Annotated in this window: 45 protein-coding genes and 1 pseudogene (1 of these 46 only partly in view); 26 read left to right on the top strand and 20 right to left on the bottom strand. The window is 58.8% G+C overall.

Annotated features, from left to right (window positions below; genetic code table 11):
* A protein-coding gene (locus tag BMZ10_RS13355; RefSeq protein ID WP_093462786.1) for an MFS transporter crosses the window boundary here: on the bottom strand, positions 1–1,246 show its 5' portion. Its footprint begins 128 nt before the window's first position; the window shows 1,246 of its 1,374 coding nt (coding positions 1–1,246); the start codon lies at positions 1,244–1,246; the stop codon falls past the left edge of the window.
* Between the two features lie 242 nt (positions 1,247–1,488).
* Positions 1,489–2,400 (bottom strand): 5-dehydro-4-deoxyglucarate dehydratase, encoded by a 912-nt coding sequence (kdgD, locus tag BMZ10_RS13350; RefSeq protein WP_093462783.1) that lies wholly within the window; start codon positions 2,398–2,400, stop codon positions 1,489–1,491.
* Positions 2,401–2,843: 443 nt separating this feature from the next.
* Here kdgD and BMZ10_RS13345 point away from each other — a divergent pair, with 443 nt between their 5' ends.
* Both BMZ10_RS13345 and BMZ10_RS13340 read left to right on the top strand, forming a co-directional pair.
* Entirely contained in the window at positions 2,844–3,344 is a 501-nt protein-coding gene (locus tag BMZ10_RS13345) for an Hcp family type VI secretion system effector (RefSeq protein ID WP_093462780.1), read from the top strand.
* Between the two features lie 15 nt (positions 3,345–3,359).
* The gene (locus tag BMZ10_RS13340) at positions 3,360–3,890 is read left to right on the top strand and encodes a DUF2778 domain-containing protein (RefSeq protein ID WP_093462777.1); all 531 of its coding nucleotides are present in this window, start codon (positions 3,360–3,362) and stop codon (positions 3,888–3,890) included.
* Between the two features lie 940 nt (positions 3,891–4,830).
* On the opposite strand, the gene BMZ10_RS13320 is transcribed toward BMZ10_RS13340, so the two are convergent.
* The 5 genes from BMZ10_RS13320 to BMZ10_RS13300 all read right to left on the bottom strand — a co-directional run bounded on the left by BMZ10_RS13320 (position 4,831) and on the right by BMZ10_RS13300 (position 11,734).
* Positions 4,831–5,580 carry a FadR/GntR family transcriptional regulator gene (locus BMZ10_RS13320; RefSeq protein WP_093462762.1) on the bottom strand — a complete coding sequence of 250 codons (750 nt, stop codon included), beginning with the start codon at positions 5,578–5,580 and terminating at the stop codon, positions 4,831–4,833.
* A 115-nt stretch (positions 5,581–5,695) separates the two neighbouring features.
* Entirely contained in the window at positions 5,696–7,432 is a 1,737-nt protein-coding gene (locus BMZ10_RS13315) for an ABC transporter ATP-binding protein/permease (RefSeq protein ID WP_093464141.1), read from the bottom strand.
* 99 nt (positions 7,433–7,531) lie between these two features.
* Positions 7,532–8,092, bottom strand: a complete 561-nt coding sequence (locus tag BMZ10_RS13310; protein WP_074756039.1) for a response regulator transcription factor — start codon at positions 8,090–8,092, stop codon at positions 7,532–7,534.
* Positions 8,089–9,348, bottom strand: coding sequence for an ATP-binding protein (locus BMZ10_RS13305; protein WP_093462759.1), 1,260 nt, complete (start codon positions 9,346–9,348; stop codon positions 8,089–8,091). The genes BMZ10_RS13310 and BMZ10_RS13305 overlap by 4 nt, the downstream gene beginning before the upstream one ends.
* Positions 9,349–9,574: 226 nt before the next feature.
* Complete coding sequence (locus tag BMZ10_RS13300) at positions 9,575–11,734, bottom strand: HET-C-related protein (RefSeq protein ID WP_093462756.1); 2,160 nt, start codon at positions 11,732–11,734, stop codon at positions 9,575–9,577.
* 373 nt (positions 11,735–12,107) lie between these two features.
* Here BMZ10_RS13300 and BMZ10_RS13295 point away from each other — a divergent pair, with 373 nt between their 5' ends.
* The 10 genes from BMZ10_RS13295 to BMZ10_RS13250 all read left to right on the top strand — a co-directional run bounded on the left by BMZ10_RS13295 (position 12,108) and on the right by BMZ10_RS13250 (position 25,790).
* The gene (locus BMZ10_RS13295; RefSeq protein ID WP_093462754.1) at positions 12,108–12,824 is read left to right on the top strand and encodes an SIMPL domain-containing protein; all 717 of its coding nucleotides are present in this window, start codon (positions 12,108–12,110) and stop codon (positions 12,822–12,824) included.
* A gap of 255 nt (positions 12,825–13,079) precedes the next feature.
* A complete protein-coding gene (locus tag BMZ10_RS13290) occupies positions 13,080–14,678 on the top strand; it encodes an ABC transporter substrate-binding protein (RefSeq protein WP_093464138.1) in 1,599 nt (532 codons plus the stop codon).
* Positions 14,679–14,962: 284 nt separating this feature from the next.
* A complete protein-coding gene (locus BMZ10_RS13285; RefSeq protein ID WP_093462751.1) occupies positions 14,963–16,591 on the top strand; it encodes an ABC transporter substrate-binding protein in 1,629 nt (542 codons plus the stop codon).
* Positions 16,592–16,917: 326 nt separating this feature from the next.
* Positions 16,918–18,519: an ABC transporter substrate-binding protein gene (locus BMZ10_RS13280; protein ID WP_093462748.1), complete on the top strand. Its 1,602-nt coding sequence runs from the start codon at positions 16,918–16,920 to the stop codon at positions 18,517–18,519.
* A 155-nt stretch (positions 18,520–18,674) separates the two neighbouring features.
* The gene (locus tag BMZ10_RS13275; RefSeq protein WP_093462746.1) at positions 18,675–20,051 is read left to right on the top strand and encodes an OprD family porin; all 1,377 of its coding nucleotides are present in this window, start codon (positions 18,675–18,677) and stop codon (positions 20,049–20,051) included.
* 57 nt (positions 20,052–20,108) lie between these two features.
* Positions 20,109–21,746 (top strand): ABC transporter substrate-binding protein, encoded by a 1,638-nt coding sequence (locus BMZ10_RS13270; RefSeq protein WP_093462743.1) that lies wholly within the window; start codon positions 20,109–20,111, stop codon positions 21,744–21,746.
* 156 nt (positions 21,747–21,902) lie between these two features.
* A complete protein-coding gene (locus BMZ10_RS13265; protein ID WP_093462740.1) occupies positions 21,903–22,913 on the top strand; it encodes an ABC transporter permease subunit in 1,011 nt (336 codons plus the stop codon).
* A 12-nt stretch (positions 22,914–22,925) separates the two neighbouring features.
* Positions 22,926–23,837 (top strand): ABC transporter permease subunit, encoded by a 912-nt coding sequence (locus BMZ10_RS13260; RefSeq protein ID WP_093462737.1) that lies wholly within the window; start codon positions 22,926–22,928, stop codon positions 23,835–23,837.
* A 10-nt stretch (positions 23,838–23,847) separates the two neighbouring features.
* Positions 23,848–24,816, top strand: coding sequence for an ABC transporter ATP-binding protein (locus BMZ10_RS13255; RefSeq protein ID WP_093462734.1), 969 nt, complete (start codon positions 23,848–23,850; stop codon positions 24,814–24,816).
* A complete protein-coding gene (locus BMZ10_RS13250) occupies positions 24,816–25,790 on the top strand; it encodes a peptide ABC transporter ATP-binding protein (RefSeq protein ID WP_093462732.1) in 975 nt (324 codons plus the stop codon). Before BMZ10_RS13255 ends, BMZ10_RS13250 begins: the two co-directional genes overlap by 1 nt.
* 399 nt (positions 25,791–26,189) lie before the next feature.
* Here BMZ10_RS13250 and BMZ10_RS13245 read toward each other — a convergent pair whose 3' ends face one another.
* Entirely contained in the window at positions 26,190–28,751 is a 2,562-nt protein-coding gene (locus BMZ10_RS13245) for a PepSY domain-containing protein (RefSeq protein WP_177182136.1), read from the bottom strand.
* A gap of 438 nt (positions 28,752–29,189) precedes the next feature.
* Positions 29,190–31,442, bottom strand: a complete 2,253-nt coding sequence (locus BMZ10_RS13240) for a TonB-dependent receptor (protein ID WP_093462726.1) — start codon at positions 31,440–31,442, stop codon at positions 29,190–29,192.
* A 193-nt stretch (positions 31,443–31,635) separates the two neighbouring features.
* Between BMZ10_RS13240 and BMZ10_RS13235 the strand changes: the two genes are divergently transcribed.
* The 6 genes from BMZ10_RS13235 (at position 31,636) to BMZ10_RS13210 (ending at position 37,644) form a co-directional block, all read left to right on the top strand.
* On the top strand, positions 31,636–32,316 hold the full coding sequence (locus BMZ10_RS13235; RefSeq protein WP_093462724.1) for a Fe2+-dependent dioxygenase: 681 nt from the start codon (positions 31,636–31,638) through the stop codon (positions 32,314–32,316).
* A gap of 2 nt (positions 32,317–32,318) precedes the next feature.
* Complete coding sequence (locus tag BMZ10_RS13230) at positions 32,319–33,113, top strand: tetratricopeptide repeat protein (protein ID WP_093462721.1); 795 nt, start codon at positions 32,319–32,321, stop codon at positions 33,111–33,113.
* 259 nt (positions 33,114–33,372) lie between these two features.
* On the top strand, positions 33,373–34,560 hold the full coding sequence (locus BMZ10_RS13225) for an alpha-xenorhabdolysin family binary toxin subunit A (RefSeq protein WP_093462719.1): 1,188 nt from the start codon (positions 33,373–33,375) through the stop codon (positions 34,558–34,560).
* A 1-nt stretch (position 34,561) separates the two neighbouring features.
* Positions 34,562–35,560 carry an alpha-xenorhabdolysin family binary toxin subunit B gene (locus tag BMZ10_RS13220; RefSeq protein ID WP_093462717.1) on the top strand — a complete coding sequence of 333 codons (999 nt, stop codon included), beginning with the start codon at positions 34,562–34,564 and terminating at the stop codon, positions 35,558–35,560.
* Between the two features lie 124 nt (positions 35,561–35,684).
* Positions 35,685–36,830 carry an alpha-xenorhabdolysin family binary toxin subunit A gene (locus BMZ10_RS13215; RefSeq protein ID WP_093462715.1) on the top strand — a complete coding sequence of 382 codons (1,146 nt, stop codon included), beginning with the start codon at positions 35,685–35,687 and terminating at the stop codon, positions 36,828–36,830.
* Between the two features lie 40 nt (positions 36,831–36,870).
* Positions 36,871–37,644 (top strand): hypothetical protein, encoded by a 774-nt coding sequence (locus BMZ10_RS13210; protein ID WP_093462713.1) that lies wholly within the window; start codon positions 36,871–36,873, stop codon positions 37,642–37,644.
* A 53-nt stretch (positions 37,645–37,697) separates the two neighbouring features.
* Here the strand turns inward: BMZ10_RS13210 and BMZ10_RS13205 are convergent, their stop codons facing one another.
* Positions 37,698–38,861: a type III PLP-dependent enzyme gene (locus BMZ10_RS13205; protein ID WP_093462711.1), complete on the bottom strand. Its 1,164-nt coding sequence runs from the start codon at positions 38,859–38,861 to the stop codon at positions 37,698–37,700.
* A 691-nt stretch (positions 38,862–39,552) separates the two neighbouring features.
* Here BMZ10_RS13205 and BMZ10_RS28000 point away from each other — a divergent pair.
* Positions 39,553–40,015, top strand: a pseudogene (locus BMZ10_RS28000) (hypothetical protein).
* 217 nt (positions 40,016–40,232) lie between these two features.
* Here the strand turns inward: BMZ10_RS28000 and BMZ10_RS13195 are convergent.
* The 4 genes from BMZ10_RS13195 to BMZ10_RS13180 are packed head-to-tail and all read right to left on the bottom strand — an operon-like array spanning position 40,233 to position 43,763.
* Positions 40,233–41,402, bottom strand: a complete 1,170-nt coding sequence (locus BMZ10_RS13195; protein ID WP_093464135.1) for an osmoprotectant ABC transporter ATP-binding protein OsmV — start codon at positions 41,400–41,402, stop codon at positions 40,233–40,235.
* Between the two features lie 11 nt (positions 41,403–41,413).
* Entirely contained in the window at positions 41,414–42,067 is a 654-nt protein-coding gene (locus BMZ10_RS13190; protein WP_093462709.1) for an ABC transporter permease, read from the bottom strand.
* Positions 42,064–43,023: a glycine betaine ABC transporter substrate-binding protein gene (locus BMZ10_RS13185; protein WP_093462706.1), complete on the bottom strand. Its 960-nt coding sequence runs from the start codon at positions 43,021–43,023 to the stop codon at positions 42,064–42,066. Before BMZ10_RS13185 ends, BMZ10_RS13190 begins: the two co-directional genes overlap by 4 nt.
* 26 nt (positions 43,024–43,049) lie before the next feature.
* On the bottom strand, positions 43,050–43,763 hold the full coding sequence (locus BMZ10_RS13180; protein ID WP_093462702.1) for an ABC transporter permease: 714 nt from the start codon (positions 43,761–43,763) through the stop codon (positions 43,050–43,052).
* 334 nt (positions 43,764–44,097) lie between these two features.
* Between BMZ10_RS13180 and BMZ10_RS13170 the strand changes: the two genes are divergently transcribed.
* A complete protein-coding gene (locus BMZ10_RS13170) occupies positions 44,098–45,681 on the top strand; it encodes a peptide chain release factor 3 (RefSeq protein ID WP_093462699.1) in 1,584 nt (527 codons plus the stop codon).
* Positions 45,682–45,855: 174 nt separating this feature from the next.
* On the opposite strand, the gene ggt is transcribed toward BMZ10_RS13170, so the two are convergent.
* The 3 genes from ggt to BMZ10_RS13155 all read right to left on the bottom strand — a co-directional run bounded on the left by ggt (position 45,856) and on the right by BMZ10_RS13155 (position 49,624).
* Positions 45,856–47,523: a gamma-glutamyltransferase gene (gene ggt, locus BMZ10_RS13165; protein ID WP_093462696.1), complete on the bottom strand. Its 1,668-nt coding sequence runs from the start codon at positions 47,521–47,523 to the stop codon at positions 45,856–45,858.
* Positions 47,524–47,699: 176 nt separating this feature from the next.
* Positions 47,700–48,599, bottom strand: a complete 900-nt coding sequence (locus BMZ10_RS13160; protein ID WP_093462693.1) for an NAD-dependent epimerase/dehydratase family protein — start codon at positions 48,597–48,599, stop codon at positions 47,700–47,702.
* Between the two features lie 116 nt (positions 48,600–48,715).
* A complete protein-coding gene (locus tag BMZ10_RS13155; protein ID WP_093464132.1) occupies positions 48,716–49,624 on the bottom strand; it encodes a DMT family transporter in 909 nt (302 codons plus the stop codon).
* Positions 49,625–49,763: 139 nt separating this feature from the next.
* On the opposite strand from BMZ10_RS13155, the gene BMZ10_RS13150 reads away from it, so the two are divergent.
* Complete coding sequence (locus BMZ10_RS13150) at positions 49,764–50,654, top strand: LysR family transcriptional regulator (RefSeq protein WP_093462690.1); 891 nt, start codon at positions 49,764–49,766, stop codon at positions 50,652–50,654.
* Positions 50,655–50,835: 181 nt separating this feature from the next.
* On the opposite strand, the gene BMZ10_RS13145 is transcribed toward BMZ10_RS13150, so the two are convergent.
* Positions 50,836–51,732, bottom strand: a complete 897-nt coding sequence (locus tag BMZ10_RS13145) for a LysR family transcriptional regulator (protein WP_093462687.1) — start codon at positions 51,730–51,732, stop codon at positions 50,836–50,838.
* 167 nt (positions 51,733–51,899) lie between these two features.
* Positions 51,900–52,484, bottom strand: a complete 585-nt coding sequence (locus BMZ10_RS13140; RefSeq protein WP_093462684.1) for an NADPH:quinone oxidoreductase MdaB — start codon at positions 52,482–52,484, stop codon at positions 51,900–51,902.
* Positions 52,485–52,683: 199 nt separating this feature from the next.
* On the opposite strand from BMZ10_RS13140, the gene BMZ10_RS13135 reads away from it, so the two are divergent.
* Positions 52,684–52,998, top strand: a complete 315-nt coding sequence (locus BMZ10_RS13135; protein ID WP_093462681.1) for a putative quinol monooxygenase — start codon at positions 52,684–52,686, stop codon at positions 52,996–52,998.
* Positions 52,999–53,004: 6 nt separating this feature from the next.
* On the opposite strand, the gene BMZ10_RS13130 is transcribed toward BMZ10_RS13135, so the two are convergent.
* Positions 53,005–53,769: a sulfite exporter TauE/SafE family protein gene (locus BMZ10_RS13130; protein WP_093464129.1), complete on the bottom strand. Its 765-nt coding sequence runs from the start codon at positions 53,767–53,769 to the stop codon at positions 53,005–53,007.
* A gap of 224 nt (positions 53,770–53,993) precedes the next feature.
* On the opposite strand from BMZ10_RS13130, the gene BMZ10_RS13125 reads away from it, so the two are divergent.
* The 4 genes from BMZ10_RS13125 (at position 53,994) to argH (ending at position 57,521) form a co-directional block, all read left to right on the top strand.
* Positions 53,994–54,917 (top strand): LysR family transcriptional regulator, encoded by a 924-nt coding sequence (locus tag BMZ10_RS13125; RefSeq protein WP_093462678.1) that lies wholly within the window; start codon positions 53,994–53,996, stop codon positions 54,915–54,917.
* 60 nt (positions 54,918–54,977) lie between these two features.
* Positions 54,978–55,322: a cupin domain-containing protein gene (locus BMZ10_RS13120; RefSeq protein WP_093462675.1), complete on the top strand. Its 345-nt coding sequence runs from the start codon at positions 54,978–54,980 to the stop codon at positions 55,320–55,322.
* 235 nt (positions 55,323–55,557) lie between these two features.
* Positions 55,558–55,812 carry a glutaredoxin 3 gene (grxC, locus tag BMZ10_RS13115; protein ID WP_093462672.1) on the top strand — a complete coding sequence of 85 codons (255 nt, stop codon included), beginning with the start codon at positions 55,558–55,560 and terminating at the stop codon, positions 55,810–55,812.
* A 281-nt stretch (positions 55,813–56,093) separates the two neighbouring features.
* Positions 56,094–57,521: an argininosuccinate lyase gene (gene argH / locus BMZ10_RS13110; RefSeq protein ID WP_093462670.1), complete on the top strand. Its 1,428-nt coding sequence runs from the start codon at positions 56,094–56,096 to the stop codon at positions 57,519–57,521.
* Positions 57,522–57,671: the final 150 nt, after the last annotated feature.

Genomic DNA, 57,671 nt, shown 5'->3' with positions numbered 1-57,671 from the left:
CGTTGGCGCCGACGAACACCAGTGCCCATTTGAAAGAGCCGGTGGAGCTGATGATGTAGCCGATGACGATCGGGGTGGTGATCGATGCAATGTTACCGAACATGTTGAACAGGCCGCCGCTAAGACCTGCGATTTGTTTCGGCGATGCGTCGGACATGACCGCCCAACCCAGTGCGCCTACGCCTTTACCGAAGAAGGCCAGTGCCATGAAGCCGACCACGACCCATTCGATATCCACGTAGTTGCAGGTCACGATGGAAGTCGAGAGCAGCAGGCCGCCAATGATCGGCGCCTTGCGGGCAAACGTCAGCGACTTGCCGCGACGCAACAGATAGTCGGAAATGATCCCGCCGAGGACGCCACCGATGAAGCCGCAGATTGCAGGCAACGAGGCAATGAAACCGGCCTTGAGGATGGTCATGCCGCGCTCCTGAACCAGGTACACCGGGAACCAGGTCAGGAAGAAGTAGGTGATGCCGTTGATGCAGTATTGGGCCAGGTAGATGCCGAGCATCATGCGGTTGGTCAACAGTTGCTTCACGTAGTCCCATTTCGGGCCGCCGCTTTTGCCTTTGCCCTGATCGTTATCCATGTCGACCATGCCGCCGTTGCTGGCGATGTGGTCAAGCTCTTCCTTGTTGATCATCGGGTGAGCGCGCGGGCTATGGATGACTTTCAGCCAGATCAGCGAGAACAGGATGCCGATGCCGCCCATGACGATGAATACGTGCTGCCAGCCGAAGGTGAACACGATCCAGCCCATGATGGGCGCGAACAGCACGGTGGCGAAGTATTGCGCCGAGTTGAAGATCGCCGAAGCCGTGCCGCGCTCGGAAGTCGGGAACCACGCCGCGACGATGCGGGCGTTGCCCGGAAAGGACGGTGCCTCGGCCAGCCCCACCAGAAAGCGCAGCATGAACAGCGCGACGATGGCGGTGGAAAGACCGAATTCACCGACATAGCCTTGCAGCACGGTGAACAGCGACCAGGTGAAGATGCTCAGTGCGTAAACTTTTTTGGAACCGAAACGGTCGAGCAACCAGCCGCCAGGAATCTGACCGGCGACATAGGCCCAACCAAAAGCGGAGAAGATGTAACCGAGGGTGACGGCGTCGATGCCGAGGCTTTTCTGCAGACTGGAGCCAGCGATGGCGATGGTGGCACGGTCGGCGTAGTTGATTGTGGTCACCAGAAAAAGCATGAGCAGAATCAAATAGCGGACGTGCGTCGGCTTGGATTTTTGCATGTTCGAAACTCCCACTAATTATTTTTTTGCGCGGGTTAAACGATCTTTTATGTGTGTGCTGCTCGCCTCTGCCCCTAAATCCAGATGCGATTGAAGCATGTGCCACGGTGACGCCTGGGGTAAAACTCACGCACAACCGGCCTTGCCTGCGCGAACTGCTCGAAAGATTCGATACGTGGGAAAACAAGCCCCCGACGGCAAAAAACCGCTGATCGCTCAGCGGTTTTGCGAAGGGTCAGCGCTTACTGCTGGCCTTGCTTGTCCATCAGTGCAGCGAGCATTTCGAACTCTTCTTTGGTCAGGTCGGTCAGGGGAGCGCGGACTGGACCTGCGTCGTAACCGGCGATTTTCGCGCCCGCTTTGACGATGCTCACCGCGTAGCCGGCTTTGCGGTTACGGATGTCCAGGTATGGCAGGAAGAAGTCGTCGATCAGCTTGCCGACAGTGGCGTGATCGTCCTTGGCGATAGCGTGGTAGAAGTCCATCGCCAGCTTCGGTACGAAGTTGAACACGGCCGAGGAGTAAACCGGCACGCCCAGCGCCTTGTAGGCCGCTGCGTAAACTTCAGCGGTAGGCAGACCGCCGAGGTAGGAGAAACGATCGCCCATGCGGCGACGGATCGAAACCATCAGTTCGATATCGCCCAGGCCGTCTTTATAGCCGATCAGGTTAGGGCAGCGCTCGGCCAGTTGTTCCAGCAGCGCAGGGGTCAGGCGGCAGACGTTACGGTTGTAGACGACAACACCGATCTTGACCGATTTGCAGACCGCTTCAACGTGAGCGGCAACGCCGTCCTGGCTGGCTTCGGTCAGGTAGTGAGGCAGCAGCAGCAGGCCTTTGGCGCCCAGGCGCTCAGCTTCTTGAGCCATCTCGATGGCTTGACGGGTAGGACCACCCACGCCCGCCAGAATCGGCACGGACTTTTCGCAGGTATCGACGGCAGTCTTGATGATTTCGGAATATTCGCCGCTGGTCAGGGAGAAAAATTCGCCTGTACCGCCTGCTGCGAAGAGCGCGGAAGCGCCGTACGGGGCCAGCCACTCAAGACGTTTGATATAGCCAGCGCGATGGAAATCGCCCTGAGCATTGAAATCGGTAACCGGGAAGGACAGCAGACCGTGGGAAAGGATGGACTTCAGTTCTTGTGGATTCATTATTCGAACACCCTGAGAAGCTAATTGTATGAATGGATCACCAGTCCTGCGCTGATGTCGTAAGTCATCGTACAACTAGGAATGACATCTCTCAATAGGGGTGTGGAATTATTTATCTGTCGAAGGGATGAGCGGTGGTCCGGCGTGATTTCCCTGGCCCTGCGGCAGTCCTGTTTACAGGCAGCGGCGCCATTCAAATTGCCACTGCCAGCAAGCCGGACCGCTACAACGGTATGGCATCGCTGCGGTAATCAGGTCGTACGACCCCAAGCGCGCTGCGAATCGACCCTCTCGCAGGACTGTTCCGTAGTCCACCCTCTCACCCGCTTGTAGGCCATCTCTGAAGTTGATCCGACACCCCCCTCTCCGCGCTTTGATGCGATGTCCCCGGTCGCTACAGTTCTTTCGCAGCATCAACGGACCACTCACAGCAGGGACATGGCATGGCAATTGACGCATTTCTGAAAATCGACGGCATCCCAGGCGAATCGCTCGACGCTCAATTCGGCGACTGGATTGAAATGGAAGACTTCGATGTCGGGGCAAGCCAATCAGCCTCCGCCACCAAGACCAGTTCAGGAGGTGCCACAAGCGGCCGGGCACGGATGAGTGATCTGTTCTTCCGCAAAGCCGTCGACAAGGCAACCCCCAAACTTCACGAAGCCTGCTGCAGCGGCAAGCATTTCAAAGAAGTGAAGATCGCGCTGAATCGCGCCGGGACCGACAAGGTCAAGTACATGGAGATCACGCTGGAAGAGGTGATCATCTCCTCCGTATCACTGGCCGGAAATGGCAGCGTCGAGGGCGGATTCCCAAGCGAAATCGTTCGCCTGAACTATGCGCGGATCAAGATGGCTTACATCCAGCAAAAACGCTCCGATGGATCAGGCGGCGGTCAGGTGGTGGGCGGTTGGGATGGCGTGGCCAACAAGGTTTATGCCTGATCAGGGAGAGCTGGAATGAGCAATAAGGAAGCATCTTCCGACCTTGTATATTGCACCTATGTACTAAATGGAGAGCCTTTGAGTCGATTGGTGTGTGATGGGGTGTCTTACGATGCGTTTTCTGGCGATGCTGCCAGTTATGTTAACGAAGTGCGTTATCAAGATATCCCTAAGTCAGGACCAATCCCACTCGGAAAATACTACATCCTCGACAGAGAATCGGGTGGACATTTGGGATGGGCGAGACAACCACTCAGCGATCTCGCTGCCGGAACAGATCGCGGCGAATGGCTCAGTCTTTATCGAGACGACGATGTAGTTAATGACGAGACATTTATTAACGGCACGCGGCGAGGGGAATTCAGAATCCATCCGATAGGCCCAAAAGGCATCAGTCAAGGGTGCATAACATTGTTCTCCCCTCTTGGATTTAATGTACTCAGACAACATATCCGCAACCGACCGGGTCAAACACTGCCAGGCAAAAGTGTTAAGTACTACGGCCTATTAGAAGTCATCGAGGAAATATCGACTACCGCCCAATGAAAAAAAACTTATTGTTACTCACGCAAACGACCGTAGTGCTAACAATGACCACATGTATCGCATATTTCGCAATGAACATGGGACCTTTCAGATGGATCCTCCAGACAAAAGGTGGCATGCAGGCGTACTTATGGTTACTTCATTCGTGGGGCGGCAGCGGCATTGAGGATGGAGAGGACATGCTTACTCTCTTGGCACTAGGCCTAGCGTTATCGCTCACCCTTTTAATCTGCAAAATCACTCACCATTTTCTGAAAAATTCAGCATCAAAGGAATGAACGTGTTTTTCTACAGACTGATAACGAAAATCCTGGCCGCAACTGCACAGGTCATACTTATTCTAGGGCTCACGATAATACTGGGGTATTTCATACTAAACCTGGGCCCAATCAATCTCCTCTTGACCACCCAAATCGGGAGGGATGCACACCACTGGATAATGAGCATCTTTGGCTGGGAGGGTTGCGAAAGTGCGCTCGACACACTCATCGTGGTGTCATACAGCGCAGTACTGCCCATCGCAATCTGGCTATGCGTCTTGCTCACGCGCCGGATGAAAACCTTGAGAGATCGAGGCTGTAAAAAATGCTCGCCCACACCTCAATGAAATTCATATTGATAAAAATCGCTCAAATTGCTTTCACTTTCGCTATCACAGTCGTACTCGGTTATTGCATATTAAACCTGTCACCCGTCCAGTGGTTGTTTGACAGCCGGGTAGGAGCGAGTGCCCACGAATGGTTTTTGGAAGCAATGGGTAGCAAGGATCTTCGCGACATGCTGGATTGCTTCACCCTCATGTGGCTAAGCATGACGCCATCGTTGGCCATCTGGATTTGTGTTCTGCTGACTCGATACTTGCGCAAAAGGCTGAGCATTCATCCAGCTGCTCAGCCTTAGTTCATTTCAGGGCGCTATGACCTTGGCAATCCGGACATACTCAAGCCCGCTGCGATTCTGCCTCTTCATGAGCATGACGCAGGCGTTCGCGGCTGTTGGTCAGGTGCAGGCGCATGGCGGCGCGGGCGGCGTCGGAGTCCTGGCGGGCGATGGCATCGTAGATTTCTTCGTGCTCCCGGCTCAGGCGATTCATGTAGTGCTGGTGATCGTCATGGGCCAGACGCGCAGAATTCAGGCGCGTGCGCGGAATGATGCTGGTGCCGAGGTGATTCATGATGTCGGTGAAGTACCGGTTGCCGGTCGACAGCGCAATCGCCATATGGAATTGGAAATCCGCCCCCACGGCATCGCTGGCGTGCGCCGCGCTTTCATTGAGCGCATCGAGGGCGGCGCGCATGTCGGCCAGTTGTTCGTCCGAGCGACGCTGAGCTGCCAGGCCGGCGGACTCGACTTCGAGGCTGATGCGCAGCTCAAGAATCGCCAACACGTCGCGCAGTGTCACGATAGTGGCCGGATCGATACGGAAACCGCTGGGGCTCGGCGTATCGAGAACGAAAGTGCCGATGCCGTGGCGTGTCTCCACCAGACCGGAGGCCTGCAAACGTGAAATCGCTTCACGCACGACGGTGCGACTGACGCCCTGCTCTTCCATGATCGCAGACTCGGTAGGCAGCTTGTCGCCACGCTTGAGTTCGCCGTTGCGAATGCGCTCGGAGAGTTCGGTTACCAACTCTTGCGCGAGGCTGCGGTGCTTTCTGCGGGCGCGAGGCGGAGCACTCTGATTTTCCATATCCAACATGCATCTCTAAATCGGTGAAAGATTCATCATAGCTCACCGGGTTGTACGATCACATAACAAACCCGGCGAGTTCGTAGGTTTTTGCGGCACTTTGGCGTCAGCGACCTCAAACCACGCTTTCAGTCTGCGGCAGCTCACGCAACTGGCCGCCCTCGATGCGCAGGTGGCGACGATGGAAACGCTTCAGACTGCTGCGATGGCCGATGCTCAATAAGGTCAGACCGGGCAACTCATCGAGCAAGGCCTGATACAACGCCGCCTCGTCTTCCTCGTCCATCGCCGATGTCGCTTCGTCCAGATACAGCCAATCGGGCGCGAACAGCAAGGCTCTCGCAAACGCGACCCGCTGCTGTTCGCCTGGAGACAGCATGCGCTGCCAGTGATTGCTCTCGTCCAGGCGCGAAACCAGATAGTTCAGACGGCAGGTTTCCAGCACCTGCGCAAAGCGCTCGGCCGGGTACACTTCGGGCGCTTGTGGATAACTCAAGGCCTCGCGCAACGTGCCGATGGGCAGATAAGGTTTCTGCGGCAGGAAAAACGCGCGTTTCGCCGGCAGCCGAACCGCACCGTGACCTTCGTTCCAGAGCCCGCCCATGGCGCGCAGCAAGGTACTTTTACCGCTGCCGGAGCGGCCGCTGAGCATGACCTTCTCGCCAGCGGCAATATCGATATTGGCGTTATCGAGCAACTGCCGGCCGCCCACCAGCGACAGCGCCAACCCTTCCAGGTGCAGACCATTGCTCTCATGGCTGACCTTGATGTCCGGCACTCGCGCCTCGTTTTCATCCATGGCCTGGCGGAAGCTGAGGAGACGATCACAGGTCGCCCGCCACGATGCCAGCTGCGTGTACGCGTCGATGAACCAACTGAAGTTCTCTTGCACGTTGCCGAACGCCGAGTTGATCTGCATCAGCTCGCCCAGCTCGATCTTGCCGGCAAAGTAGCGAGGCGCGGCCACGACGAAGGCGAACACGATGGCGATCTGTGAATAGCCCGCGGTGAAGAACGTCAGGCGCTTCTGCACCTTCATGATGGTCCAGAAGTTGCTCCAGACCATGCCGAACCGCGCGCTCAGACGCTGATTCTCGTTGGCCTCGCCATCGGACAGCGCGATGCTTTCGGCATTCTCGCGAACCCGCACCAGCGAGAAACGCATGTCAGCCTCATACCGCTGTTGCTGGTTGCTCAGGACGATCAGCCGCTTGCCGATCAGATGCGTCAGCCAGCTGCCGACTGCGGCATAGAGGAGCGCGGCCCAGAACATGTACCCGGGAATCGTGATGCCGAACAGTTCAATGCTGCCGGATACGCCCCACAGAATGACCGAAAACGACACCAGACTGACCACGGTCCGCAGCAGGCCAAGGCTCAGGCTGAGGGTGTCGGACGTGAAGTTGTTCAGGTCTTCGGACAGGCGCTGGTCAGGGTTATCGGTGTACCCGCCCTGTTCCAGCCGGTAGTAATTCTTGTGTGCAAGCCATTTGGTGAAATGCTTTTCGGTCAGCCAGCGACGCCAGCGAATGGTGAGCATCTGCGTGAGATACAGGCGATAGACCGCGCCAAGAATGGCGATGGCAGCGATGCCGCAGAAATACAGGATCAGGTGGGTGAACGCTCCGAGATCCTTGTTCTGCAGCGCGTTGTAGAAGTCCCGGTACCAACTGTTGACCAGCACGGAGATGAACACGCTGAACAACGACAGCGCGATGACGGCAATCAGCAAGACCCAGGCCATGCCCTTTTCTTCGCTGCGCCAGTAGGGCGTGACCAACTTCCAGACCCTGGAAAAGAAACTTCCAGTCACAGCGTCGTTGACCCTGGATTCATCGATATCAAAATTCATGGTGAAGGCTCGGCGGCAGGCATTGAATGGCGTTGGCACCAATGTGCCAGACGCCACTGACGGTCTTCCATGAAGAAATCTTTATGAAGCGATCCTTGCTTAACGACGGACCGGTCGCTTCTGCAGCTTGCGTTGAAGCGTGCGCCGATGCATGCCCAGAGCCCGCGCGGTAGCCGAGATGTTGCCTTCGTGCTCGGTCAGCACGCGCTGAATATGTTCCCACTGCAAGCGGTCCACCGACATCGGGTTTTCCGGCACAAGGGTATCCAGATCGGCATGCTCGGAGAGCAGTGCCGCCAGCACATCATCGGCATCGGCCGGTTTGCACAGGTAGTTGCAGGCGCCGCGCTTGATCGCTTCGACAGCGGTAGCGATGCTCGAATAACCGGTCAGTATCAGGACCCGCATTTCCGGGTCCAGTTCCAACAGCTTGGGCAACAGCACCAGGCCGGAGTCGCCCTCCATCTTCAGGTCGACAGTCGCATAGTCGGGAATGTCCTGCTGCGCGAGGGTCAGCCCTTCCTCGGCGGAGCTGGCGGTACTGACCCGGAAGCCGCGGCGGGCCATGGCGCGCGCCATCACGCGGGTGAAGGTGGCATCGTCGTCCACCAGCAACAGGTGCGGCAGTTCTTCGCCTTCGACCTGGATTTCATCAGTCATGCTTCATCTCCTGTTGCGTTCCGCGGCAGGCGCAGCTCGGTGAGCGTGCCGCCTTCCTCGTGAGGATAGAGTTTCACCGAGCCGCCTGCGCGAGTCACGCTGGCCTTGCTCAGAAACAGGCCCAGACCGAAGCCTTTGCCTTTGGTGGTAAAAAACGGTTTGCCAATCTGTTCTGCGACGGCCAGCGGCACGCCGGCCCCATGATCGCGGATGCTGATGCGAATCTCCGAAGCGTTCCAGTCCAGGTTCACTTCCAGCCCTTCCGGGCAGGCGTCCGCGGCGTTGTTCAGCAAGTTCAGCAGCGCCTGAGTCAGATCGGGCGGCGGCGCGACCATCGGTACTTCGCCCTGCCCCAGCCGCTGGAAACGATAGCTGGCTTCGGGACGCATCAGATGCCACCGATTGAGTGCCTGATCCAGCCAGTGCGTGACGGTTTGTTCCTGGACTTTGAGACGGCGGTTGGCCTCGGCGGCGCGCACCAGTTGCTGCAGCGTCTCCTTGCACAGCTTGACCTGATCCTGAAGCACCGAAAGATCTTCCTGCAGCGCCGGATCCTTGTGGTCCTGTTGCATCTCCTTGAGCAGCACGCTCATGGTCGCCAGCGGTGTGCCCAGCTCATGGGCAGCGCCAGCGGCCTCAGTGGCCACGGCGAGCAATTGCTGATCGCGGGCGCCTTCTTCGCGGCGCAGCGCCCGCATCTGCTCCTGCCGACGCAATTCTTCCGCCATCCGCGCCGCGAAGAACGTAATGACCCCCGCAGCCAGTGCGAAGCTCAGCCACATGCCGTAGATCTGCATTTTCTCGCGGGCGATGGCGAAAGCCTCGACCGGGTAGAAGTTGGCCAGCATCAAGGTGTAAAGCGCCAGGGCGATACCGGAAAGAATCAGCGAGTACCGCCACGGCAGCGTGACGGCGGCGATGGTCAAGGGCACCAGGTAATAAGAAACGAACGGGTTGGTCGACCCGCCGGAAAAATACAGCAGCGCGCTGTGGATAAACAGATCGAAGGCCAGCTGCACGGCGTATTCGAGTTCGGTCACCGGCCAAGAAGTACGCAGCCTTATCGCGGTCAGCAGACAGACAATGGCCGAACACCCCAGCGTGATGTCCAGCTGCAGCCACGGCAGATGCAACAGATCGAACAGGTAGGCGAATCCGACCGAGCCGGCTTGAGCGCCCAGCACCAGAATGCGGATGAATGTGAGCCGCCAGAGGTTCTGACGGGTAGCGGAAAGCAATTGTAAAGGGGCGAGCATGAGCTCTCCTGATGAGCGCTCCAGGCGAATCGAAGCGAGTATAACCAATGCGGCGCTGGTTTCCGTCAAAGTGCGTCAAAGCGCCACAGCTGTTGAACTGCTTGAGGCGCCAGGGTGCGAAAGGATTGAACACATCACCGCAACGGCATCCTGCGAACATGTCGACCGACACGGCCGAAACAGGATGCCGGGTATTGCGTTGAAGGGTTGCGTGGTCCGGTCAGGCTCAGATCAGCTTAAGGTACCTGAGCACTTCCTTTGTCAGCTTGCCGGTTGGCGTCAGCGAGTTGATGATCCACAGCGGCGAATTCTCATCCAGCAACTCACCTCGAAGAAACTTGAGATAAGCCACTCCATCTTTTTCCATTTGGTTGACCGCGGCACGTCTGGCAATCGAAATGGCCTTATAAAGCTCGAACAGTTCGGTCTTGGACTGGCTGCGAAGCAAGTCCGCTGGATTGGCCGTCGCCCACGCCCCGATTTCGGCATCTTGCCAGTGACTGTTCTGCGGATGGCAAAAATATGCAGTCGCTACACGAACCGGGTCCGCGCTGCTGTCCCCATCCCAGTGAGCCACCATCGCTGCGGCCACATGCTCGACTGCGCGGGAAGCCAGAGACGCTGCAAGCAAATGAAGCGGGTGTTCAGCGTGATCTTTCGCCAGCTGTGAATGCGTGGGATCCGTAGAACCATCTTGATGAGGGTCCTGTCCGTACCGGATCTGCCAATCGTCAACCTGCTCACCGAATTGCTTGAGCATATCCTTCATCACGATGCCCACGGCGTTACCTACGACGACTGCAGGTCCTTGCAGATAAAGGGCGCAGCGCTGGAGGAACTCGACGAAGGGCAGCCCCACCCACTCGTCCCGGATTGCCAGATAACCTTTGAAAATTTCCAGGTATCGAGGGTTGTGATGCTCTTCGAGCAGGATTAACAGGATCTGCTCGCGAGGGCTGCGTTCACCGGGCTTCGTTGGCTGGAACGTGACATCCTCAGTGGAAAACAGCACGTCCCCCAGAGGCCCGGCCACGCTGGCAAGCACATCGGTCGCGCCGAACATTCCGGTTACCAGTGGCAGACCGGCTTTGCAGTTCGCGGGGGACGTCCATGGCAGCACGGCTGTATGGCCTGCCTTGATCAGACCGAGCTCGACGAAATTGGAATGAGCGAAAAAATCCTCCAGGACATGCAGCGCCGAACCGAACGCGCGTAGCCCATGAGCGTTCTTCTTTTCTTTCATTGCAATGCGAAGCTCACTCTGCATGAAGCTCACAGAGCGCCCGATGTAACGCTTCATCGATGTGTCGTAATCCACTTCCAGCAACGGGTTTCCGGGCATGACCAACGGCTCGAAATCCGGGTCGCGCGTGGTGGGATCCGGCGCATGGGTATCGACGGTCTTGGGATTGTCGATGTGCTCGCTCGGGCGATACACACCAAGCTTGTCCGGGGTCACTGTGAACAGGTGCGCACTGTTGTGACGCAACCAGTTGAAACGCTTGATGGACAGCACGTCGACGATTCGAGTCAGTGCGTCGCGGGACAATACGTCGGGGAAGTTCTTCGGCATGCTCGCCGCACGAACGATTTTTGGATCGAGCAATTGTGAGTAGTCACGCAGCCAGTTGCCGAAGTAAACGGCCTCGAGCTCGACGTCCCGAAACCCGAATGGCTTGAGTACCTCTTCGATTTGCAGGTGGGTCATTTTACCGGCGTCGCCATCGCCTGCCTCGAACGCTTCGCGGTCAGGGTGCACGTGCGCAGCATCGGCCCTGTCATAGTCGGCGCGGCATTTCTCGATGATGCTCATGCGCGCCATGTCCCAGTCCATCTGAACGTCGAACATCTCTTGACCAGGGCGCATGCGATAGCGCGCGATCGTCACGCGCGGCGAAGAGGTTTGCCCGAGCACTGCCATCCAGAACGCAAAGCGCACGCCCTCCTCGCCTGCGGCATCAGCGGCTAATTGTCGGTTGCCGCCGGCGTATGGATGGACGTCACTGCGCAGGATGTTGTCGACGTGATGGCCGGACTCGTGAAGCAGGATGTCGAGCAGCGTCGTGTCACGCGGGTCGTCAAGGGCCAGGCTCACTGCCCTGCGGTTGATGCGGATGACACGCTCACGGTTGTCATAGTCGGCAACCGGACCGGCCGCGGTGACGATGATCGGCGGGCTGACAATTCGTCCGGCCAGCAGATCTTCGCGAAACTGCAAACAGGTGGCCGGACCGATGTCAGTACCGAAAATGGTGGTCAGGATGCGGACGAAGGCGTCGGCTGAACGGGTTGCTGCAACCTGAGTGAACAGGTCCAGCGCGAATGTGCTGTGGAGATGCTCGTTGAGCGGATCTTCCAGAGGAGCGGTTGCGAATTGATGAGCCACGATGAATTCTTCCTTGAGTGATTGAGATGCGCTGGCCTCTGCCTGAAGTGGAGGGCCGTTCCTTGCGCTGTCATGTCAGCGGGTAATCGCTGAGGTGGATTGTCAGCCAGCACCACAGATTCGCAAATCAGCCAAATCAACGGCCTGCGTAGGAGAGCGGGAATCGTGCCGCAGGGAAAACGCGGCTTGTGCCTGCGAAACGGGAGGCTCGAAGAGCGAAAGCGCCCGTCCCTGATTGATGGCCTTCGCGCCTGTCGCCAGACATCCTGCTGTGGCGGGCCGGAACAAGATCCCGGGATTACAGTCTCATTGGCATCCGTCCGACAAGTCATGTCGCATGCGCTGCGGACGGCTCGCCAAACAAGGAGTTTTTATGCTCAGCCTTCGCCCCACCGCCACACTTTTCGCCTTGGGCGCCCTGGCTCTGGCCAGCGCCCCGGTCATGGCCGATGAGGTCCATTACAACCAGGTTTCCGTGCGTGCCGAAGTCAATCAGGAGGTCCAGCGTGACCTGATGACTGTCACGCTATACACCGAATCTCAGAATGCCGATCCCGCGAAACTGGCCGCCGGCATTACCGAAACCCTGAACAAGGCGCTCGGCGACGCACGCAAGGTCAAGGAAGTGACCATTCGTCAAGGCAGCCGCAACAGCTATCCGATCTATGACGACAAAGGTCAGAAAATCACCGGCTGGCGTGAACGCGCTGAACTGCGGCTGGAAAGCGCCGATTTCGCAGCCTTGTCGAAACTGACCGGCGACCTGCTGGGCGGTGACATGAAGATGGGCGGCATGGACTTCTCCATTTCCGACCCGGCCCGCAAAGCCAGCGAAGACACCCTGCTCAAAGACGCCGTCGGCGCCTTCAAGGCCCGAGCGCAACTGGTCACCGACGCACTTGGCGGCAGTGGCTACAAACTGGTCAACCTGAATCTGAACACGTCCGGTTATCCGCAGCCGTACCTGCGAGCGCCGGTCATGATGATGAAAGCGGCACGCGGCGATGCTGCACCCACACCGGATGTCGAAGCCGGCACCAGTCAGGTCAGCGTCACCGCCGACGGCGTGATTGAAGTCGCAATTCCCTGATGCAAAACGGCGGCAGCTCGGGCTGCCGCCGGCTCCTCCCATCCCCTCCCGCCGACGCCATGCGCCGCTCGCTGAACGGCGTGGCTCGGCCTACCCTTGCCTCACAAAGACAATCGCCGCCTCGCACCTCAGTCAGTCATAAGGTTAGAACGTGACGTGCCTTGTCGAGCCGATAAACGGTACGGCATGCTCTGCGGTCTATCATCAGTCCGATGACTCAGGCATTGCATGAATGCCGCACTTTATGAGGTTCACATGGAGAAAACCTTCAAGCCCCTGCTTCTGGCGGCGGCAATCGCGCTGAGCGCACCCTCCGTCCAGGCCGCCAGCACGCTGGTGTACTGCTCCGAGGCCAGTCCCGCCGGTTTCGACCCCAGCCAATACACCAGCGGCACCGAGTTTGATGCGTCAGCCGAAACCGTGTTCAACCGGCTGGCCCAGTTCAAGCGCGGCGGCACGGATGTGGAACCCGGGCTGGCCACCCAATGGGAAGTGTCCGACGACGGTTTGACCTACACCTTCCACCTGCGGCCAGGGGTGAAGTTTCACACAACCGATTACTTCAAGCCCACGCGCGACTTCAATGCCGACGATGTCTTGTTCACCTTCAATCGACTGCTCAACGCCGATGATCCGTTTCGCAAGGCCTACCCGTCCGAGTCGCCCTACTTCACCGACATGGGCATGAACACCACGATCAAACAGGTCGAGAAAGTCGACGAGCAAACGGTCCGGTTTCATCTGAACAACATCGATGCCGCGTTCATCCAGAACCTGGCGATGAGCTTCGCGTCCATTCAGTCCGCCGAATACGCCGCGCAGTTGCTGAAGGAAGGTAAGGCTGGCGACATCAATCAGAAGCCGGTAGGCACCGGGCCGTTCGTGTTCAAGCGCTATCAGAAAGACGCGCAGATCCGCTACGCCGGCAACAAGGCGTACTGGAAGCCGGAAGACGTCAAGCTCGACAACCTGATCTTCTCGATCAATACCGATGCGGCCACGCGTCTGCAGAAGCTCAAGACCGGCGAATGCCAGATCAGCGGCTACCCTCGCCCGCAGGATATCGAAGAGGCGCAGAAGGACCCGAACCTGAAGGTGCTGAGTCAGGCGGGCTTCAACCTGGGCTTTCTCGCGTACAACGTGACGCACAAGCCACTGGATCAGCTGAAGGTCCGCCAGGCGCTGGACATGGCCATTGATAAGCCGGCGATCATCAAAGCGGTCTACCAAGGCGCGGGGCAGTTGGCGCAGAACGCCTTGCCACCGGCGCAGTGGAGCTACGACCCGGCGATCAAGGACGCGCCTCATGATCCCGAGAAAGCGAAAGAGCTGCTCAAGGAAGCGGGCGTCGCGCCAGGCACGCAGATCAACCTATGGGCGATGACCGTACAGCGTGCGTCCAACCCGAACGCGCGCATGTCGGCGCAGATGATTCAGTCAGACTGGGCGAAGATTGGCATCAAGGCCAACATCGTCAGTTACGAATGGGGCGAGTACATCAAACGCGCCAAAGCCGGCGAACACGACGTGATGATTTACGGCTGGACAGGCGACAACGGCGATCCGGACAACTGGCTCGGCGTGCTCTACAGCTGCGCGGCGGTCAACGGCAGCAACTACGCCAAGTGGTGCAATACCGGTTACGACAAGCTGGTGACCCAGGCGAAGCTGACCAGCAATCGCGACGAACGCATCAAGCTGTATCAGCAAGCGCAGAACATCCTCAAGAACGATGTGCCAATCACGCCGATCGCCAATTCCAAGGTGTTCCAGCCGATGCGCAAGGAAGTTCAGGACTTCAAGCTGAGCCCGTTTGGCCTCACACCCTTCTATGGGGTGAGCCTCGCCAGATAGGACCGGCGAAAAGCAACAGTGAAGTAACACTTATGACACAAGCGGGTGCATTCGCAACGACGCAATGCACCACAAAAGCGCAACAAAAATATCGATATGCGACACGCAAACGTTCAACAGCGTCAGGAATTATAGTTTTGCGACATTCGTGTACGTTCGTGCCACTCTTTGACACTTCGTTGGCGCCAGCATCTTGCTTTGGGTATGGCGCCTGCATAAGTATCCCCGGGATCGGCCCAAAAGGCCGTACCCTCAATTAAAAAATGACAACAACTGAGGCCACCATGCTCAAAAAAGCGGTCATTCCGTTTCTTCTCGGCGCAGGTTTGATCGCCAGCGCTCCCTTCGCTCATGCAGCATCGAATCTGGTGTTCTGCTCCGAAGGCAGCCCCGCTGGTTTCGACCCAGGTCAATACACCACCGGTACCGACTTCGACGCTTCGGCCGAGACCGTTTTCAACCGTTTGAGCCAGTTCGAACGTGGCGGCACCGCTGTCATTCCTGGCCTGGCCACCAGCTGGGATGTTTCCCCGGATGGCCTGACCTATACCTTCCATCTGCGTGAAGGCGTCAAGTTCCACACCACGCCGTACTTCAAACCGACTCGTACCTTCAATGCCGACGACGTGCTGTTCACGTTCAATCGCATGATCAACAAGGACGATCCGTTCCGTAAGGCGTACCCGACCGAGTTCCCGTACTTCACCGACATGGCGATGGACACCAACATCACCAAGATCGAGAAGATCGACGAGCACACCGTCAAAATGACGCTGGGCACTGTCGATGCCGCCTTCATCCAGAACCTGGCGATGAGCTTCGCCTCCATTCAGTCCGCCGAATACGCCGCCCAGTTGCTCAAGGAAGGCAAGGCCGAAGACATCAACCAGAAGCCGGTCGGCACTGGCCCGTTCGTGTTCAAGAGCTACCAGAAAGACTCCAACATCCGCTTCACCGCGAACAAGGACTACTGGAAGCCCGAAGACGTCAAGATCGACAACCTGATTTTCGCCATCACCACCGACGCTTCGGTTCGTGCACAGAAGCTGAAAAAGGGCGAATGCCAGATCACTGCTTATCCACGTCCAGCGGACCTCGCGCCACTCAAGGCCGACCCTGCGCTGAAGATGCCTGATCAGGCTGGCTTCAACCTGGGTTACATCGCCTACAACACCTTGCCAACCATCAAAGGCGATTCCAAGCCGAACCCTCTGGCCAAGCTGGAAGTTCGTCAGGCGTTGGACATGGCGGTCGACAAGAAGGCGATCATCGATGCGGTCTACCAGGGCGCGGGCCAGCTGGCCGTGAACGCCATGCCGCCTACCCAGTGGTCCTACGACACCACCATCAAGGATGCGCCGTTCGACGTCGCCAAAGCCAAGGAGCTGCTGAAAAAGGCAGGCGTGGCTGAAGGCACCGAAATCACCCTGTGGGCGATGCCGGTTCAACGTCCGTACAACCCGAACGCCAAGCTGATGGCTGAAATGCTCCAGAACGACTGGAAGAAGATCGGCATCAACGCCAAGATCGTCTCCTACGAGTGGGGTGAGTACATCAAGCGCGCCAAGAACGGCGAAAACGGCGCAATGCTGATTGGCTGGAGTGGCGACAACGGTGACCCGGACAACTGGCTCGGCACCCTGTTCGGCTGCGACGCGGTCAACGGTAACAACTTCGCCAAATGGTGCGACAAGCCTTTCGACACCTTGATCCACCAGGCCAAGGAAACCACCGATCAGGCCAAGCGGACCGAGCTCTACAAACAGGCTCAGCACTTGCTCAAAGACGCTGTCCCGATGACACCTATCGCTCACTCGACTGTTTATCAGCCGATGCGCAAGGAAGTTCAAGACTTCAAGATCAGCCCATTCGGCCTGAACTCGTTCTACGGCGTGAGCGTAAGCGGTAAGTAATATATCCATATGACTTCACGGTCGCGTTACCTTCGGGCATCGCGACCGTGTCGTTATGTGCGCTGAGCTGAATGAAAATGAATATCGTTAGATGCGTAATTGAGTGCGGTAGGATCTTGCCTACTAACAATATTCATTTTTCCTACAAACATTGAAGTATTCGTCACTGTTTACTGTGCGGCCAGACAGACATACCTTCTGACGCCCGCACCTGATATATGTCGTCTATCTGAACGGCGGGGTTATCCCTGAACGCTAAATCCATTTGCGCAAACGATTGCCTTGGGTTTTCCGGTCATTTCAGGTTATTCACGATAAGGATTGTCATGCGCAAAACTAGTGTTGTTCCGTCGCTGTTAGCTATAGGGCTATTAGCCACTATTCCTTCGGTCCACGCCGATACGAAAAGCCTGGTGTTTTGCTCCGAAGGCAGCCCCGCCGGCTTCGATATCGCGCAGTACACATCGGGCACCGACAACGATGCGGCAGAGCCGATCTACAACCGCCTGGCTGAGTTCGAGCGCGGGGAAACCAGCGTCGTGCCTGCCCTGGCAACGCGCTGGGACGTATCGGCGGATGGGCTGACTTACACGTTCCATCTGCGCGAAGGCGTGAAGTTCCACAGCAACAAGACCTTTACGCCAACGCGCGACTTCAACGCCGACGACGTCCTGTTCACCTTCAATCGCATGCTGCAGAAGGATCATCCATTCAGGGTCGCTTACCCGACGGAGTTTCCCTACTTCACCAGCATGGGCCTGGATAAAAATATCAAGTCAGTTGAAAAGTCCGGGCCGATGACAGTTGTCTTTACCTTGAACAAAGTCGACGCGGCATTCATTCAGAATGTGGCAATGAACTTTGCCTCCATTTTGTCTGCAGAATATGCTGACAAACTGATGGCATCGGGTAATGTCCGCGATATAAACCAATCCCCTATTGGTACCGGACCATTCGTATTTCAGCGTTATCAGAAAGACGCGCAGATCCGTTATGTGGCCAACAAACAGTTCTGGGATCCGGCGAGAGTGAAGATCGATCAATTGATTTTCGCCATTAATACTGATGCATCGGTGCGGGTGCAGAAACTCAAGCGCGATGAATGCCAGGTCACGTACAACCCAAGGCCCGCCGATGTGCAGGCGCTGAAGGCCGACAAGCAGTTGAAGGTCATTGAGAAGCCCGGCTTCAACCTGGGTTACATCTCCTACAACGTGCGGCATGCGCCACTGGATAACCTGCAGGTTCGGCAGGCGCTGGACATGGCCGTGAACAAGCCGGAAATCATCAAGGCGGTGTATCAAGGCGCCGGACAGCTGGCGCAGAACGCCATGCCGCCGACACAATGGTCCTTCGATGACACCGTCAAGGACGCGCCCTACAACCCTGAAAAAGCACGCGAGCTGCTGCGCGCGGCAGGCGTGAAGGAAGGGACTGAACTCACGCTTTGGGCCATGCCTGTCCAGCGCCCTTACAACCCCAACGCCAAGCTGATGGCGCAGATGCTTCAGGCGGACTGGGCGAAGGTGGGCATCAAGACGCGCATCGTCAGCTACGAGTGGGGCGAATACCTCAAACGCAGCAAAAACGGCGAGCACGACATTTCCCTGATCGGCTGGACCGGCGACAACGGCGATCCGGACAACTGGCTCGGCACGCTGTACAGCTGCGCCTCCATCGGCGGTAACAACTACTCGATGTGGTGCGACGAGAAATACGACGCGCTGATCAAGGCCGCCGTGGCCACCGCTGACAAGGACCAGCGCATCGGGCTTTACCAGCAAGCCCAGCATTACTTGAAGCAACAGGTCCCCATCACGCCGATTGCCCACTCGACCGTCAGTCAGCCACTGCGCGCCGAAGTCCAGGGATTCCAGGTAAGTCCGTTCGGTCGCAACAACTTCTCGGGCGTCAGCATCACCGAATAACCAGAAAAAACGCCAAGGGCGATGTTCGCCCTTTGGCATCGCTTTACCCGCATTCAGCGGACAGGAGCAACAAAGGCCCACGAGGCCGGACCATAAAGCGGGCTAAACCATAAAAAGCCCGCCTCTATAAAAGCAGTAAACGGGAGCTTCAAAACGTGAAAAAAGCCAGCACCGCTGTATTCGCCATTTCCGCCATCGCGTTGAGCGTCGCGGCCCAGGCAGAGCCCACCAGTCAGGCGTTCGTGCCGACCACACTGGCCACCGCCAACGCCCAGAGCGACGCGAAGGGTTTCCTGGAAGATTCGAAAATCACCGGATCGACCAGAAACTGGTATGCCAACGAACTGTTGCGTCGCGGCGCAAACTTTTCGTACAACAAAAACGGCGGCACCTATTCAGACCCTCGCCGCATCAACTGGGTGCAGGGCACGATCGTAGACTACACGTCTGGGTACACACAGGGCACTGTGGGTTTTGCGACTGAACTGGCCGTGTACAACGCAGTGGCGCTGGACCGTGAGTCCGACGACATCATGGGTAAAAACAACCGTACGCTTACCCATAGCAACGGTGACGCGGTCGGCCAATGGAGCAAGATGGGCCTTGGCAATGTAAAGGCACGCATCTCCAACACCACGCTGACTGCGGGGCGTCAGACTCTTAACACGCCAGTGCTGGCTTACATTGGCAACCGTGCGCTGCCTTCGAGCTTCGAGGGTGTGAGCATCCTCAGCGAAGAATTCAACAACCTGTCGTTCACCGCCGGCAGCTTCGACCGCGTGTCCCCGCGTTCAGAGCAAAGCCTGACCAAGTTCACCTCTGAGTACAGCGACAATGGCGCCAAGGCAGACCGTGTCGACATGGCCGGCGTGGACTACAAGCCGTTCAACAGCCTGACCACCAGCTTCTACGCTTCCAACGTTGAAGACTTCTGGCACCAGTACTACTTCTCGTTCCTTCATGAGCTGGGCGATACCGACGTACTGGGTCTGTCCACCAACCTGAACTACTACAAGACCAAAGATTCCGGTCAGCGCAAGATGGGCGAAATCGACAACGACACGTACTCTCTGTCGTTGACCGCAACGCACAAGGCGCACAGCTTCAGCGTGTCCTATCAGGAAGTCGAAGGTGACACCTTTTTCGACTATGTCCACGACAGCAACGCCATCTTCCTGGCCAACTCCCTGCTCTCGGACTTCAACGGACCGAACGAGAAGTCGGTGCAACTGAGCTACCTGCTGAACATGGCCGACTATGGCGTGCCTGGCCTGAAGTTCAACATCTATCAGGCACGCGGCTTTGACATCGACGGTACGCATTACAAAGGCACCGCTTACAACGTCCGCGATATGGATGGCGAAACTCACTACGAATACGGAATCGGTACTTCGTACACCATGCAATCGGGCCCACTCAAAGCGTCCACGATGCGTGCGACCTACACGACCCACCGCGCCAGCGCTGAGCAAATTGACGGCAGCATCAACGAGTTCCGTCTGGTGACAACCATTCCGTTCAACATTCTGTAATCAAAACCGACCGGTGCTTCAGGCGTTTCCCCAAGGGCCTGAAGCACCGGTCTACTCATGGCTTCATCACTTGCGGAGGGCGTTTACGTGAAATCGACATTCAAACTCGCAACATTACGCAACGCGGTCGCACTGGCGCTGTTCAGCGTCGCGGTCGGGGTTTCGGCCAAGCCTCTGGTGGTCTGCACCGAAGCCAGCCCGGAAGGCTTCGACACCGCGCTTTACACCACCGCCGTCACGGCCGACGCTGCGGCGGAAACCATTTACAACCGTCTGGTGGACTTCAAGCCTGGCACCACCGACATCGAGCCTGCGCTGGCCGAGAGCTGGGACATCAGTGAAGACGGCCTCAGTTACACGTTCCACCTGCGCAAAGGCGTCAAGTTCCACACCACCGAATCCTTCAAACCAACCCGCGACATGAATGCCGATGACGTGGTCTGGAGCTTCCAGCGTCAGCTGGACCCGAACCATCCGTGGCACAACCAGTCGCAGGTTGGCTATCCCTACTTCGAAAGCATGGGCTTCAAAGAGCTGCTCAAGAGCGTCGAGAAGGTTGACGACAACACCGTCAAATTCACCCTGACGCGTCGCGAAGCGCCATTCCTGGCCGACGTCGCGATGGCGTTCGCATCGGTTTACTCGGCTGAATACGCCGACCAGTTGCTCAAGACCAACAAGACTGATGACCTGAACAGCCACCCAGTCGGCACCGGCCCGTTCGTCTTCCAGCGTTACGCTAAGGACGCTCAGGTGCGTTTCAAGGCCAACCCGGACTACTTCCGCGGCAAGCCACCAGCCGACACGCTGGTGCTGGCCATCGCCACCGACAACAACGTGCGCCTGCAGAAACTCAAGGCGAACGAGTGCCAGATCGCGCTCTACCCGAAACCTGACGACATCCCGAGCATCAAGAAGGATGCAAATCTGAAGGTCGATGAGCTGGAGGCGATGACCACCGCCTACATCGCGATGAACACGACCCACAAGTACATGAGCGACGTGCGCGTGCGCAAAGCCATCGACCTGGCCTTCGACAAAGAAGCTTATGTCAACGCGCTGTTCGGCAAAGGCAACGCGCTGGTGGGGGTCAACCCGTATCCGCCGACGCTGTTGGGTTACAACAAGGACCTGAAAAACCCGGCTCACGATCTGGACAAGGCCCGCGCCTTGCTGAAAGAGGCTGGCGTACCCGAAGGCACCGTGCTGACCCTGTTCACGCGCAACGGCGGCGGTCCGACCAACCCGAATCCGATGCTGGGGGCACAGATGATGCAAGCGGATTTAGCGAAAGTCGGCATTAAGTTAGATATTCGCGTCATGGAATGGGGCGAAATGCTCAAACGCGCGAAAAACGGCGAACACGACATGGTGTCGGCAGGCTGGGCAGGTGACAATGGCGACCCTGATAACTTCCTGACCCCGAACCTGAGTTGCGAGGCCGCCAAAAACGGCGAAAACTACGCGCGCTGGTGCAATCAGAAGTTCCAGACGCTGATCGATCAGGCCCGGGAAAAAACCGATCCGGCCGAACGTGCCGCGCTCTACGAGCAGGCTCAAGCGGTCTTCAATCAGGATCAGCCATGGATCAGCATGGCGCACACCAAGATGTTCACTGCAATGCGCAAGAACGTAGAGGGCTACCGCATCAGCCCTCTCACCACTAATAACTTCGCTACCACCCAAGTGAAGTAGAAGAAGAATCCGGCGGGCTCCTGGCTTGGAACGAAACGTCTTGACGCGAAGGTGAGGCTGTTTGAACGCAGCATCACCGAGTGTCGGACGTTTCGGACACAGCCTGACAGAGACCCGCAGGAACACGCCTAACCGGCAGATGAGGTACACGAGAAGATGTTTAGTTTTATCGCTCGCCGAGTGGGGTTACTGATACCCACCTTCTTCGGCATCACCTTGCTGACCTTCGCATTGATTCGCCTGATTCCGGGCGATCCAGTCGAAGTCATGATGGGTGAACGCCGGGTCGATCCGCAAATGCACGCCCAAGCCATGGAACGTCTTGGCCTGAACAAACCCCTTTATGCGCAATACATCGATTACGTCGGCAAGCTCGCCCATGGCGATCTCGGCGAGTCGCTGCGTACGCGCACGAGCGTGTGGACGGAATTCACATCGCTGTTCCCGGCAACACTGGAACTGTCGATTGCGGCGCTGATATTCGCTGGCATCCTCGGGCTTCTCGCCGGGGTCATCGCGGCCCTCAAACGAGGGTCCCTGTTCGACCATGGGGTCATGGGTGTCTCGCTTGCGGGATACTCGATGCCGATCTTCTGGTGGGGCCTGATTCTGATCATGTTCTTCTCGGTGACGCTGGGCTGGACCCCGGTGTCGGGCCGTATCGACCTGCTGTACGACGTCGAGCCGAAAACCGGCTTCATGCTGATCGATACCCTGCTCAGCGATGAGGAAGGCGCGTTCATGGACGCACTGCGTCACCTGATTCTGCCGGCCATCGTGCTGGGCACCATCCCGCTGGCGGTCATTGCCCGGATGACCCGCTCCTCGATGCTCGAAGTGCTGCGTGAAGACTACGTGCGTACCGCGCGGGCCAAAGGCCTGTCGCCGGCTCGCGTGGTGTTCGTGCACGGCCTGCGCAACGCGCTGATCCCGGTGCTGACCGTTTTCGGTCTGCAAGTGGGCACGCTGCTGGCCGGTGCTGTACTGACCGAAACGATCTTCTCCTGGCCGGGTATCGGCAAATGGCTCATCGAGGCCATCGGCGCTCGCGACTACCCTGTCGTGCAGAACGGCATCCTGTTAATCGCCTGCCTGGTGATTCTGGTCAACTTCGTAGTGGACATCCTCTACGGCTTTGCCAACCCACGCATTCGTCATCAGCGCTGAGATCACTTTTTTATGAGCACACCTACTCCCGTAGCAGCAGTCGATCAAAGCCTGCTCTACCCGTCCGTATACAAAGAGTTCTGGCAGCATTTCGCCAAGAACAAAGGCGCAGTGGCCGGTCTGGCATTCATGCTGCTGATCGTGTTCTGCGCCATCTTCGCGCCATGGGTCGCGCCTCACGACCCGAGCGAGCAATACCGCGACTTCCTGCTCACCCCGCCGGTCTGGCTCGAAGGCGGTCAATGGCAGTTCCTGCTGGGCACCGACGAACTGGGCCGCGACCTGCTGTCGCGCCTGATCCAGGGCTCGCGCCTGTCGCTGCTGATCGGTCTGTCGTCGGTGGTGATGTCGCTGATTCCGGGGATCCTCATGGGTCTGCTGGCCGGTTTCTTCCCCAAAGTGCTTGGCCCGACGATCATGCGCCTGATGGACATCATGCTGGCCCTGCCGTCGCTGTTGCTGGCAGTGGCCATCGTCGCGATCCTCGGCCCTGGCCTGATCAACACCGTGATCGCCATTGCGATCGTCTCGCTGCCGTCGTATGTCCGCCTGACCCGTGCCGCGGTGATGGGCGAACTGAACCGCGACTACGTGACCGCTGCCCGTCTGGCCGGCGCCACGTTGCCGCGCCTGATGTTCATCACCGTGCTGCCCAACTGCATGGCGCCGCTGATCGTTCAGGCAACCTTGAGCTTCTCCTCGGCAATCCTCGATGCCGCGGCGCTGGGCTTCCTGGGTCTGGGTGTGCAACCGCCGACGCCTGAGTGGGGCACCATGCTCGCCTCGGCCCGCGACTACATCGAACGCGCCTGGTGGGTGGTGAGCCTTCCGGGTCTGACCATTTTGCTCAGCGTGCTGGCAATCAACCTGATGGGCGACGGTCTGCGCGATGCGCTGGACCCGAAACTCAAGAACGCCGCCTGAGGACGTCCGAATGCCACTTTTACAAATCAAGAACCTCAACGTTCGCTTCGGCGATGCCAACGCCACGCCCGTTGTCGATGGCCTAGACCTGGCCGTGGACAAAGGCGAAGTGCTGGCGATCGTCGGTGAATCGGGCTCGGGCAAATCCGTGACCATGATGGCGCTGATGGGCCTGATCGATCATCCCGGCATCGTCACTGCCGACGCCTTGACCTTCGATGGCAAGGACATGCTCAAGCTCAACTCGCGTCAGCGTCGCCAGATTGTCGGCAAGGACCTGTCGATGGTGTTCCAGGACCCGATGACTGCGCTGAACCCCAGCTATACCGTCGGTTTCCAGATCAAGGAAGTGCTCAAGCAGCACTTGGGCCTGTCCGGCAAAGCCGCGCATCAACGTGCGCTGGAGCTGCTGCAGAAGGTCGAAATTCCGGGCGCCGCGCAGCGTCTGGATGCTTACCCGCATCAACTGTCCGGCGGCATGAGCCAGCGTGTCGCGATCGCCATGGCGATTGCCGGCGAGCCGAAGCTGCTGATCGCCGACGAACCGACCACGGCACTGGACGTGACCATTCAGGCGCAGATCATGGACCTGCTGCTGGCGCTGCAAAAAGAGCAGGACATGGCGCTGGTGCTCATCACCCACGACTTGGCGGTGGTTGCCGAAACGGCGCAGCGCGTCTGCGTGATGTATGCAGGCCAGGCGGTCGAAGTCGGTCAGGTCCCCGGCCTGTTCGACGTCCCGGCCCATCCGTACAGCGAAGCGCTGTTGGCGGCGATTCCCGAGCACAGCATGGGCGCCGCGCGCCTGTCGACGCTGCCGGGGATCGTGCCCGGTCGTTACGACCGCCCAAGCGGGTGCCTGCTGTCGCCGCGCTGCCCGTACGTTCAAGACAAATGCCGCCAGCAACGCCCGGCACTGGACCCTAAAGCCCAGAGCCTGGCGCGTTGCTTCTTTCCGCTGAATCAGGAGGTGGCGTGATGAGCGAAATCGTACTGACCGCCCGTGACCTTACTCGTCACTACGATGTATCCCGTGGTCTGTTCAAGCCACACGCAACCGTTCGCGCCCTCAACGGCGTGTCGTTCGAACTCGAAGCCGGCAAGACCCTTGCCGTCGTGGGCGAATCAGGTTGCGGCAAATCCACCCTCGCCCGCGCTTTGACCTTGATCGAGGAGCCGTCGTCGGGCTCGCTGAAAATCGCCGGCCAAGAAGTGGCCGGCGCGACCAAGGCGCAACGCAAGCAGCTGCGCAAAGACGTGCAGATGGTATTCCAGAGCCCGTACGCATCGCTGAACCCGCGTCAGAAGATCGGTGATCAACTGGGCGAGCCGCTGCTGATCAACACCCGTCTGTCGGCGGCCGAACGTCGCGAGAAAGTCCAGGCGATGATGAAACAGGTCGGTCTGCGGCCTGAGCATTACCAACGTTATCCGCACATGTTCTCCGGTGGTCAGCGTCAGCGTATTGCGCTGGCCAGGGCGATGATGCTGCAGCCGAAGGTGCTGGTGGCGGACGAGCCGACCTCCGCTCTGGACGTGTCGATTCAGGCGCAGGTACTGAACCTGTTCATGGATCTGCAGCAGGAATTCAACACCGGTTATGTGTTCATTTCGCACAACCTGGCGGTGGTGCGTCATGTGGCGGATACCGTGCTGGTGATGTACCTGGGCAGGCCTGCGGAAATGGGGCCGAAGGAGGAGATTTATAACCGCCCGCTGCACCCGTACACCCAGGCGCTGCTGTCGGCCACGCCGACGATCCATCCGGATCCGTCGAAGCCGAAGATCAAGATCGTCGGCGAGCTGCCCAACCCGCTCAATCCGCCTTCGGGATGCGCGTTCCACAAGCGTTGCCCTTACGCGACAGAGCGTTGCAGCACCGAAGTCCCGGAACTGCGCACGGTGGACAACCGCCAGGTCGCGTGTCATTACGCGGAGCAGTTCGTGGCGTAACATGCTGCTGATCGCTGAGTGAGCAAAGGCCGTTGCGTGTGAGCGCAACGGCCTTTTTTGTTCCAGTCGCTGCGCCCCGGAATATGGGGATTGTCTGATGTTCGGAGGTGGTCGGTTTTACGACTGCTGCGCAGCCGATCGTCCGAGGGCGAACAGCGGCGTACCACTCGATGCTTCCCGCCTGAAGCCGGCCCTACAACGTCTGTAGGACCGGCTTCAGCCGGGAAAAGGCCGGTGCAGGCTATAGGGGTGCAGAGTTTGGAAATCCGCCTTCGCGAGCAAGCTCTCCCACAACATCGTTATTGGCAGATGTATCGGCAGCGCTCTCAGGGTTGATGAGAGCCGGTTCGCTGGCGAGGGCAATGGGTCCGACGCTTTTCAGTCGCTGCCTTTGTCGGATCAATACACGTCCCGCCGATACCGTCCTTGCTCGATCAGGGTCTGTACGCCCTCTTCACCCAGCAAGGCGCTCAATGTCCCATCGACACCTGCGGCCATGCCCTCGAGACTGCCGCAGATGTAGATGAAGGCGCCCTCGGCCAGCCAGCGACGCAGCTCTTCAGCGGCCTCGCGCAGGCGATCCTGAACATAGATTTTTTCGGCCTGATCACGTGAAAACGCCAGGTCCATGCGCGCCAGATCGCCCGACGCCAGCCAGCCCTTCAACTCGCTGGCGCAGTGAAAATCATGCTCGGCGTTGCGCTCACCAAACAGCAGCCAGTTGCGCCGTTCCCCTTGAGCGATGCGAGCTTTGAGCAGGCTGCGCAAGCCCGCAAGCCCGGTGCCGTTGCCGATCAGGATCATCGGCACCGACTTGCTCGGCAGGTGGAAAGCGCTGTTGCGACGCACACGCAGACTGATCGAAGCCCCCACCGCCGCGTGCTCGGTCAACCAGCCGGAGCCCAGCCCGATGCTGCCATCCGGGTGCCGTTCCTGCCGCACGATCAATTCCAGTGCTCCGTCTTCCGGCATCGACGCGATCGAATACTCGCGCATCGCCAACGGCACCAACGCATCCACCAGCGCCTGCGCATGCAGACCGACCAGATGACTGCGACTGGCCGGCAACTGGCGACTGAGCAGCGCCTGGCCGAGCGTCTCGTTCAGACCCTCGACCTGAACCGGCGTGTCTGCCGCGATGCCGAGCCCGGCGAGGAAGTGCTCGACTGCCGCCTGCGCGTTACGCGGAAGTACCTCGACCAGATCGCCCGCTTCCCATCGCGTACCGGACGTCGACGTCAGGCGCAGCAGGAACACCTTGGAGCCGACGCTGCCGACATTGAGCCAGTCGCGCTGACTCAGCGTCCAGTGCTCGTACTCGTGGGCTTTCCAGCTCGCGGCCGGCGTCGAACCAGTCAGCTCGCCCAGTTGCTGCTGCCAGTGTTGCAAAGCAGCGCCGTCGCCACTGTCCACTTCGACTGGCGCGAACAATGTGCTGCCGCCGCGCTCCGCCAGCCAGCCGTGCAGGCGCTGGGCAAAACCGCAGAAATGCTGATATTGCCGATCGCCGAGGCCCAGCACCGCGTAGTTGAGCTTTTCCAGCGACAGCGGTCGGCCAAGCAACTTGCGCTCGAAACCGCGAGCGCTGTCGGGAGCTTCGCCGTCGCCGAAAGTGCTGACTACAAACAGCGCGTTGTGGCTCTGGCTGAAGTCTTGCTCGGTCATGTCCGCCAGAGGCTGCACGCGCACCGGCAGCCCCGCCGACTGCAGTTGACCGGCCGTTTGCCAGGCCAGTTGCTCGGCGAGCCCACTCTGGCTGGCGAAGCCGATCAACCAGGCCGGGCCCTGACTGTCATAGGCCGCCGTGCTGCTCGCCACCTCGCCTCGAGCCGCACGGATCTCGCGTTTCTTGCGACGACGATCCAGATACAGCAGCCAGCCCGTGATGAAAAACAGCGGCATCAACAGCGCCGCGACCGTGATGATGATCCGCCCGGTCAGGCCGAAGTAGCTGCCGGTGTGCAATGCGTAGTTGCTGACCAGCAATTGCGCGCCGACGCCTTTGTCCGCGTAACGCGACACGGCCTTGAGCTGCCCGCTGACGGGATCGAGCGTCATCTGGTTAAGCGCGCGCGGATGCGGTGCGTCCTTGAGAAGGTAGAACACCGTCGCCATCTGTCCCGGCGCCTGCGGCATGCGCAGGTTGTAGCTCTTCAGGTCCGGCCCGGCGGTCTTCTGAAGGGTCTGCCAGATCGCGTCATAATCGGGGGCAAGCGCCTCGACCGGCGCAACGTCCCTGGCAGCAGGCCCCGGACGCGGACCACCGCCACCACGACGCTGCTCACCCGCGACAGGCGGATCGCCGATCAGCTTGGTCATGCCGTTGTTGAACCAGTCGTAAGACCACATCAGGCCGGTGACGGCCAGCAACAGATAGACGATCAGACACCAGGTGCCGAACACCGAATGCAGGTCCCAATTGAAACTGCGTCCCTTCTTCGCCCAGTCCAGCGTCAGCCACACGCGCCAGTTCAGCGCCTGGCGCGGCCAGCGCAGGTACAGGCCTGACAGGCAGAAGAACACCAGAATCAGGGTGCAGGCCGCCGTCACTTGTTTGCCGTACTCACCGGCAGCAAGGAAGCGGTGCAGGTTGAGCACGAAGCCGAAGAAATCCTGACCTGTTGCGTCCTCGGTGAACGCTCCGGTGTAGGGGTCGAAATTGTGCATCTGGCCCCGACGCTCGCCCGGTGCGGGCTTGAACCAGACCTGAGCGATCCGGTCGCTGTCGACCTCGACGCGGAACATCGAAACGGTGTCATGACCCTGCGCCTCGACCTTGCGAACCATGTCGGCCAGCGAGAGCTGGTGATCGCCCGGCTGGACGAACAAGGTCTCGGGATTGAGGGCGTCCATGATCTCGTCTTCGAACGAATAGATGGCCCCGGTAATGCCCATCAGGGCGAGGACCAGACCGGCCGTGATGCCGAAGAACCAGTGGACTTGAAACAGGACTTTCTTCAACACCCTCGATCACCTCGATAACCCGCTACGGCGCGCATTATGCGCAGAAACGGCATGTATTCTCATCTGTGGCTGATTCTTAATGCAAAGCCTGATGGAGCCGACTTGCTCACGAAGACATCGTTTGAGGCGCTGTAAATTTCGGCAACTGTTCCGACATTTTCGCAGGCAAGCCCGCCCCTACAGGAGATGAATCTGCCCTCAGCAGTCGACCGGCTCACGCAACATTTGTGGGAGTAAGCCAACCATTTATAAAGCCTCCTGCGATCAGCGGCTTAACGCCCGACGCCTTCCCGGCTAAAGCCGATTACGAAACGTGCAGCGTCTGTAGGACCGGCTTCAGCCGGGAAGAGGCCGGGGCATGCCGTGAGGTGCAGTGGTTGGAAATCAGCCTTCGCGAGCACGCTCGCACCCACCAAGGCTGAATGCGCTTTCAGATCAGAAGTGGAAGCTCGCGCTCATCAACGCGGTCCGGCCGGCAGCCATGTGCGCATAGTGAGTGGTGAACACCTGATCGTAGTAGCGCTTGTCGGTCAGGTTTTGCACGTTCAGCTGCAGGTCGACGTTCTTGGTAAGGGCGTAGGTTGCCATGGCGTCATAGCGCCAGTAAGACGGGACTTCCACCGAGTTGGCCTCGTTACCAAAACGCGAATCCACAAAGGTCGCACCGCCGCCGACTGTCAGCTTTGGAAGCAGCTCATAGGTCGACCAGAAGTTGAAGTTATTACGCGGCGTGCTCGGCATATGATTGCCCTCGTCGGCCTGGTTGCTCGCCTTGACGATCTCGCTCTCCATATACGTGTATCCGCCATACACCTTCCACTTGCTGGTGATGTTGCCGCTGTAGGTCAACTCCAGACCATCGACGCGCTGCTCGCCGTCAAGCACCTGGAAGGTGGCATTGTCGGGGTCGGTAATGCGCGCGTTGGTTTTTTCGGTGCGAAACAGCGCTGCGGTCAGCGACAGGTTGTCGTCGAAGAAGTCCCACTTGGTACCGATTTCATAGTTACGGTTCTTTTCCGGATCGAGGTTGGCGTTGTTCGCCGCGATCTCCAGACCGCCGTTACCGCTGGTTTCCCCGGACGGGTTGCTCGATGTCGACCAGGCGGCATACACACTGCCGTTCGGCAGCGGCTTGTAAGTGATGCCCACCTGATAGTTCCACAGCTGGCTGGTGTTCTCGCGTTTGAAATTTCCGGCGACGCTGCCCCGGCCGCCAGTGCTGTAACCGCTCGAGCGCACTTCGTAATCGTCGTAACGCAGACCCAGGTTCAAGGACCACTGATCATTGAACTTCAACGTGTCGAACACATAGCCCGCGCTGGTCTTGGTGTCGGTATCGGTGTAAGCGAGGCTGTCAGTGATCTGACCGTCCCACGAGTCTTTCGGTGACGGGTCATACAGGCTGGTGCAGTTTCCCGAAGCCAGCAGTGCCGGAGTACAGGTGGAGCCAATGGTTCCCCCGCTCGCGGACAGCACGTTGTAGCCGCGGTTATGAGTGTCCTGATACGAGAATTCGATACCGGTGACGAGGCTGTGCTCTACGAAACCGGTGTTGAACTTCGCCTGAAGATCCGTCTGGTTGACGAAACCGCTGGAGGTGGACTTGCGGCTCTTGGCGGAGCGCGAAACCAGCCCGTTTGCCACGTTGCCCCGGCTGTCGTCGGGATTGGTGACAATGTAATCCAGGGTCGAGCGCGACATGCGGAAGCTGTTGGAGACGGTCAGATTCTCATTGAGGTCATGCTCGATGCGGAACGTGCCGCTGTCGTTGACGCTCTTGCGATAATCGCGATCAGTCAGTCCATAGAAGTTGTTTTCGTTGACGTGCGCCGGCTTGTCCACCACGTATTTGCTGCGACCGGGTGTGTTAGTCAGCGGAATGCCGTAGTCAGGCATGTCGTCGGTGGACAGATGGTAGTAGTCGAGCTTGACCCGCGTGTCTGTCCCCAGTCCGAACGCGAACGACGGCGCGAAACCCCACCGACTCACGTCCACGTCGTTACGACCGGCCACGTTGGCGTCGTGCTTCATCAGGTTGAGGCGAACGGCAGAGGAGTCAGTCATCTGCTTGTTGACGTCCAGCGTATAACGTTGCGTCTGATCAGAGCCGAAAGTGTAGCCGCCATTGTAGGCGTCGCCCAGATGAGCGCCTTTGGTGATCAGGTTCAGGCTGCCGCCGGTCGATCCGGCACCGGTAAAGGCAGAGCCCGGACCTTTACTCACTTCAACCGACTCGACGTTGAAGATTTCCCGGCTCTGAGCAGCCACGTCGCGCATGCCGTCGATGAACACATCGCTTTCGGCGTTGAAGCCACGAATGATGGGGCGGTCTGCGTTCGGGTTGCCACCCTCGCCCGCACCGAATGTGATGCCCGGGGTAGTACGCAGCGCGTCAGCCAGACTGGTTGCGGCAGTGTCACGAATCACTTGCTGCGGGATGACCGTCACGCTTTTAGGCGTTTCCCGCAATGGCGCGGTGTACTTTTTGGAGGTCGATTCATCGGTCCGGTAGGAGGTTTGCGCCTGCTCGCCATCAATGGTCGTGGCGCCGATATTGAGCGCGTTGTCGGACGTGACTTCAGCCGCCTGGGCCATGTGGGCACCTGACACCGCTGCGATGGCAACGCTCACTGCGCCGGTGATGGAACGCGACGTGAGTACGGATGCTGATTGTGATTGGCGCGACATTTTTCCTTCCCCAAGGAATTCTGAGGTCGCGAAGCATATTTGAGACTGATTCGCATTCGTAGAAAACTTACAATCTTTACAATTTCGCTTTACGAATTTTTCACCGCCAACTGTCTACGCGCGCTTGCAGGGTTTTACACCGTCAATAAGAATCACTACCATTCGCCCTCTTTCGATCCAGGGTCGCGACGCCATGCTGTTACACATTCCCGGTCTGTTCACTCCTGAGGAAGTGCTGCGCATACGCGAGGCTCTCACGCAAACCGAATGGGCGGACGGCAAGATCACCGCCGGGCATCAATCGGCAAAGGCCAAGCGCAACCTGCAACTGCCGGAAGGCCACCCGCTGGCGGTGGAAATCGGCACGGCCATGCTCGAACGGCTCTGGCACAACCCGCTGTTCATGTCCGCCGCGCTGCCCCACAAAGTCTTCCCGCCCTTGATCAACTGCTACACAGTTGGCGGCAGCTTCGATTTCCACGTCGACAATGCCGTGCGGCAAAGCAAAGGCAGCGTTGAACGCGTGCGCACCGACCTGTCGTCCACGCTGTTTTTCAGCGAGCCCGAGGACTACGACGGCGGCGAACTGGTGATTCAGGACACCTTCGGCACTCGGCAAGTCAAACTGCCCGCTGGCGATATGCTGCTCTACCCTGCCACCAGCCTGCACAAGGTCAACGCGGTCACCCGCGGTGCGCGTTACGCCTCGTTCTTCTGGACGCAAAGCCTGGTCCGCGATGATGGCCACCGCACGCTGCTGTTCGAAATGGACAATGCCATCCAGCAACTCAGTCGCGACGTGCCTGATCATCCGTCCCTGATTCAGCTCACCGGCACTTATCACAACCTGTTGCGTCAGTGGGTCGAGGTTTGACGATGAGCTGGAATCTGCGACGTGAGGAAGTCCTCGATGGCGAGCAACTGCGCGCCATGCTGGAGGAAAATCCGGCGAGCGCGGCGCGAGCGATCCTGATCGCTGCGCAGCAGAACATCGTCGATGCTCAGGCGTTGCTCGGCCAGATCCTGCTGGACGGAAGCGGCATCGAGCAAGATGCGGCGCTGGCGCTGACCTGGTTCCAGATCGCTGCGCGCAACGGCCACGTGATGTCGCACAACATGTTGGGGCGTTGCCATGAACATGGCTGGGGCTGCGACCCCGACGCCGCAAAGGCCGCCGAGCATTACCGTGTCGCCGCGGAATCCGGGCTCGACTGGGGCTTCTACAACTACGGCAACCTGCTGGCAACCGGGCGCGGCGTCAACAAAGACCAGGCACGCGCCCTCGCCTGCTATCGCAAGGCTGCACAGATGGGCCACGCAAAGTCGATGAACCTGCTGGGGCGTTACCTGGAAGAAGGCGTGTGCTGCGAGCAGGATCTGACTGGCGCTTACGACTGGTACCGGCGTTCTGCCGAAGGCGGCGATTTTCGCGGGCAGTTCAGTCACGCTGCAGTGCTGGCCGACCAAGGTCGGGTCGAGGAAGCCGTCGAATGGCTGGAAACCGCGTTAGGCATCGGCAACCTCAACTTTCTGCGTGTCAGCCGCAAGGCGCTGCTCTCGTCCCGTCATCCTAAAATCCGTGTACTGGCGCGGGATTATCATGCAAAAGCGGCTGAGTTGGGAGACGAGACAGACGCTGCCGAATATCGTGACCTCTTTAATGGCTCATAATGGGCAATTGTAAGTTTCATTTTCAAAATACTGCCCCATAAAACTCTTCAAACACCTCGGAAGCACTGGTTTCAGGGGATTTGTCGGTCGTTACTTCTCAATGACTGGAATTCTCCTACAGACTTAAGCCAGCTTTCCGCTTTGACCTCTGCAAAAGCACAACTTACTCTCCAGTTCGTGCAGACAACTCAACTCGTCTGCATCCGAAGCCGCAACAAACTTCGGAAAAGTAACGAGACATCATTAAAGGACTAATGATATGTCACCCGCCGAAAATGAGTTTTCAACCAATGCAGCCACGGACCCTGTGGCACTTTTCAGTTCATCCGTTGCAACGCCTGAGCGCGATGCTCGAGATTCTGGACTGATACTGACCAAAGACCAGGTCAAAAGCCTCAAGAAGTATGAGATAGCCGGACTTTCGCTTCCGACCGACCTGAATGACGTCATTGCCTATCTGGGCTATGAGTCCGGGGCCGGCAGGGGTCTGGAAGCAGCGGACTTTCAGGAAACATTCAGACTCGTGAATGGCCATGCCCGACTCTGGAATCCACTGCGCACGGATTTGCTGACCGTCAACACCGGACTTGTGGTATTCGCCGAATCAATGCTTGTCTATGGGGAAAGCATGAATGAGGTTTTCAAAGACGTCGCAACATTGGGCCTGATCGAAAAACACGGCATTAAAACTCTTCACGACCTGCGTAAAGTCGAAATGGAGTTGGGTATCAAGTTCCCCGATATCGACAAAACGGATCGCGAAGACCTGGGTTATTACCTCGACGAAATACTTAAGAAGGTGAATGACCGACAGGACGAAGCACTTAAGATAAAACAGCGCCTGGACGCATTCGGCAAGCAACTGGCCGAGGAGGTCGGCCCGGCCATCAAGCTCAAACTGTCTCTGATTGACAACAATTCTCTGGGCGGTGAAATCAAAGCGCTGCAGGTAAAAATCGATAACCGCGCGACGGCTATCGAGGAGAAGAACAGAGAATACAAAGAGCTGGTGAAGCAAGCCATCGGCGCTGTGGTCGGCAATTTGATCATGATGATCTACTCCAGCGTCGAGGCTGAAAGGATCCGAAAGGAACGCAACGCGCTCTCGGAAGAACAGGAGAAAGACATCGCACTGATGGCGCAGAAAAACAAGATTCTGGCTGCGCTGAGCCGTGTCCGAATGGACTTTCAAAACCTCGACCTGATTGTCATCGATGCCGACATCGCGACCAAAAACCTCATCAGCGTCTGGAACTCGCTTGGCACATTCATCGCTGCCTCCGCCGAGGAAGTTAAAAATATCGACGATGGGCTCTCCATGCGCAGATTCCGCAACCAATTCAATCTGGTGGTCAAGCCCTGGGAAACCATCAAAGTCGATGCCAAAAAACTGGAAGACGTGTTTGCTGCAGCCGATCGCGAATTCAAAGAAGAATACGGAGTTTAAAATGACCAATATTTCTCAATTTCCAGGCGGCATCGACTACCCGATGCTGAACCCGCAAGCGTTGCGAGAGGCGAAAGCCCAGGCCAATGCTGCGACTATTGAAGTCAAACGCCTGTTCATTCAGACGCAGTACCTTCCATCGCTGCACGGCCGGATCTCTGACCAGAACCATGCGCTGTGTAATGCAGATTCCAGACTGCGCGAGACCGTTGATTTGCTTAACAATGACCTGGGCATTCAGATTAAAACGCTCCGAGGGCTTCAATCCGAGTTACGCGTCGCGCCTGAATCTGACCATGAAGAAATCATTGAAGACATCACGCTTCGGGTTCAGGCGATCATGGGAACGGTGAGCGAAAAAGAGCAGGCGCTCAGAAAGCTGATTCCTGCCATGGCCGCTCCGCTTGATCGCATGGCTACAGGAAAATACGTCACTCAGCTCGAAGCGGAGCTGACGCGCCTGCCGGCAGACGTCCTCGAAATCAAGGCCCGTCAGGATGCGCTGGAAGCGAAACGTAAGGCGCTGACTGACGCGATGGCACTGATCGAAGCCAAGGGCTTTACCCAAGTCGCGAAAGATGCAGCGTTGACCGCCCAGGAACTCGCCAAACTGGGAATGGCCCCGCCTGAATTGATGGCAGTACAAGCGGCTATTGATCTGGCGATGCAGGTTTTGGAACGGGCCGAGAGCTTGATCAACTATGTGGGAATGAGTCAAGCCCGTGACACGCTGCGCAAACGGATCGACGATCTTGTCGACAGCACATCTGCGAAGACCGAAGAAATGCGTCTTGTGACGTTGAAAAAAGAACTGATCACTGAGTCCCATCATTTCGACGACCAGCGAGCGCAGTACATTGCCGAGTTCGAGAAGTGCCTCATGGCCACCCACTCGTTTCTGAGTATTCACAGCAAGGTCAACTGTGCCGATCAGGACGGTGTCGCTCAATTTGGCGCGGATGTCTTGTCGCTGGCAAAACATTTGAAAGTCATGGCCTGATCTCATCGAATCATGCGCAAAAGTGCGGCAGGGAAGTTCAAGGATGTTCGTCCCTGCCGCATGCCCGGAGTGCACGGGTAATATCGGCGCTCCGTGGTGCCTCTCCCATTAAAGGATTACCACCATGAAATCATCCGAACCACTGGATGACGCGCCCATTCGCGATGAGAGATTTGACTTGGCAGAGCGACTGCCCGGGATTTTGATTTCTGCCGCAGCGGGCACGTCAGAAGGCGTCATTCGCGCGCCTGGGCTCATTCTTACGAAAGCTCAATTAATTGATTTGAAACGGTATGAAACCTGCGGTCTGGCACTTCCGACCGTACTCAAGGATGTCATTTTTTATCTGGGCTACGAGACCGGAGCGGGCCCGTCTCTGGAGGCGCGGGACTTCCAGAAGACTTTCACTCATGTCCATGAGCACGCCTCGCAATGGAATACGCTACGCACCGACCTCATGAACGTTGGCAGTCAACTCTGGGTATTCGCCGACCAGATGCTGGTTTACGCCAGCGGCGTACGACGGCTCTACGACGAGGTCAAAGCCAAGCCTTCCGAAAAAGTTGATCCGCAAAATCTGGCGGAGGTCCTGCAGTACATCCAGCACGTCGGATCGCTCGTGCTCCAGCGTCGAAACGGGACCGAATCACTCAAACGCCAGCTCGATGCTTTCGCCGAAAAACTGTCAACAGCAGTGATGCCCGAGGTGCAGCTCAAGCTGCGTAGCATCGACAACAGCAACGTGCAGCCGGACATCCAAGCCCTGATCGATACCATTGAAAAACGGGCCGCTGACATTGAAGAGAAGCAACGCGAATACAAAACGCTGGTGAAAACCTCGGCACTGAACACTTCCGCCCTGCCAGGATTGGGCCTTTATTACAGCGACGAAGCCGATAAAGTGCGCAATCAGATCCGCGCACTGCGTCAGCAACAGGAGGCCAGCGTTGTTCTGCTCGAGCAGAAGAACAGGATTCACGCCTCACTCCTTCGCGTTCGCTGTGACTTGCATGATCTGTCTGGGGTTATTCTGGATGCAGATATCGCCACTCAAAACATGGTCATCGTATGGAACGGCCTGCACACCTACCTGACTCACTCGGCTGAGGAAGCAGGAAGAATCGACGATGTACTGTCCCTGCGCCGCCTGTTGAACGCTTTTAACCTCGTGGCCGAGCCTTGGGTTCAAATACAAAGGGACGCGGATACATTACTCAACGTGTTCAAAGAGGCGGATCAAGCGTTTCGCCAGACCTACGGACATCAGTAGCGATCCCGGTTTCACGCACAAGCGCCATGGAGGGCGGAAAATGACCACACATCTTATCGAATACGACGACATGGCCTATCTGGGCTTCAACACCGGCTACCTGAAAAAACTGCCCGAATACATTGAAGCCTTCAAGATCACCCTGGGACTGGTATCGGAAGCTGACTATGGCCGCTATAACGAACCGGCAATGGATCAGGTCATCACCCTGGCGGAGCAAGGCAGCTCACTCTGGACCGCCAGCGCAACGCAAATACGTTCAATCCACCAGGACACCAGACAGACGTTAGCGGAGGTAATCCAGGTATTGGATAGCCACTCGCTCGACGGCCGGCTCCCGCAACTTATTCAGGCGCTGATGCGCCAAAAGACCGCGTTCGAGCGCCAGAAAGTGGCGTGCGACGGCATCATCGAATGCGCGCAGCAGACAACCCCTCGATTCATGGACTTCATGAAACTGAGGATGTATGAACATGCGAAACGCAAAGGACTGCTGGTCACAAGCTCGAACAACGCACCGGAGATGTTGATCAGCGCGTTGAGGGACGAGAGCAGCCTGGCTTCGGCACGAAGCAAACTGGAATGGCATCGCCGCGCGTACAACACGGCAATTCTCTCGGCTGGAAATATGGGCGCTTACTGCTCGCGCCTTTCGTGTCTCTTGAGCGCGACCGTTGAGGATATTCAGGCGATCGAGGCCGACCTCTCACCTCGACAACTGGCGGTGTCCTGTCAATCAGCGGCCAGTTCAGCGCGCGAAGCACTGCGCCTGATCGATTACACACACGACCTCATTCTTCGATTTCGCTTCTGAACTGGCAAAAAAAACGGCACCGCGATGGGTGCCGTTTTTCATCTCAGCTGTCGTTACACGTAGTAGGACTTCAGCGGCGGGAAGCCATTGAATTCGACTGCGCTGTAGCTGGTGGTGTACGCGCCGGTAGACAGCCAATACAGGCGGTCACCGATGGCCAGGTTCAGTGGCAAGCCGTACTTGTAGTTCTCGTACATGATGTCGGCGCTGTCGCAGGTCGGGCCGGCGATGACGACTTCTTCGACTTCACCTTTCTTCTCGGTCCAGATCGGGAACTTGATCGCTTCGTCCATGGTTTCGATCAGACCAGAGAACTTGCCCACATCGGTGTAGACCCAACGCTCGACGGCGGTGCGCGACTTACGCGCGACCAGCACGACTTCGCTGACCAGAATGCCGGCGTTGGCAATCAGCGAACGGCCTGGCTCCAGAATGATTTCCGGCAGATCGTCGCCGAAATCTTCTTTCAGGAAACGGATGATTTCTTCTGCGTACGTTTCCAGGCTGTTCGTACGGGTGATGTAGTTGGCCGGGAAGCCGCCACCCATGTTGATCAGCTTGAGCTCGATGCCGTCTTCTTCCTTCAGCCGCTCGAAGATCACTTTGACCTTGGCGATCGCGGCGTCCCAGACGCTGATGTCACGCTGCTGGGAACCGACGTGGAAGGAGATGCCGTAAGGCACCAGACCCAGGTCGCGGGCCAGGATCAGCAAGTCCATGGCCATGTCGGTCTGGCAACCGAATTTGCGCGACAGCGGCCAGTCGGCGGTGGTCGAACCTTCGGTCAGAATGCGCACGTAGACTTTCGAACCCGGTGCTGCCTTGGCGATGTTGCGCAGGTCAGCTTCGGAGTCGGTGGCGTACAGGCGCACGCCCTTGTCGTAGAAGTAGCGGATGTCCTTGGATTTCTTGATGGTGTTGCCGTAGCTGATGCGCTCCGGGCCAACGCCGCGACCCATGACCTTGTCCAGCTCGTAGATCGACGCGATGTCGAAGCTCGATCCCTTTTCCTTGAGCAGATCAATGATCTCGACAGCCGGGTTGGCTTTGACGGCGTAGTAAACCTTGGCAAATTCGAAACCGGCGCGCAGGTCGTCGTACGCCTGGCTGATCATCGACGTGTCGATGAGTACGAAAGGGGTTTCTTGCTTGTCGGCGAACGCCTTCATTTTTTCGAAGGTGCTCTTTGCGAAATAATCTTCGACCTGAATCGACATGCGGGGACTCCTGTTGGCAAACGGTAAAAAACAATGGGTGCGAGGGCCTGGCCCTCATGAACGTCCTCCGTATCCCCACTTTGGTTCGCCTACTTCCCAAGGCCGATCGCCGAAAGCAAAAAAAGCCATGGAAAGCGGGTTCCCTTGGCCTTGCTGTCTCGTCGTCAGTACTTGAGCCGGATGGATCGTTTCCAGCATGGACGTTCGGCGCGAACTTTAGGACCTGAGGGGTGCAAGATCAACAAAAAATGTCGCTTTTATGCCCGTTTTTGCCGAGCGGGCATTGGCCACATCTCATTCACCCTGTAGTAACCGACCGATGTGACAGGGTGATGTTCCCCGAGGGTGGTGAATGGGCAATCCGTAACCTAGCCCACACCTTCGTCAGAAATAGGCTACCTAGGCACCAGAAGTGCCCTACACGACAATCATCCGTCCTGCAGCCCCTCATCCCACGTCCGAGCACTAGGATTGTCATCCATCTGCCTGGCCCCCAAAACCACCTGATGCCAGCTGGAAAATCCGACCCACTGCAATGCGGATTCAGCGCCGCAGAGCGACAGTAGGAACTGCCCGAACCTCCGTTATCCAAGCAGACCGCTCCCGTATCTCTAGCCAGGACGGATCGGTGGCGTAAGCGAGCGTGAAGGCTGGATGCCTCCCCCCCCCCCGGTAATGATCGAGACCTTGTATGCACAGTCCAAAGGCTACTAAGTTTGAATTCAGCTACAGGAAAGCTTTCTGGATTCTAGTGACAGTTCTGGTGATCAAGACATTGTTTGGCGCTTTATCCGACATCGGCACGGATGCCGATGAATTAGTCCTGAAACGGGAACTCCCCCAAGGTGAGTGGTTATACGTCACACGGTATGGGGCGATGGCCACTGACGTGGACACGTTGAGGTTTTTTTATCAGCGGGCCCCTAGAGGGCAACGACTCAGAGATACTCGACAGACTTAATAAGGCGAGTGAATTTCTGATCACAGACAGCGAGCTGAAGGATGTCTCCATTCAAGACACGCCAAACGGCATTGCCATAACAGTTAAAGGTGCTGTCTACCGTTACTTCAGCAAAGAGTATGTCGGGGAAGAGAATCAGTTGAGAAACTACCGGATTACGTTGACGCAGCTCGACCCCGCTTCCAGAGAATGAAATGAATCTCTTGCCCGAAATTATTTCATTCGCCGCCGACACGTAACGTTCAAGCGGCATGAAACTGGCTAATGCTGGAGGAGGGTCATTCGCGAGCTGTCACGGCCACCACCGTTCTTAATTCGCTCACACACGTGGAAGATTCTCCACCTGTGGGAGCGAATATATTTGCGAACGCGGCAGGTCAGGCGCAAGAAAACGCACTGACCTCGCTATATCAAACCGACGCCGCCTGCTCCGCCACCTCCGCTGGGGAAACGATGCTGGTCTTCTTCCCGCGGGACTGGCCGGAGCTCAGGTAGGCGGCGATCGACTCCTGGGTCACTTCACCCAGGAATACGTTTTCGGCGTCCAGTACCGGTAGCCACGAGCGGTTGAATTCGTACATGCGCGACAGAAGGATGCGCAGGTGTTCGTCGTAGGCCGCCGTGGCGTTGAACGGGCGCAGGTATTGCTCGCAGGTGCCGCTCTGGCGGTGCAGGTCGCGGCGCCGCACGTAGCCCATCGCTTTGTTCTCGCCATCGGTGACCACGACGTACCGGCGATCCTGTTCGTCCATGGTTTCCAGGGCGTCGGCCACCGGCGTTTCCGGGCTGACCGATGGCGCGTTGTCGGCGGCGTCTTCGGCCTTGACCAACAGCAGTCGCTTGAGCGTGCTGTCCTGCCCCACGAAGTTGCTGACGAAATCGTCCGCCGGGTGCGCCAGCAGAGTGTCCGGGTGGTCGATCTGCAGCAACTTGCCGGCGCGGAAAATCGCGATCTTGTCACCCAGTTTGATGGCTTCGTCGATGTCGTGGCTGACCATGATCACGGTCTTGTTCAGCGCGCGTTGCATCTCGAAGAACTCGTTCTGGATCATCTCGCGGTTGATCGGGTCGACCGCGCCAAACGGCTCGTCCATCAGCAGCAAAGGGGCGTCGGCGGCCAGCGCCCGGATCACGCCGATGCGCTGTTGCTGACCACCGGACAGCTCGCGCGGATAGCGATGCAGATATTGCTTGGGCTCCAGCTTGATCATGCTCATCAGTTCACGCGCACGGTCGTGGCATTTCTGCTTGTCCCAGCCGAGCAGCTTGGGCACCACCACGATGTTTTCTTCGATGGTCATGTTCGGGAACAGGCCGATCTGCTGGATCACGTAGCCGATGTTCCGGCGCAGGGTCACTTCATCCAGGCCGGTGGTGTCTTCGCCGTTGATCAGGACTTTGCCGGAGGTGGGCATGATCAGGCGGTTGATCATTTTCAGCGTCGTACTTTTGCCGCAGCCGGACGGGCCGAGGAACACACAGATCTCGCCTTCGTTGACGGTCAGGCTCACCGAGTCGACGGCTTTGACTTCTTTGCCGTTGCTTTGAAAGGTCTTGCTGAGGTTCTGCAGTTCAATCATTTGTTTAGCGATCATTTGAGCAATCCTTTTGGAGTCAGCGAGCGTTGCAGCCATTGCAGAAGCAGGTCGGCGAAGATGGCTAGAATACTGACCAGTACGGCGCCGACGATCAGCATCGACATGTCGCTGCGGCTGATGGAAGCGAGGATGAGTACGCCCAGACCGCCAGCGCCGATCGTGGCGGCAATGGTCATGACGCCGATGTTCATGACCACGGCGGTGCGCACGCCGGCGAGGATCACAGGCACGGCGATCGGCAGTTCGACCATGCGCAGGCGCTGGCTGAAAGTCATGCCGATGCCTTTGGCGGCCTCGCGAATACCGGGTTCGACGCCGGTCAGCGCAAGATAGGTGTTGCGCATGATGGGCAGCAGCGAGTACAGGAACACCGCCGTGATCGCCGGCATCGGGCCAAGCCCTTGGCCGAACTTGGAATAGAACGGCAGCAACAGGCCGAACAGGGCGATCGACGGGATGGTCAGCAGCACCGTGGCGCTGGCTTGCAGCGGGCCGGCCAAAACCGGGAAGCGTGTCATGAACACGCCCAGCGGCACGCCGACGAGGATCGCCAGCGACACCGCGATGCCCACCAGCGCGATGTGTTGCAAGGTCAGGTGCATGACCTGATTCCAGTCCAGATGGGAGAAGGCGCTGAGAAAGCTCATAGTTTCTCCTCCTGTTGCTTTTCGACCGGCGTCTGCCTGATCGGCACGCTTTCGGAGGATGGATTGATCGGGTGGCTTCGCAGGAAATCGGCAGCCACGACGGTAGGACTTTCGTGATCGACATCCACGCGCGCGTTCAGATCGATCATTGTCTGGTTATCCAGCAGCGCAGCCAGCGGCTTGAGCTGTTCGGCCAGTTGCGGGTGCTGGTCCAGATATTCCTTGCGGATCACGGGCGCGGCGGTGTAATCGGGGAAGTAGTGCTTGTCATCGTCCAGCACCTTGAGTTTGAACGCATTGAGTCGTCCGTCCGTGGTGTAGACCAGACCTGCGAACACTTGCCCGTTACGCAGCGCGGTGTAGACGAGACCGGCATCCATCTGACGAGTGTTTTCACGGCTCAGGTTCATGTCGTAGTGCTTGACCATGCCCACCAGCCCGTCGGATCGGTTGGCGAACTCGGTGTCGAGCGCGACGATATGACTCTCCTTCGCCTCATCCTTGAGCAAGGTTGTCAGTTGGGAAACGTTGTTGATCTGTGGATACGCTTTGGCAACCTTGTCCGGCAGCGCCAGCGCGTAGGTGTTGTTGAACTTCGAGGGGGACAGCCAGACCAGGCCCTTTTTAGCGTCCAGATCCTTTACGCGCTGATAGGTCTGTTCGCTGTCGAGCTTTTCATCGACATGGTTGTAGGCCACCAATGACACGCCGGTGTACTCCCAGAGCATGTCCAGCTGGCCGGATTCCTGCGCACTGCGCGCAAGGTTGCTGCCCAGCCCCCCGGTGATCTGCACCTGATAGCCCTTGTCGCGCAGGTATTGCGCGGTCAGTTCGGCGAGGATGGTCTGCTCGGTGAATACCCGGGCGCCGATGCGCAGGACAGGCATTTCCGCCGCCTGGGCGAACCCCGCCAGCAGCAGGCCCGCGCCTGCGATGAGTGTGCATAACTTCTTCATTCCAATTCCTTCTTCAGCGCGGCGGCTCAGCGAGCCAGGCCACGTTCCAGCCAGAGGCGACTCGCCAGGGTCACGGCGCCGTCGAGTAACAGGGCCAGCAGCGCGGTACACGCAGCGCCCAGCACGAGCTGTGGCTGGTTGTTCAGGGCAATGCCGGGGAAGATCAGGCTGCCAAGGCTGTTGGCGCCGATCAGAAACGCCAGCGGTGCGGTGCCGACGTTGATCGCCAGTGCCACCCGCACGCCGCCGACGATGATTGGCACCGCATTGGGCAGCTCGACACGCCACAGCACCTGACGAGGCGTCATGCCGATGCCGGTGGCCGCTTCTTTGAGAGAGCCCTGGACGTTTTTGAGGCCTTCGTATGTGTTGCGCACGATCGGCAGCAACGAGGCGAGGAACAGCGCGAAGATCGCAGGTCCGCTGCCGATGCCCAGGATGCCCAGAGCAATGGCCAGAACCGCAAGAGGAGGAACGGTGTTACCGATGTTGAAGATCTGCATGAAGCGTTCGGCGCGGCCAACCATGTTCGGTCGGCTCAAGACAATGCCAGTCGGAATTCCGACCACCAGTGCCGCCAGCATCGATGCAAGTACAAGCACCACGTGGGCTTGCAGGTAAAACAGCAGATCATCCTGATACTGCTTGAGGGTACTGATGCCGATCCACTGGATCAGCAGGGCCAGAAGCACGACGACAATCGCACCTCCCAATAGCCCCTTGCCATAGCGATTAGCCACAGGCGGACTCCTTATTTCAGTCGGCGAACGTCTGGCGAGTGACGGAACCTGTTCAGGACGTCAGCGGACGTTCGCGAAGAGCAGCGGGTGGATCGCCGGAAAGGGTTGAACCTCGGCGAAGACACAAGCCATGAGCGCAGCTTCGTCAAGCTAACTTGCTGATTTTGCAGCCCTTGGCGCTTTGCATTGCCTGGGAGTGGACGTCTCCACAACCGCAAAGGTTCCCACGTGGGGTGCTGTCTGGCCACCCCTGATCGACTGAACGGTTCGGTTATCGCATCGAGTTGAGCTATAATCGCCGCCCTTTTTTGAATCACCTCTCGGGCGATTTCCCATGACCAGACAGGCCGCCGAAGTCGCGAAACGCCGCACTTTCGCCATTATTTCCCACCCGGATGCGGGTAAGACGACCATCACCGAAAAACTGCTGCTGATGGGCAAGGCCATTGCCGTCGCCGGTACGGTGAAGTCCCGCAAATCCGACCGTCACGCGACCTCCGACTGGATGGAGATGGAAAAGCAGCGCGGCATTTCCATCACCACCTCGGTCATGCAGTTCCCGTATCGCGACCACATGATCAACCTGCTCGACACCCCGGGCCACGAAGACTTCTCCGAAGACACCTACCGCACGTTGACCGCGGTTGACTCGGCGTTGATGGTGCTCGACGGCGGTAAGGGTGTAGAGCCCCGCACCATCGCGCTGATGGATGTCTGCCGCCTGCGCGACACGCCGATCGTCAGCTTCATCAACAAGCTGGACCGCGACATCCGCGACCCGATCGAGCTGCTCGATGAAATCGAAGCGGTCTTGAAGATCAAGGCTGCGCCGATCACCTGGCCAATCGGTTGCTACCGCGACTTCAAAGGCGTTTACCACCTGGCTGACGACTACATCATCGTCTACACCGCCGGCCATGGTCATGAGCGCACTGAAACCAAGATCATCCAGAAGCTGGATTCGGACGAAGCCCGCGCGCACCTGGGCGACGAGTACGACCGTTTCGTCGATCAACTGGAACTGGTTCAGGGCGCTTGCCACACGTTCGATCAGCAGGAGTTCCTCGACGGTCAGCTGACCCCGGTGTTCTTCGGAACGGCGCTGGGCAATTTCGGCGTCGATCACGTGCTGGACGCTGTCGTCGACTGGGCGCCCCTGCCGCTGCCACGGGCCGCCAACGAGCGCACGGTTGAGCCGGTGGAAGAGAAGTTTTCGGGCTTCGTGTTCAAGATCCAGGCGAACATGGACCCCAAACACCGCGACCGCATTGCCTTCATGCGCATCTGCTCGGGCAAGTACGACAAGGGTATGAAAATGCGCCATGTCCGCACCGGCAAGGACGTGCGCATCGGTGACGCGCTGACCTTCTTCTCCAGTGAGCGTGAACAGCTCGAAGAGGCCTACGCCGGCGACATCATCGGTCTGCACAACCATGGCACGATCCAGATTGGCGATACTTTCACCGAAGGCGAAGCACTCGGTTTCACCGGTATCCCGCACTTCGCGCCGGAGCTGTTCCGTCGCGTGCGTCTGAAGGATCCGCTCAAATCCAAGCAGCTGCGTCAGGGTCTGCAGCAGCTGGCCGAAGAAGGCGCCACTCAGGTGTTCTTTCCGACGCGCAGCAACGACATCATCCTGGGCGCCGTCGGCGTGCTGCAGTTCGATGTGGTCGCCAGCCGCCTGAAGGAAGAATACAAAGTCGAATGCGCCTACGAGCCGATCACCGTGTGGTCAGCCCGCTGGATCGACAGCAGCGACAAGAAGAAGCTTGAGGAATTCGAGAACAAGGCCGTGGAAAACCTGGCAGTCGATGGCGGCGGTCACTTGACCTACCTGGCGCCGACGCGGGTCAACCTGAGCCTGATGGAAGAGCGCTGGCCGGACATCAAATTCCGCGCGACCCGTGAGCACCACTAAGATGCGCTAGTGCTGTTGGTGATCGTTCCCACGCTCCGCGTGGGAATGCCGACCGTGACGCTCCGCGTCATCCTACTGCGGGACGCGGAGCGTCCAGGATGCATTCCCACGCAGAGCGTGGGAACGATCATGTAATGGGTGACCAACGCCTTTGCCCTGAGAGCGAAACGATAGTTACTTCACCACCATCCCCACGCCGCGCCCTCGCGGGTCGGACGCCGTTTCGACTTTGGTGCCGTTGATCCTGATCGCCTGCACGTTGCCCATCGACCAGCCTTGATCCTTGATCGTATACCCCATGGCCTTCAGCTCGTTGGCGACAGGTTCAGGCATCGGGGCAAATTTCTCGGTGAAAATCGTGTCCTTCGGCAGCAATTGATGATGCACGCGCTGCGCCGCGACGGCGTCTTTCAATGGCATGCGGAAATCGTAAATGTTGTTCAACACCTGAAACACCGTGGTGAAAATTCGCGAGCCGCCCGGCGTCCCCAGCACCAGCGTAACGGCGCCGTCGCGGGTCACCAGGCTCGGGCTCATCGATGACAGCATGCGCTTGCCCGGCTCGATGGCATTGGCGTCGCCTCCGACCACGCCGAAAGCATTCGCAACGCCCGGTTTGGCACTGAAATCATCCATTTCATCGTTCATCAGAAAGCCCGCGCCTTTGACGACGACGCCGCTGCCGTAATCCCAGTTCAGCGTGTACGTATTGCTGACCGCATCGCCTCTGGAATCAACGATGGAAAAGTGCGTGGTCTGATGCGATTCAAGCCCTGCTTTGACGTTTTCGGTGGGTGAAATGGCGTTCGGGTTCACCTCATGGGCGCGCTGGACGAGGTAGGTATGGTCGGTCAACTGGCTGACCGGCGCCTGGGAGAAATCCGGGTCGCCCAGATAGTTGGCACGGTCGGCGAACACGCGCTTTTCGATTTCCGCGAGCAGGTGAACATAGCGCGCCGAATTGAGCGGCACGCCTTTGAAATCGTCGCTCAGCTGTTGCTTGATGCCGATCAGTTGCGCGAGCGCCACACCGCCTGAGCTCGGCAGCGGCGCTGTGTACAGGGTGTTGCCGTCGAAATTGACGCGCAACGGTTTGCGCCACACCGCTTTGTAATCGGCCAGATCCTGCCGGGTGATCAGCCCGTTGTCGCTCTGCATCTGCGCAACCAGCAGGTCAGCGGTCTCACCTTTATAGAACTCGTCGGCGCCTTTGTTTGCGATGCGCTCAAGGGTCTTGGCCAGCTCGGGCTGACGGAAGATTTCGCCCGCCTTCATGTTGCCGAAATAGTCGCCGAAATTGGTCTTGCCGTTCAGTTGCTTGATGGCTTCGGCGCCGTACAGGTATTGCTTGTCCGCCACGGTAAAGCCGTTCCTGGCGTAGCCGATCGCCGGCGTCAGAAGCTCGGCCCATTTCAGCTTGCCAAACTTGCGATGCGCTTCCCATAGCCCCATGACCGTACCGGGCACCCCGCTCGCTCGCGCGCCTACCAGGCTCATGCCTGGAATCACCTCGCCCTTGGCATCCAGATACATGTCGCGCGAAGCGGCCTTGGGCGCGGTTTCGCGGTAGTCGAGAAAGTACGGCTTGCCTTTGATGAACAGGGTCATGAATCCGCCGCCACCAATGTTCCCGGCTTCGGGATAGGTCACTGCGAGGGTGAAAGCGGTGGCGACTGCGGCGTCGACTGCGTTGCCGCCTTTCCTGAGGATCTGTGCGGCGACTTCAGCGCCGTATTGGTCCGGTGCGGCAACGGCGCCGCCCTCCAGCGCGATGGCATAAACCGGTGAACTGGCGGCAAAGATCACCGCAAGGGCGAGGGTTTTCAGGGTCACGACTCGCATAAGGCATCCTTTGTAGGCGGGCGGCGACAGCTTGTGTCAGACGGGCTGTCCAATGGCTGTCGAGACTAACGGTACGACTCCTCATTAATGATGAAACTTCCCGCAAACGCAAACGGCCACCCAAAGGTGGCCGTTATCCTGCGTAGCGCTCACAACACGCTTTGAAGATCGCAGGATCAGGCTTTGATCATGTCGTGCTCGATCCAGTCGATCACCGACGTGCGTTTCGGCACCCAACCCAGCAACTCCCGAGCATGCTTGCCACGCACGCGACTGTTGGAGCCCAACCCGTAATTGGCCATCTCGTAGCCCCATTCGGCTTCGGCGTCCTTCAGCGGCCAGTCTTGCGCCGTGCCGAGCCCCATGGCCTTGGCGATCGCGTTGCTCATGTCGAGGAAGGATGCTTCGCCGCTTTCGACGAAATAGAACGTGCCTGCCGGATTCTTTTCCAGCGCCAGCGCGTAAACCTCGACCACATCGTCGATGTGAACGTTTGACCAGATATTGCCGCCCGTTCCGACGTGGCGCACGATCCCGCTCTTGCGCGCCTGTTTGACCAGTCGTGGCAACTGCACGCTGTCACGATTGACGCCCAGGCTGTGGCCGTAAATGAGGGTGTTGCACAGGACAGCCGAGCGTACGCCGTCTTTGGCGGCGGCCAGGACCAAATCATCGATGGCGACGCGAGCAGCCTTGTCCGGGGTCGCGGCGGGCAGTTGGTCTTCGTAGTAAATCTTGTCACTGCCTTTGCCACCCGATGCGTCGCCGACAATGCTCGAACCGCTGGTATGCAGGAAGGGTTTGTTCGACCCCTTCAGGCCTTCGATCAGAGCCTCGACCGCGCCGCGATGGTCGCTGCTCGCCGCATTGATCACGCCATCGGCCTTGCGCGCCTGTTCGATCAGAATGTCCTTGTCGTCCAGCGTGCCCACCACCGCAACGATACCCAACGCCTTGAGCTCCTGCGCCTGCTCGGCGCTGCGCACCAGACCTGTGACGTGATGGCCTTTCTGGACCAGGCCGGTTGCGATGGAGCCACCGATAAAACCTGCGGCGCCGGTAATGAAAATGTTCATAGGGTGACTCCCGTTGGCTGTGAATGATGGACTCAGTATCGACCGATGATTCGGTACGAAAAAGAGAGGTCAGCCCAAAACAATCTTGCGCACAGGTCACGAATCCCCAGTTGCCGTTACCCCGGCAGCCGCCGCTCCCGCCGCAGATTCAGCGCCAGCACGCTGCTCAGCACCACGATCGAACCCACGATGACCATTGCCGACGGCATTTCACCCAGCAGCGCCGAGGCGATGGCAATCGCCATGGGCGGCGTCAGGTAAAGACTCATGGAGGCGCGGCTGACCTCCATGTGCTGCAACACATAAGCCCACGCCAGATACGCCAGCGCGCTGGGGAAAAAGCCCAATACCCCCACGGCAACGTTGACCCGCAATGGCGCATTGAGAATCTCGCCCCACAATCCCGGCAGGTAGACGAGCAGGAAGACCGTCCCCGCCCAGACCGTGTAACAGACCATCGTCAGCCCGTCATAACGATGGCTGTAGCGCTTTTGCAGCGAGAAGTACACGCTCCAGGAAAACGCCGCGAGCAACACCAGCAGCCCGCGCACGTCGATGTGCCCGAATCCGCGATCGCCGGTGATGACAATGGCCACGCCCACCAGCCCCCACGCCACGCATGTCCAGCGCCATGCACTCACCCGCTCCTTGAACACGAAATGCGCAAGCAGCGCCGTGAACAGCGGCATCGACTGGATCAAGACGCTTGAGGCGCCGGCGCTGACCCCGGCCTGACCGAAGTTGAGTGCGATGTGATGCAGGCTGACGGCGAAGAAGCCGAGCACAGCCAGCAGCGGCAAATCCTTGAGGCGCGGGAGAGAAATGCGCAGCGACGACGCGATCAGCGCCATGAACACCGAGGCGATGAGAAACCGCAGCAGCGCCAGATGACCCGGGTCGTAGCCTTGGAGACCGATGCGAATACCGGTGGGGGAGAAACCCCAGCATGCCACCACGAAAACGGTCGCCAGCGCGACCTTCAGACCCTGCCAGCGCAGCCTGGCCAAGCCTGGATCAGCGGCCATATTCACCGGTTCGTTCGCGACGCTCATTTCGATCCTCCTGCCGAACGGCCCAATGCCTGCTCGTGCAGAGGAGTATCGAAATAACTTATGCTCACCACAACCGAACAATAATGACTCAACCATTCACTTTTGGTGATGCATGGAATTGGCCCAGATTCGCATGTTCAAGACGGTTGCCGACACCGGCAGCATCGCCCGCGCCGCCCAGGTTTTGCATTGCGTGCCATCCAACATCACTGCCCGGGTCAAGGCACTGGAATCGGAACTGGGCACTGAGCTGTTCTTTCGTCATGGACGCGGTTTGCGCATCAGCCCGGCAGGCGAGATTTTCCTGACCTACGCCGCGCGCATGCTCAGCCTGGCGGACGAAGCCAGGCGCGCGGTGCATCCCGATGCGGCGCCGTCCGGCCCCTTGCGCATCGGCGCCATCGAATCCTCAGCCACCTCGCGCTTGCCGCGCCTGCTCGCCAGATTCCATGCGCGTTTCCCGCAGGTCTCGCTTGAGTTGACCACCGGCACCGGACCGCAATTGCTTGAGGCCACCCTGAACCAGAAACTCGACGGCGCGATCGTCGCCATCGACGTCAAACGTGCGCGCCTCAAGCGCATCTCGATGTACCGCGAAGACCTGGTGCTGATTGCCGCCGAATCTTTAGGCCCGATCAACAGCGCTGCCGACCTGCAGGGCAAATCGATTTTCATGTGGCCGGAAGGCTGCCCATACCGTGCGGCCCTTGAGCGATGGCTGCTCAACCATGGCCAGGCGCATCCGATTATCAGCATTGCCAGCTACGGTACGATTGTCGGCTGCGTGAGCGCAGGCGCGGGCGTCGCGCTGGTGCCCAAAGGCGTCTTCCAGCAGTACCAGAAAGGCTCAGGTTGGGTGGGCTATGAATTCCCCGAGCTGACGTCCATCGACAACCTTTTCTACTGGCACGAAAACGCCGAACACCACCCGGCGAGGGACGCGTTCGTGGAGATGTTGAAAGCGGAATTCAGCGACGCGAACCCTGGACCCATCCCCGCTTAAGCCGGTCCTGCTAGCGCAACGCACAATTCTGTATGACCGGCTTTAGCCGGGAACGGGTCTTTTTTCCTGCCGCTAAATTGATGGCGTTTACACCGGCCTGTTCCCGGCTGAAGCCGGTCCTACCTACCCACCTACGCGCGCACCCTGTAGGAAATGGTGTAAGGCCGCCTGCGCGGGCGCCTCAGGCTGCGTAATTCGCCAGCTTTTGCTGGATGAAATCCAGAAAGCACTGGATTCGCAGCGCCAGTTGCGAGTTGCGGTAATACACCGCGTGAATTGGCTGCCGATAGCCGCTGTTGGATTCCGGCAGGATGACCTTCAGGCGGCCCAGGCGGATGTCTTCGTGGGTCATGAAATGCGACAGACAAACGATCCCCTCGCCCGCCAGAGCCAGTTGACGCAAGGTCTCGCCACTGGACGCCGACACCGTCGGCTGGATGAACAACCGATCCCCGTCGGCGTGGCGCAGCGGCCAGTGGTTGAGCGTCTCGGTCTGAGTGAACCCCAGTAACGAATGCTCGCTCAGCGCCTGAACGCTCTTCGGCGTGCCATGCTTTTTCAGGTATTCGGGGCTTGCCAGAATATTCAGCGGGCTGGTGCCCAACGCGCGGGCGTGCAGCGTTGAATCTGCCAGCACGCCGATCCTGATCGCAACATCGGTGCTCTGTTCCAGCAGGTCGATGATCAGATCGTTGCTGTTCAACTCCAGCTGGATATCCGGATACAGCGCCCGAAATTCGGCCACATACGGCACGATGGAATGCAGCATGAAGGGCGACGCCGCATTGATGCGCAAGCGACCCGATGGCGTCTGCTGGCGCAGCGACATCCGCTCTTCCAGCTCCTCCATTTGCCCCAGAATCTGCTTGGCGCGCTCGAGGAAAAACTTGCCTTCCTCGGTCAGGTCCATGCGACGCGTGGTGCGGTTGATCAACGTGGTGCCCAGTTTGCTTTCCAACCGCGACAAGGTGCGGCTGATGGCGGAGGGCGTCTGGCCGACCTGTTCGGCGGCCGCTGAAATCGAGCCGCTTTCAATCACTGAAACGAACACCTGTAACTCATCGGATCTGGCTTTCACTGTTGACCTCCGCTCAAAACAGCCTGGATATTAGCCCTGTTCAAAGCAAAAGCCACAGACATCGCCGCTGCCGCCCACTGCGCAGAAACACCTTGAGTGCGCCACCGAATGCCCGGCTGGCCCTGCTTTTGCGGGCCGGTGGTGCCGAGTGGGTTGCGCGATGTTCCTCAGAGGCCGAACACCGCTGCCAGGTGCGCTTCGTAGCGTTTCACGTCGGCATCAATCTGGGGCACCTTCATTACGTCGACCGCCAGAAAGGTCGGCAGACCGGTCATGCCCAGAAACTGATTGGCTTTGTGGAACGGGAAGTAAACGGCGTCCACGCCCTTGGCTTCGAAGAAGTCGGTCGGGTCGTCGAACGCTTGCTGCGGCGCGTTCCAGGTGGCCGAAATCATGTACTGCTTGCCGTGCAGCAATCCGCCGCTGCCGTATTTCTGTGAGCTGTCGGAACGGGTGCGGCCGTCGTTCGCGTAGAGGCTGCCATAGCCCTCGGTGAACACCTCGTCGACGTACTTTTTTACCGTCCACGGCGCGCCCATCCACCAGCCCGGCATTTGCCAAACGATGACGTCGGCCCACAGGAATTTCTGCACTTCCTCGGCGACGTCGTATCCATCGTCGATGAAGGTTTGCCGCACGTCAAAACCGGCGCGATCCATGAACGCCAGGCCCGCGTCGTGCAACGTTGCGTTGTAGCGGCCTTCAGAATGTGCGAATTGCTTGCCGCCGTTGATGAACAGAATCTTTTTCATGAAAACCTCGTCGTTGCCCTTCCTCAGAACCGCTGAGGAAGCGTCTGAACCGGGCGTCATAAATGGGGATGGACGGCAGGATAACGATGCAGGAGGAGACAGAAAAGAGGGTTCGCAGCAAAGCTCATTTGCGCCGAAGTCACGAATGATCGAAGGATTGTTGCCTTAGAATTTGTGCACTTCCATTCGAGGACACACCATGAGTGATTTGCACGGGTTCATTCTTCACGCTCAGACAAAGCCCGAAAAATCCGCGGAATTCGAAGCGCTGTTCAGCGGCTACGTCGCTGCAAGCCGCAGTGAAGAGGGCTGCATCGAGTACCACATGCTTCGGGATCAGCAGGATCCGACGCTGTTTATCTTCTACGAGATCTGGCAATCGAAGGCGCATCTGGACGTGCACTCGGGGCTGCCGCACATGGCCGAATTCTTCGAGAAGCGCATGGAGTATCTGGCGCGGGATTTTGAAATACGCCGCGTCGAAATGATCAGCCCGTCTTCGGCTGTTCGCTGATCTCTGCTAACCCGCCATGATCAGATGCGCGCCCAGCAGCGCCATGCCGATAAAGAAAACACGCTTGAACAACAGGGCGCTGATGCGTTGGCGCAGCCATTGCCCGAACACCATGCCGAGCAATGCCGGGATCAGCGCCAGCAGCGAAGCCCCCATCTCGGCGCCGCCCACGGCACCGTTCCAGAACAACCCGGCGCCCAACGCCAGAGTGGACACGGTGAACGACAACCCCAGCGCCTGAACCAGCTGATTACGGTCCAGCCCCAGCCCCTGAATGTAGGGCACGGCCGGAATCACGAAGACGCCGGTGGCCGAGGTGATCAGGCCGGTGACCACGCCACACAGCGGCCCGAGCCATTTCTCTGCGGGAGGCGGCACGTGCAGCGTGGGCAGGAACAACCCGCACAGCGCGTATGCCAGCAGCGCAACGCCCAGCGCCCGGCTCATGCCATGACCGCTTCCAAGTCCCAGCGCGTACGACCCCACTACCGTGCCGACGACGATCATCAGCAACAGCGGCCAAAGACGTGCGCACAATCCGCGCAGGTGCCCACCCGCCGCCAGTTGCCAGAGATTGGTGAACGTTGAGGGAATCAACAGCAAGGCGGCTGCCTGTGTCGGTAACATAGCCACACCCAGCAGCCCCATCGCCACTGTCGGCAAGCCCATGCCGATCACGCCCTTGACCGCGCCAGCGAGCAAGAAGGCGACCATGACCAACAATGACAGGCCCCAGCCGATATTTTGATACAGCGCAAGAAATGTATTCATGGGCATAGGATGAGCGAATCGGGCAGGCGTTTGAATCTGCAATATATTGAGGCAGACTTCGGCCTGGGCGTAGGCACATTCTCACGCCGTTGCGAGGCGTTCATCCGCGCCCTGCCCGTCTGCGACCTGAACCTGCTTTGATTGGTTGGCTCGGTAGGAGCCTCTCCGGACGCTCAGGATGTCCGACGCAATCGTTCGCCCACAGAGACTTATCGAGCCGCGCCATGCATTTCGACCTGACCGATCTGAAGCTCTTCCTGCATGTTCTTGATGCCGGCAACATCACCGCCGGTGCGGCTCGCAGCCACCTGTCACTGGCCTCGGCCAGCGCGCGAATTCGCGGGCTGGAAACCTCGCTCGGCGTTGCGCTGCTGGAGCGCGGTCGTCGAGGTGTCACGCCCACGGCGGCAGGCAAGGCGCTGGCTCAGCACGCTCGACTGATCCTGCAACAGGTCGAGCGCATGCAGGCTGATCTCACCGATTACGCGCAGGGTTTCAAAGGTCAGATACGCCTGTTGTGCAACACCTCGGCGCTGAGCGAGTACCTGCCGGAGCGGCTGGCAGCGTTTCTCGTCAGCCACCCCAACATCGACATCAACGTCGAAGAGCAGCCCAGCCTGCGAATCCTCCACGCAGTGCGCCAGGGCGCTGCGGAGCTGGGCATCATTTCCAATGCCGTCGACGCCAGCGATCTGCAAACCCTGCCGTTCTGTGCCGATCCGTTGATGCTGGTCACGCCCGCCGGGCACCCATTGGCCGGACTGGCGAGCGTGCGTTTCGGGCAAACGCTGGCATACGAATTCGTCGGTCTGGGCGCCAACAGCGCCATGGCCATCTACCTGGAAGAGCAAGCGCTGCATTTGGGGCGTCGGCTGAAAACCCGCGTGCGCGCGGAAAGCTATGACGGCGTGATGCGCATGGTCATGGGTGGCGCGGGGCTGGGCATCGTGCCGCTCGCAGCGGTCGAGCGATTTCAACAGGCGGGGAAACTCAGCGGCGTTGCGCTGAGCGATGACTGGGCCGATCGCAAGCTATTGCTCTGCGCGCCAGACTTCAACGCCCTGCCGGAATACGCAAAAGCGCTGGTGCTCACCCTGAACGGGCAGACTGCGTTTCTGGACACCTCAATGTCGAGCCCAGACAACTGACCGTCGCGGGACCTCCATAAGGTGAGCGGGCGCAACATTCGCCACTCAACCGGAGCTGAAATGAACAAGCCGATCACCGTACTTCGCGACACCACGCCCCTGCCCGTCGTCGACGCCTGCAAATGGGAGCGCATTGGCGGCGACCCGCACACCGTCAACCTCAACGCCTACACCAGCGACGATGGCACGAAGATCATGGGCACCTGGATATGCACGCCAGGCAAGTGGCGGGTCGAGTACGTGAAGTGGGAATACTGCGATTTTCAGGAGGGCTACTGCATCATCACGCCGGAAGGTCAGGCGCCGATTCATCTGAAGGCCGGTGACAAGTTCATCGTCGAACCCGGCATGAAAGGCACGTGGGAAGTGGTCGAAACCGTGCGCAAGTATTTCGTCTTCGCCTGAAAATACGCCCCGTTCTGCCGACCTCATGAACAGGCCGGCGGCGGGAGTCTCTGAATCCCCGCCTTCGCCGACGCTGAATCATCCAGCCGCTCTATCGACTTCATAGATGTTTTTGCCACTCAGCTTTTGCCGAGAACCGCTAAGATGACAACCGTAATAAATGCCCGGGCAACCTCGCGGCATTTGCGATTGCATCCAGGGCTGCTGCACAGGCCCGACCACGGAGCTCATTGTCATGTCTGAAGTCACCCTCTACACCACCAACAGCTGTCCTTACTGTGTCGCCGCCAAGAACCTGCTCAAAGCCAAGGGCGTGGAGTACACCGAGATCAACGTCCAGACGTCGATGGAACAACGCAACATCATGATGGCGCGCAGCGGCCGTCGCACCGTGCCGCAAATCTTCATCGGCGACCATCATGTCGGTGGCTTCGACGACATGGCGCTGCTTGAGCGCAAAGGCGAACTCAACGCGCTGCTGGCGGGGTAAACGCCCCGTTCGCCAAGCCTCATCTGTGGGAACGAACGTGCTCGCCCAGTCGGCGCTCAGGTCGTGAAGATTCACTGGATGTACCAGCCAGTTTGGCCGACGCTGAGTCGTTTATGAACGTTCCCGCAGTCGCGTCCACTTGGCAGAAATGGCAGGTTTCCATTTCTGCCAAGTGGACTTGCCATTTGTAACATTTCCCCGCAAGCGCGTTTTTCCTAGCATCCCTCGACGTCGTCGACGCCTGGTTCGCCAGCCACCACGTACTTGAGGAGAGAATGCATATGTCTGATGCCACCGAGCGTCTATGGGGCGCGCGCTTCAAATCGGGGCCTGCCGAGGCCATGGCCAACCTGTCGCGCTCGCCCAGCGTTTACTTCCGCATGACGCCGTATGACGTCGCCGGCTCCAAGGCCCACGCCCACGAACTGGAGCGCGCCGGGCTGCTGGACGCTGACGAAACGCAGCGCATCATTGCCGCGTTGCAGTCGATCGACGAAGACTTTGCCGCAGGCAGGGTTCAGCCCATTGCCGCTGACGAGGACGTGCACACGTTCATCGAGCGCCTGCTCACCGAGCGACTGGGTGCGCTGGGCGGAAAACTGCGCGCCGGACGCTCACGCAACGATCAGACCGCCAACGACATGCGGCTGTTTCTCAGGGATCAGATTCGCGTGCTGACGCTGTCCATCCTTGATCTGCAGAACGCCCTCGTCGAGCAGGCCGAGGCGCACATCGATACCATCGCGCCGGGCTTCACGCATCTGCAACAGGCGCAACCGATTGTCTTCGGTCACCACTTGATGGCCCACGCTCAGGCCATTCACCGCGACCTTCAGCGGCTGCAAGACTGGGACCGACGCTTCAGCCTGTCGCCACTGGGCGCCGCCGCGCTGGCAGGTTCGGCCATCGCCCGCGACCCGCAGCGCTCCGCGGCGGAGATGGGCTATCAAGGCCCGTGCGAGAACTCCATCGACGCGGTTGCCAGCCGCGATCACGTCGCCGAATTCCTGTTCTGCGCCAGCATGCTGGGGATCAACATTTCGCGCATGGCGGAAGAGTTCTGCGTCTGGACATCCCGGCAATTTCGCTGGGTCGAACTCGACGATGCCTACGCCACGGGCAGCTCGATCATGCCGCAAAAGAAGAACCCGGACATCGCCGAACTGGCACGCGGCAAGTCGGGCCGGCTGATCGGCTCGCTGACCGCCATCCTCTCGGTTCTCAAGGCTCAGCCGCTGTCCTACAACCGTGACCTGAGTGAGGACAAACACGCCATATTCGATGCCGTGGACACCTTGAATCTGGTGTTGCCAGCGTTCGCCGGGATGGTCCGGACGATGAAGGTGCGCAAGGAAGAATTGCTGCGTCAGGCGCCACTGGGATTCACCCTGGCAACCGAAGTTGCTGATTGGCTGGCTGTGCGTGGCGTACCGTTCAAGGAGGCTCACGAGATCACCGGGCAACTGGTGCAGCTGTGCGAAGCGCAAGACATCGGCCTGGAAGACCTGACACCGGAGATGCTGGCGCAGACCGATGCACGTCTGACCCCGGAGGTGCTGGAAGCCCTGACACTGGAGGCGGCCTTGGCCGCGCGCAGTGGCTGGGGCGGCACGTCGCCGGTGCGAGTGGCCGAGCAGATCCAGCGCTTCAAGCAGCATCTGACGAGCCACGAACAGTGGGCCAGGGACTACAGCGGCCCGCGCGGCTGACTCGTTCCCCCAAGTTCTGCGCTGGACCCAAAACCTGGCAACACCACGCATCTTTTGTAGGAGCGTGGCTTGCCCGCGATCTGGCGCGCAGCGGCAGCAGAATCGGATGACGCGGTGCATCAGGCAGTCCGCATAGCCCGGGTTTACGAC

The organism is Pseudomonas sp. NFR16 (assembly GCF_900108875.1).
Taxonomy (GTDB): domain Bacteria; phylum Pseudomonadota; class Gammaproteobacteria; order Pseudomonadales; family Pseudomonadaceae; genus Aquipseudomonas.
This window is presented reverse-complemented; position numbering and strand designations above follow the sequence as displayed.

Bases quoted from the DNA above. Each gene is read 5' to 3' on its own strand.
- kdgD (WP_093462783.1), bottom strand. From the start codon at position 2,400: ATGAATCCACAAGAACTGAAGTCCATCCTTTCCCACGGTCTGCTGTCC.
- BMZ10_RS13345 (WP_093462780.1), top strand. From the start codon at position 2,844: ATGGCAATTGACGCATTTCTGAAAATCGACGGCATCCCAGGCGAATCG.
- BMZ10_RS13340 (WP_093462777.1), top strand. From the start codon at position 3,360: ATGAGCAATAAGGAAGCATCTTCCGACCTTGTATATTGCACCTATGTA.
- BMZ10_RS13320 (WP_093462762.1), bottom strand. From the start codon at position 5,580: ATGGAAAATCAGAGTGCTCCGCCTCGCGCCCGCAGAAAGCACCGCAGC.
- BMZ10_RS13315 (WP_093464141.1), bottom strand. From the start codon at position 7,432: ATGAATTTTGATATCGATGAATCCAGGGTCAACGACGCTGTGACTGGA.
- BMZ10_RS13310 (WP_074756039.1), bottom strand. From the start codon at position 8,092: ATGACTGATGAAATCCAGGTCGAAGGCGAAGAACTGCCGCACCTGTTG.
- BMZ10_RS13305 (WP_093462759.1), bottom strand. From the start codon at position 9,348: ATGCTCGCCCCTTTACAATTGCTTTCCGCTACCCGTCAGAACCTCTGG.
- BMZ10_RS13295 (WP_093462754.1), top strand. From the start codon at position 12,108: ATGCTCAGCCTTCGCCCCACCGCCACACTTTTCGCCTTGGGCGCCCTG.
- BMZ10_RS13290 (WP_093464138.1), top strand. From the start codon at position 13,080: ATGGAGAAAACCTTCAAGCCCCTGCTTCTGGCGGCGGCAATCGCGCTG.
- BMZ10_RS13285 (WP_093462751.1), top strand. From the start codon at position 14,963: ATGCTCAAAAAAGCGGTCATTCCGTTTCTTCTCGGCGCAGGTTTGATC.
- BMZ10_RS13280 (WP_093462748.1), top strand. From the start codon at position 16,918: ATGCGCAAAACTAGTGTTGTTCCGTCGCTGTTAGCTATAGGGCTATTA.
- BMZ10_RS13270 (WP_093462743.1), top strand. From the start codon at position 20,109: ATGGCTTCATCACTTGCGGAGGGCGTTTACGTGAAATCGACATTCAAA.
- BMZ10_RS13265 (WP_093462740.1), top strand. From the start codon at position 21,903: ATGTTTAGTTTTATCGCTCGCCGAGTGGGGTTACTGATACCCACCTTC.
- BMZ10_RS13260 (WP_093462737.1), top strand. From the start codon at position 22,926: ATGAGCACACCTACTCCCGTAGCAGCAGTCGATCAAAGCCTGCTCTAC.
- BMZ10_RS13255 (WP_093462734.1), top strand. From the start codon at position 23,848: ATGCCACTTTTACAAATCAAGAACCTCAACGTTCGCTTCGGCGATGCC.
- BMZ10_RS13250 (WP_093462732.1), top strand. From the start codon at position 24,816: ATGAGCGAAATCGTACTGACCGCCCGTGACCTTACTCGTCACTACGAT.
- BMZ10_RS13240 (WP_093462726.1), bottom strand. From the start codon at position 31,442: ATGTCGCGCCAATCACAATCAGCATCCGTACTCACGTCGCGTTCCATC.
- BMZ10_RS13235 (WP_093462724.1), top strand. From the start codon at position 31,636: ATGCTGTTACACATTCCCGGTCTGTTCACTCCTGAGGAAGTGCTGCGC.
- BMZ10_RS13230 (WP_093462721.1), top strand. From the start codon at position 32,319: ATGAGCTGGAATCTGCGACGTGAGGAAGTCCTCGATGGCGAGCAACTG.
- BMZ10_RS13225 (WP_093462719.1), top strand. From the start codon at position 33,373: ATGTCACCCGCCGAAAATGAGTTTTCAACCAATGCAGCCACGGACCCT.
- BMZ10_RS13220 (WP_093462717.1), top strand. From the start codon at position 34,562: ATGACCAATATTTCTCAATTTCCAGGCGGCATCGACTACCCGATGCTG.
- BMZ10_RS13215 (WP_093462715.1), top strand. From the start codon at position 35,685: ATGAAATCATCCGAACCACTGGATGACGCGCCCATTCGCGATGAGAGA.
- BMZ10_RS13210 (WP_093462713.1), top strand. From the start codon at position 36,871: ATGACCACACATCTTATCGAATACGACGACATGGCCTATCTGGGCTTC.
- BMZ10_RS13205 (WP_093462711.1), bottom strand. From the start codon at position 38,861: ATGTCGATTCAGGTCGAAGATTATTTCGCAAAGAGCACCTTCGAAAAA.
- BMZ10_RS13195 (WP_093464135.1), bottom strand. From the start codon at position 41,402: ATGATTGAACTGCAGAACCTCAGCAAGACCTTTCAAAGCAACGGCAAA.
- BMZ10_RS13190 (WP_093462709.1), bottom strand. From the start codon at position 42,067: ATGAGCTTTCTCAGCGCCTTCTCCCATCTGGACTGGAATCAGGTCATG.
- BMZ10_RS13185 (WP_093462706.1), bottom strand. From the start codon at position 43,023: ATGAAGAAGTTATGCACACTCATCGCAGGCGCGGGCCTGCTGCTGGCG.
- BMZ10_RS13170 (WP_093462699.1), top strand. From the start codon at position 44,098: ATGACCAGACAGGCCGCCGAAGTCGCGAAACGCCGCACTTTCGCCATT.
- ggt (WP_093462696.1), bottom strand. From the start codon at position 47,523: ATGCGAGTCGTGACCCTGAAAACCCTCGCCCTTGCGGTGATCTTTGCC.
- BMZ10_RS13160 (WP_093462693.1), bottom strand. From the start codon at position 48,599: ATGAACATTTTCATTACCGGCGCCGCAGGTTTTATCGGTGGCTCCATC.
- BMZ10_RS13155 (WP_093464132.1), bottom strand. From the start codon at position 49,624: ATGGCCGCTGATCCAGGCTTGGCCAGGCTGCGCTGGCAGGGTCTGAAG.
- BMZ10_RS13150 (WP_093462690.1), top strand. From the start codon at position 49,764: ATGGAATTGGCCCAGATTCGCATGTTCAAGACGGTTGCCGACACCGGC.
- BMZ10_RS13140 (WP_093462684.1), bottom strand. From the start codon at position 52,484: ATGAAAAAGATTCTGTTCATCAACGGCGGCAAGCAATTCGCACATTCT.
- BMZ10_RS13135 (WP_093462681.1), top strand. From the start codon at position 52,684: ATGAGTGATTTGCACGGGTTCATTCTTCACGCTCAGACAAAGCCCGAA.
- BMZ10_RS13130 (WP_093464129.1), bottom strand. From the start codon at position 53,769: ATGAATACATTTCTTGCGCTGTATCAAAATATCGGCTGGGGCCTGTCA.
- BMZ10_RS13125 (WP_093462678.1), top strand. From the start codon at position 53,994: ATGCATTTCGACCTGACCGATCTGAAGCTCTTCCTGCATGTTCTTGAT.
- BMZ10_RS13120 (WP_093462675.1), top strand. From the start codon at position 54,978: ATGAACAAGCCGATCACCGTACTTCGCGACACCACGCCCCTGCCCGTC.
- grxC (WP_093462672.1), top strand. From the start codon at position 55,558: ATGTCTGAAGTCACCCTCTACACCACCAACAGCTGTCCTTACTGTGTC.
- argH (WP_093462670.1), top strand. From the start codon at position 56,094: ATGTCTGATGCCACCGAGCGTCTATGGGGCGCGCGCTTCAAATCGGGG.